We start from the raw sequence: 57,671 nt of genomic DNA on the forward strand, positions 1-57,671 counted from the left end.
GTAGACAAATTGTAAAGGTAGGTAAATTCTTTGCAAGTTCACAAATATGCAATAAATGTGGGTACAAAAACGAGGAAATGAAGAATTTAAGTATAAGAGAATGGATTTGTCCTTGTTGTAATGTAACTCATGATAGAGATATAAATGCAAGTATAAATATACTAAAAGAAGGACTAAGACTAATAACAGTTTAAAATAAATAACTTATGTAAGAACCGTAGGAACTACGGGGATAGCCTGTGGAGAATTGGTAAGACATATTTCAGTATGCAAGATTCTATGAAACAGGAACCCTGTGACTTTAGTCATGGGAGGTTCAGAGAATATAACTGGTAAAATTAAAAGTATAAAATTTTAATATCTGTCTATTTTAAATATAGATTATATAACTGAATTAAAATAGACTTAAATTTTATTTTATGTTAAAATCTTTACAGTAATAAATAATTTTATTTTAAGGAGATAATTTTATGAATAATTACTTAAAATTTGCTACATATCAACTTATAGGCTTTACATCTTCTATACCTAGACTTATTAAAATTAAAAAGAATCCTGATAAATTTAGCTTAAAAGAAAAATTTGAATTTATGCAAAAGCAAGCTAGAAAATCTTTAGATATAGTAAATATAGACCTTAATATAATTGGAAAAGAAACATTACCAAAAGAACCTCTTCTATTTGTTGTAAATCATTCTAGTATGCTTGATAGTTTTATATTAGCAGCAAGTGTGGAAAGACCAATTGGATGTGTAATTGCAGACGAACCAGTTTGGAGAAATATACCTATATTTAAAGAATGGGCAAAACTATTAAGATGTGTATATGTAAACAGAAAAAACAATCGAGAAGGTATAAAAAGTATATCTGAAGCTTCTCAAAATATACTTAAAGGTCAAAGCATGGCTGTATTTCCAGAAGGAGATTTGACATGGATTAAAGAACCAAATTCATTGGTATCAGATTTTAGAAGTGGGGCCTTAAAAATAGCATACAAAGCAAAATGCCCTATTGTTCCACTGGTAATAAAAAACTCAAAAGATACTTATGAAGGGTATCAACCTATTGGCAAGATTAATTCTCTTCCTGTTGAAGTTGAATTTTTAGAACCGATTTATGACCATATTGAAAATCCTAGACTAAAATCTTCTGTACTAGGTGAAAATATAAAAAATAATATGATAAAAGCAATAGAAAGCTTTAGAAAATCAAATAAAACATTTAAAGAATTTTAATATTAAAATTTATTGACTAAAAAAAATTTTAATGTTAAAATTCTTTTTAAGAGGTGATTAACATGGCAAAAAACACAAAACAAACAACGGTTCATATTGATGAAACATTACTCAAAGAGGTTAAAAGAATAGGAATTAATGAAAATAAGAGTATATCCCAGATAATAAATGAATCAATAATAAATTATGTATTGGTATATAGAGAAAATGAAGATAAGGAAAAAAATGAACATGATAAGAATTTAAATGAAACAATAAATGCATTCAAAAAAGAAGAAGAAAAAAGAATACAAGCTAAAAGTGCTGCTAGAGCTATAGCAGAAGCAAAAAAACGAGTTCTTTATTAAAAAACAAAAATCGGTACAAATTAAGCACCGATTTTTTGATATTTAAAATAATTTTAAAAATAATTAAATTCTTCTTTAAATTAAATCACCAACAACTTTTACTTTTATAAGAAGTGCATTTCCAGGAAGGTATGCAAGTGGAACATCTTCTATGTTTAATACTTCTATAGTATCTTTTTTAGCACCAGCCTTTAGAGCTTTATTTACTGCCTCTTGCTTTGCATCTTCTATAGCATCTTCCCTAGACATTTTATCTAAGCTATACACCTTTTCTACATCTCCACTTATTTGTCCTAATGCAGCACCAATAGCATTTGCAGCAGTATAATGAGGAGGTCTTATAACATTACTTATGCCTCTTAATTTTTCAGGAACAATTATACTTCCTCCACCCGTTAAAACTAACTCAACATCATCTTGACTAGTTTTCATTTGGTCTACAGCATCTTCTAGTTTTAAAATTACCTTTTTATATACCTCATCACAATACTCTTTATCTAAATGTTCAACATTAGTTTTTCTATCTTCAAATGCCATATCTAACCTTGTAACAACATCTGACAAAGTTAAAGTATCTCCACCAAATATTATTGCATCTTCAGTTATTTTGTAACCAACACTTTCAGGACCTATCTTTATATTATCTTTTTCACCTTTTACACATGTCCCACCAGCAAGTCCAATAGTTAAAACATCAGGCATTCTAAAGTTTGTATGTACTCCTCCAATTGTAACTGGAATTGATGATTCTCTAGGAAATCCATTATATAGTACCCCTAGGTCACTTGTAGTTCCTCCAACATCCAATACTATTGCATTTTTTACTTCTGATAAGAAAGAAGCTCCTCTTATAGAATTTGTTATTCCACATCCAATTGTAAAAATTGGATATTTCATTGTATACTCTAAATTCATTAATGTTCCATCATTTTGACTAAAATAAATTTGTGCATCTATACCTAAATCTTTAAGTGCTTTTTCAAATCCTAAAGATACTGCTTTACCTACTTGAGATAATGCAGAATTTAAAATGGCTCCATTTTCTCTTTCTAGTATACCTATATTGCCTATTTCATTTGATAAAGATATAGGAATATCACCTAGAATTTCTCTAACCCACTTTGCAACTTCCTCTTCTTGTTGTTTATTTACTGGAGCAAATACTCCACTTATTGCAACACTTTCCACTCTGTCTTTTATTTTATTGCAAAATTCTACAACTTCTTCTTTACAAAGTTCATTTATCTTTCTACCATCAAACTCATATCCACCAGACACTAGTATTGAATCTAGTTCTATCTTTTCTCTTAAATCTTCTGGCCAATCTATAAAAGGAAGAATAGCAGTTGTCGCTGGCTTTCCTATTCTTATCATTGCTACATTATTAAGTCTTTTTCTTTCTACAATAGCATTTGTACAATGAGTTGTACCAAGCATAGCATACTTTATTAAAGAATGGTCAATCTTACTTTCATCTATAACTTTTTTTAAAGCATTATAAACACCTGTTTCAACATCTTTTGTAGTTGCTACCTTAACTGAATGAATTACTTTTAATTCCTCATCCAGTATACAAGCATCTGTATTTGTTCCTCCAACGTCAATTCCTACACGATACATCAAAATTTCCTCCTAAACTTTATTTTCCTTGTAATTCTTCTACTGTTTTATATTCCACATCATATCCAAAGTATCCAGGTCCAACTGTCTCAATTCCTTTTTCTGTTCTCCATTTTTCATTACAAGGAAAAGCTACTACCATAACACGCGAACCGTATTTTATTCTTTCTGTAGTTATTGGAAATCCAGTTTCTAAATCTAATACTGCTATTAAATCTGGTGTAATACAAAGTGGTGTATCACCTTTTTTTGCAATTAAATTCTCGTTTTGAAATAATATAGAATACTCTCCATCATATTCATTAATTCCAGCAAAAAAAGCATGCCCTCTAGTAAATCCACCTTTCAATTCTCTCTTAATATCAATTACCTTTCCTTCAAATAACTTATATCCTTTTAATTCTTTCAATATATTCTCAACAGCACCTTTTGAATCAGACTTATTTTCAAGCAAAAATCCTCCTATAGTTTCAGCTATTGTAAGTGTATTACCTATAGCAGCTTTTTTAACTTGAGCTCCACTTAAATTGTAATCACTGATAGAAGAACTTCCTCCCATTTCCACAGTTAGAGTTCTGGCTAATCTTTCTGACCAAATTCCATCTACAGGATAAAGGATAGCAGAATTTCCTTTTTCATCAGACATTACAGCAGGTGATGCCTCATACCCTTCAAGATAAAAAGTTACCATTTGAGCTTCAGGAAAAGCTCTCCCCATAGAATCAGCATCCAAAATAGGTAGTCCTTTTTTTGCAGCAACTGCTATTGGCATAAGTGAGTTTATTCCTCCTATTTCTATAGGAATTATAACATCTACTTTTCTATTTATTAACTTCTCCATTATTTCTAAAGGTGTAGTTAATTCTACCTCAGAAAGTAATTTTTCTATTGTAATTACAGGAGAACCCATACCAGATACTGGAACTACTAGAGCATCATCATCAAGTTCATCCAAACTTATTACTTTTACAGGACCATACTTTTTAATTGCTTGTTTTGCAACAAGTTTACCTACATATGGGTCTCCTCCTCCTCCAGTTCCAAGTACTGCTGCACCAACTGCTATTTTATCTATACTTTCTTCTGTTAAAAATCTCATGTTACTTTCTCCTCATATTTCAAATTTATTTTATACTTTATAAACAAATTTCATTACACTGCTTTATCTACATTTTCCTTATTTTTTGCTGAACAAAGCACTTTTCCAATAATAGATTGTACTACAAATCCTGCTATAAACCCATCTAAAGGAGCTATAGTAGTAAGAGTTATAAATCCATATGTTGAAAGATAAGTTATCAATATCCCAATTACCCAAGATACTATTGAACGTTTAACTATTGGTTTATATAATACACCCTTATCAAAACCTTTAAGCTCTTGCTTTACTATGTAATATTCTGCTGTATATACACCACCAACAGGTGCAATTACGATTCCAAGTAGATTTAAGAATCCTATAAAACCTTCATATATTCCAAATACAGCTAATAATGTTGCTACAATACCAAGAACTATAGTTAATACTTTCTCAGGTGCTTTTTTAAGTACAAGTGCTATACTTAGTGATGCTGAATAAACATTACTTGTATTTGTAGTCCATTGAGCTAATGTAAGCACAATTATACCTGGTATAGCAATTCCCAACGTAATAAAAATTCTCATAATATCTGAAGTTCCCATACATTTTACCAATATTATAGAAACTACTATCATAAAGGCATTTCCAAATTGTATTCCCAAGAAACTTGAAAGTGCACAATCTCTTCTACTTTTAGCCCAACGACTTATATCAGGAGATACTATTGCACCAACTATTATTATACTCATTGATAAAGAAACTCCACCTGCAAATGTCATAGTAGACTTCATATTATCATCAACTGGAATTCCATTTGCTCTAAAAGCTAAAAATATAGTTAACATCATAAGAATTAATAAGAATGGTACTGAATATACACTTAATTTTTCCATTGCCTTATATCCATAAATAGCAGTGCTCATCATCAAGAGACCACCTATTAGGCTTAGAATTTGCATACTTACATCCAGATTAAATATATCTTTTATTATTATTTGTGCATTTTGAGCAAAGAAACCTACTTGAACTCCAAACCACCCTAATAGAGAAACCCCTATAACTAGAGAAAATATTTTTGCTCCAGTCTCTCCAAACACATACTTTGTTATCATAGATGTAGATAGACTTGTAGACGAACCAACTAAAGAGCATGTAGTATACAAAATTGCAGAAAAAAATGAACCAACAATTACTGATAATATTGCTTGTTTCATTGGCATACTCTGTGCCAATTCAGCCCCTAAAATAACAGATGATAAATCCACACCTATTGCTACTAAAACTGAAAACATAGCTACCCAGCCACGTTTTTGGTGCTCTGGAACCTGCTCCAGCGCATAGTTAATTTTTTCTTCTTCCATTTTCATCCCTCCATTTAAATCGTAAAGTCACTGAGTCCAGTATATTTTACAATTTTCTAATTTATAAATTTATTAACTATCATATATTTATATTTTTCATTTAATATATAGTTTTAAATTTTCTGAAATAATTCTATAATAAAAAACGCCTCTTGGAAAAATCCAAGAGACGAATATAAATCCGTGTTACCACTCTTATTAGTAAAAATTAATTTTACTCACTCATTTTCTTAAGGCGAATTAAACCACTATTATAACAAGATTATAATAGTATTCTCCAAAGTCCTTTTCACACAAATTCCAATATTAGTTCTCAGCCAAATCTAATTCTCTGTAAAATTCCTTTATGCTACTTTCTTCTTCTACGAATCTATAATATTTATTTATAGTTAATTTATGATTTATATAATAATATATATGCAATATTTTGTCAACTCAAAAAGTAAATTACTTGTATTTTTTAGTTTTATATGTAAATTTTTATATTATTACTATATTTATATAATGTAATTTTTAAAATTTCATCAAAATTTATACTTTATTATCTACAAATTTACAGTATAAACAGTTTGTATAAAACAATTAATTTTTGTATAAAATATAATTTTAAATATACAAAGAAAATATTTCTTCTTAAAAATTAAAAAATAAAAAGCTATGATTTTACATTCATAGCTTAATACAACTACTGTTTTAATTTACTAATACAATATTTCATCAACATTTTTATAATGATTAATCATTGTATTTTAAAACAGATACTTATATATTAATAATATTTTCATTGAATTATACGTCATATATAATTACATTTTAATAGTAATTTTACTAAATTATATCTACTGAATCATCCACATGTATAATTCCTTCTTTTAGAACCTTCACAAAAATTCCTTCTCGTGGCATTACACAGTCTCCAGTTAATTTCTTAATTTCACATCCATTGTGACACTTTTTACCAATTTGAGTCACCTCAACTTCACATTTACCAATTCTTAGTTTTGTCCCAACAGGTAAAGAAAATACTTCTATCCCTTCTGTAGTTATATTCTCAGCAAAATCTCCATATTTTAATTGGTCAAAACCTTTCATCTTCATTTTATCTATACTTTCTTTTCCAAGCAGGCTTATTTGACGATGCCAATCTCCTGCATGCGCATCTCCAACTATCCCATGATTTATTTTTAGTTCTGCACATTGTACAGGAACTTTAATTACACCTTTTTTCTCACTTATATTTATTGACACTACCTTAGCCATATTTCCTCCAAATTTTCACCCATATATTATTAATTACTCAAACTTAAAATCTCCTGATTTTCCACCAGTCTTCTCTACAAGATGTATATTACTTATAACCATTTTTTTATCAACTGCTTTACACATATCATAAATTGTAAGTGCTGCCAAAGAACATGCATTTAAAGCTTCCATCTCCACTCCAGTCTTTCCAAGAGATTTGCAAGTTGCATATATCCTAATAGCAGACTCAGAATCATCTATATCAAATTCCAAATCACATCCTACTAATTTTATCTGATGGCACATTGGTATATTTGAAGATGTATTTTTAGCTCCCATTATACCTGCAACCTGAGCTACAGATAGTACATCTCCTTTTTTTATCTGACCATTTTTTACTTTGTCTAAAGCTTCTCTACTAAGAGTAATTGTAGCTGTTGCTATAGCAGTTCTTTTAGTGTCATCTTTTTCACTTATATCTACCATCTTGGCATACCCTTTTTCATTTATATGTGTTAACATTACTTATCCTCCAATTTCATACATACGTCTATTTGTATCACTACATTTATTTTCTATTAGATGATGTTTTTCTGGCTTCTGTTTTATTATATCTTTCATTGATTCCCTAAATAACAATGGTTTATGTAAAAATGGTTTTATGTCTATTTCTTCTTTTGAATGTAGACACAATTTTATTGCACCACTAGAAGTAAGTCTAATACGATTACATGTATTGCAAAATGAACAACTTAATGGAGTTATAATTCCTATTCTTCCTTTGGCTCCCTTAAACATATAATATTCTGCTGTACTTTTTTCTTCATTTTTAACTTTATATAGTCCATATATTTTTTCAACCATTTCTTTTACATTAAAATAACCTTTTTTATAAACTCTATTAGCTTCACCTAATGGCATAAGCTCTATAAATCTTACATCAATTGGTGATTTAACAGTTAAAAACATAAAATCTTTAAGTTCATCATCATTAAATCCACTTATAGCAACACAGTTTAATTTTACTTTTATGCCTAAATTTAAACAAGATTCAATCGATTTTAAGACATCTTTTAAATTTCCACCTCTTGTTACAGATTTGTACTTATATTCCTTCAAAGAATCTAAACTTATATTCACTTTATTTAAACCACATTTTTCAAGCTCAGAGATTCTATCAGAAAGCCCAATAGCATTAGTTGTCATTCCAATATTATTTATTCCACATTCTTCTTTTGTAAATTTTATAAGTTCATTTAACTTAGGATATAAAAGAGGCTCTCCCCCAGTAAATCTAACCTTGGTTATTCCTTGTTCTGACATAGCCTTTATAATGAATTTATAATCTTCAAAACTTAGATTTTCATTTATATAATTTTTATCAAATTTTACATCTGGTGGCATACAATAGACACACCTTAAATTACACTTATCTGTAAGTGAAATACGAAGGTAGTCTATTTTTCTTCCATACTTATCAATCATACTCTATCTACCTCTTTGTCTATTTTTTATCTATCTAGATTATATACTATTTACTTTTTTTAGTTGCACATTCTGTAGCTTCTCCTCTTAAAATTTCTATGCCATGGTCTAAAACATCAATTATAAAACTTAAATTTTCAACTGCACCTTTTGGACTTCCAGGTAAGTTTATTATTATAGAATTATTTCTTATTCCACTTACACCTCTACTTAGTATAGCTTTTTTGGTAATTTCTGTAGATTTCATTCTCATATATTCACTTAAACCTGGTATTTCTTTTTCTAATACTTCCTTAGTCGCTTCTGGAGTTACATCTCTTTTTGAAAAACCAGTCCCACCATTAGTAAGAATTAAATCTATTTTATTACTATCACAAAGTTTTACAATATTTTCCTTTAACATTTCCTTGTCATCTTTTATCAATACATATTCAATAACTTTATAATCTCCTGTATTTTCAACAAATTCAATTAGTTTTTTTCCTGTTATATCTTCTCTTTTTCCTTCATAGCCTTTATCGCTAAGTGTTATAATTGCAACATTAAACATATAATTTCACCCCTTTATACATTAACTAGACCTTTAAAAATAAAAACCAATTTAATAAAACCTACTCTATTTTATTTCCATTTTTCTCAGTAATATAACATATTATATCTACATTTCTTATCATATAACTTAATAGTACATACATTTTTATTATTCCAACGTTCACAAAATAAAAAATATTAACTTATAACTATTCCAAATATAAAACTAGTATATATGTAATCTATTTAACAAATGTACAATTACTTCCAATTTCTATAACTATTATAACATTGTCTATATTTTCTCTACTAATAAATTTTTTTAAGTCTATACCATATATTATATAATATAATTTTATTTATTTATATAATATCATCCCATTTTATTATCATAACGATTAAAATTCTTTCTTATATCAGTTTTTTCAAATAAAAAAAGGCATCCATAAAATTTTTAAAAGATGCCTCTTTTTAACTATTTATATTTTATTTTTCAAATTAATTCTTATCATCTTCTAAAATAACTGCTGTTCCATAAGCAAGCATTTCTGCTGCACCTTGCATAACTGAAGCTGAAGATAATCTAAATGCTATTATTGCATTTGCACCTTTAGCTTCTGCATCTTCAACCATCCTACCTATAGCAATTTGTCTTGCTTCAGTAAGCATTTCATTATATCCTGTAAGCTCTCCTCCAACAAGGTTTTTAAAGCTTGCTCCTATATCTTTTCCAACATGTTTTGCTCTTATTGTACTTCCTCTAACTAGTCCTAGAACTTCTGATATTTTTTTGCCTTCGACCTTTTCTGTGGTAACTATTAACATAATATATCAACTCCTTTATATCGTATTTAATATATTATATCATGCAACTTATAACTTTTTTAATAAATATTGTAACTTAATGTTTCATTAGTTAATCTATACTATAAAATAATGTGTTTGGTTAACTAGTTGTACCTTTTATTATTTAGTTAACTCATCATGTAAATTTAAATTATATTCTACATTCAATTTTAAATCTTTAATCTTTTTAATCATCATTTCACTAAAGCTTCCTTTTTCAAACCATATGTTTTGTATATCTAAAAGTTCTACTTCTTCTAAAATCACATCCATCTTAGATTGTTTGTCAATAATGGCCACAACGTCAATATTGTGTGGTACATCTTTTAAACACTCATACACATCTATACCTTCAATAGGTTTCTTTTCTTCATCTATAGCAACAACTTTGTACATATTCTTTTTAAGTTCATCTAATATTTTATATGCTTTACTTTCTTCATCGCTATTATTTAATATTACTGCCCAAGAATCGCATTTAAGTAAATTCATAAACTCTCCTCCATATAAATCCTACTCTATTTTATAACCATATCTAATTAAACTCCAGTTAATTTTTTATATTCATTAACAGTATTTACATTTAAAAATAAATCTTCATCATCAAAGTATATATAGTTTTTATCTATTTTGTCTATAAGGCTTCTGAGCTTTAAATCATTTCCTTCTATACATAAGGATACCTTATTTATTATACTCTTTTTATACCCAGAACACAATGGTTGTAACTTACCATTTGTCACTGAAATCATGCTTTTATCATCCATTTCATTAGCTATTCTTTCTACTATTTCACTATTTAGATATGGCATATCACATGCAACTATAACTATATCATACTTTGCATATTCAAGAGCAGTATATATTCCTCCAATTGGACCAACATTTTTTATTATATCATTATAAACTTTAATATTATATTTAGAATATAATTCTTCATTATTAGATATTATTATTACTTCATCAAAATTTTTGAATACTTCTATTGCAATTTCAATAAAAGGCTTTTCATGTAATTCTAGAAAAGCTTTATTTCTTCCCATTCTAGAATTTTTTCCCCCTGCTAAAATTACACCTGTTTTCTCTATATAAATCTCCCCCTTTAGAATATTTTTCTAAATTTATACGTATTTGAAAAATGGCGCATTAGCGCCATTTTAAAATTAATTGATTACTCAAATATTTGAATAATTTTTTCTTTAAATGCATTCATAAGCTTTTCTTTTTCTTCTAAGTATTCACCATAGCATTCATATTCTCTGCATATACAATTTATAATTTCACTTGATGTAAAGTTTATCTTTTCAAGATTATAGTTATACAAAATTTCAACACTATCAATTTCACTTATGCTATTGAATATACATTCATACATATCTTCAATTATAAGTTGACTATTTTCTTCAAATTGACATAAAAGTTGTTCTCTATTTTCTTCTAGTAATACATTTTCTTTTATAAACTCTACAAAGTTTTCAAAGTCTTCTGTATTGTTACATGGTTCTATTTCAAATAGTATTCTAAAAAATAGATTCCATGGGAATTCTGTATTTAATCTGCTTCTAAAATGATTTCCTAGGTCTTTACAAAATTTATCATCAAATGTTGGTTCTCTTTCAAATTCTATTTGCTCATTAAAATCTATGTCTTTATTTACAATCTCATTTAGTCTTGCAAACTCATCAAGCATGAAATTGCCCAAAACTTCATCACTTATATCCTGTTTATTAAAAGAATAGCTTAATATAGTCTCACAGGGTTTTTTAAAATCCACAACAAAACCTATACTTTTATTCATCTTTTCAGAAAAAGCATCATATACTAATTTCGCAAATAGTTTTTCAATTTCTTTTTTACTTACTTTCATATTAAAAGACTTTCCTGAATGAAAGTTTTTATAAATGCTTAAAAGCTGATTATCAATCATAGTAAGATTATTCTTTATAGAGTCCATCATATCCTTTATAAATTTATCAGCAAGTAAATATGTGTTATTTTTATAAATTATTTTATGTTCAATTTCACTCCAAAACACATTTACAAGAGACTTAATTTGAAGCTCAAATTTTACTTCTCTATCTAAATATGCAAAAACTCCATCTATTTTATATATTTCAAATCCATTTTTTTGTTTATTAGGTTGTCTTTCAGACAATTTTAATTTAATATTCTTATTTTCTTTATTATAATAGTTTACCTTGTCGTCTGTTTTATTAAAGTATCTTCTTAGAAGTCTATATATCTTGTTTTCATCCTCAATAAATCTGCATTCAATTCTCAAACCTATTAAGTCAGAGACATTGTGAATAAGATTACTTGCTTCTCCATATTTTTTTAAATATCTATTTCTAATTATCTTTTCTCTTAAACTTGATTCTGATTTTATTCTAGAGGTTACATTTATATATTCTTGATTTTTTTCATCCAAAATATTTTCAAAATACTCTTCTATTTCATCTGATATAGTTTCTAATGTTGGAGACATTGTCCTCAACATTTCAATAGACTCTTCAATAAAATCAAATTCTTTTAATCCCATAAATTTTTACACTCCCATATTTAATAACTGTTAGCTATTTCAGTTCTTTATATTTGATTACACTCTTATTTTAACATTTTTTCCTACTATAAGTAAGTATTCTCCAAAAACCTTCATATATATTTCAAATTAGAATTAATTTCTTTAGTTTTTTGACTTTTAATTTAATTTTATTTAGCTAATTTGATATAAAAAATAAGAATAAGTAGATTAAATGTATATAATTTAAGAGATTGAAAGAGAAAATATACACTTACTAAGATATTTTGTCATTTATTATATAAAAAATAAATTGCCACTAAATTATTTTTAGTGGCAATTTATTGAAAATCATATTTTGGGTATTCTATTTCTTAGTATCTTATATAATCTCTAGCTATATTGAATAAACTCTCTTTAATTAAAATCCTATATATATACCTATTGTCAAAAAGACTAGAGATACAGCTGTCAAAATCAACAATATAGGCATTATAAATCTTACCCATTTTGAAAAAGGAATATGAGCTACTGCAAGTGCTCCCATCAATACTCCTGAAGTTGGAGTTATGAAGTTTGTAAGACCAACCCCAAATTGATAAGCAGTTACTATTACTTGAGCTGATATATTAACCAAATCACCAAGAGGAGCAAGTACAGGTACTGTAAGTGAAGCAAGACCTGAAGATGATGGAATTAAAAATGCCAATGCAGCTTCCAAGAAGAAAGATAAATATACAAATATAACTTTTGGAAGGCCACCTAAAAAAGCTGCTGCGGAATTTAATATAGTATCTATTATAAATCCATTTTGAGCAATTATTACGATTCCACGAGCTAATGCTATGGCAAGAGCGGCTGATGCTAAATCTTTGGCTCCATCTATAAAACTTTCTGAAATTTCAATTTGAGATAATCTACCAACTAAACCAGAAAGTACTCCTATGGCAGCAAAACACATTGATATCTCTGGAATATACCATCCTTGACTTAAGACACCCCAAATCATTATTGCCATACCTATTCCAAAGATAGCAAGAACAGATACTTCTTTAAAAGTAAATTCTTTTATTTCTGTTGAAGTTTGATTAAGTATTGACTTATTATTTTTATCTATTTCATATACTATTGAACTTTCAGGATTTTCTTTAACTTTCTTAGCATAATACATAACAAACGCTATACTTATTAATATATAAGCTATAAAAATAACTACTCTATATGCTACTCCTGAACCTGGAGCAAGTTGAGCTAGTGCCTGTGCAATACCAACCGAAAATGGGTTTATTGTTGAAGCTGCAGCTCCTGCTGCTGCTCCTATAAATACAATTGCTATGGCGGTTAGAGAATCATATCCTAAGGATGTCATAAGTGGAACAAATATCATATAAAATGGTAATGTCTCCTCTGCCATCCCAAATGTAGTACCTCCAAGACCAAATAAAATCATTGATATTGGAATTATAAGAAGTTCTTTTCCTTTAAATTTAGATATAACTGATGCTATTCCTGCTTCTATAGCTCCAGTTCTATTTACAATACCAAAGGCACCTCCAACTATTAATACAAATCCTACAACCTCTGCTGAATCGATAAAACCTTCTATTGGTGCCTTAAAAACATCTGCAAACCCTTGAGGATTGCTTTCAACACTTTGATAAGTTCCTGGTACAACTACCATTCTGCCTTCTACATCTTCTCTACTAAATTCACCACTTGGTACTACCCAAGTCAATATTGCCATTAAGACTATTAGTAAAAATATTATTGTAAAAGTGTGTGGTATAATAAATCGTTTCTTTTTACTGTCAGTCATTATAATGTCCTCCATACTTTACTAAATTTTAAATCTTTTAGGATATTGTTTAATCTCTCTGACTAAAGTTTTCCCTTTTTACAATTTTTTATTAGCAAAGATACAAAATAAAAAAGTTATCTTTTAAATTTTAAAAGATAACTTTTTTATTTTTCTTTAAATTAAGGATTCCATATACTATTTTAATAATTCAATTTTTTCATTATAATCTGAGATTGTTTTTTTAATATCTTTAGATTTCATTATAGTTGACATTATGGCAAAATCATCACAGTATTTCAATGTTTCTTTGACATTGGATGGTAAAATTCCTCCTAGTGCAACTATCTTAATATCAGTAATCTTCTTAGCTTCTTTTAGAAGCTCAATTCCTTTTGGATGTAAACCTTCTTTACATTTAGTTTCATATATATGTGACAAGGTTATGTAATTTACTCTTATATTTTTATTTCTCATCAGATTTTCTAAATGTTCTACTTCCTCTATTTGATGTAAAGATAATCCCAGTATTTTATCTTTATTAAAACTGTAATTATTTTCAAGTAAATCCAAGAATACTTTAAAAGGAAGATGAATCCCTTGGCAATCTGTTTTTTCAAAAAATTCAATATTACTATTTACTATAAAGTTAACCTTAAGTTTATTAATACTTTCTTTCTGATTTATATTAATCTTCAAATTTTTATTCAGTATTTTCTCTTGAAAATCTATACAATTGATTTTGGTTTTTATTTTCATATATAATTTGTTTAATTCTTCATATTCTAAATCTTTTTCTCTTATTATAATGTTTTTTATACCACTCAATATAGACTCTTTAATAACTTCTAAATATCTTTCTTCATTACATAATAATTTTCTGTTTGTTATCAAATACATCTAAAATCTTTCCCAGTCTTTAAATACATGTTGATATCCAATTGAGTTTAACATCTTCTCTACATCTGCAACAGTGCTTTCATCATTTATCTTAAATTGAGCAGTATCATGCTCATCTTGAGAATGCCCCCCTACATCAGTAGAAACACCTGCACTCAATTTAGTTACTCCTAAAGGTATTATATGACTTCTCATTTCCAAGTTTTCTCTAGTTGATATATTTATTGCTGCATGTGGGTCAAACAATCTCATACATATCATAGCTTGAACCAAATCAGTATCACTTATATCTACTAATTCTTCAAAACAACCTTTAAAAGGTCTCATTCTTGGTGTTGAATATGAAAGCTCAATATGAGGATATTTTGTTTTTAAATATTTCCCATGCAATATTGTAAAAAAGGTTTCTTTTCTAAAATCATTCAACCCTAAAAGTGCTCCTATAGATAAAGTCCTCATGCCTGCTTTTGCCCCTCTTTCAGGAGCATCTAACCTAAATTTATAATTTGCTTTTGGTCCTTTTATATGCACTTTTTTGTATATTTCCTCATCATAAGTTTCCTGATATACTGTTAGACCTTCAACGCCTTTATCTACAATATACTTATACTCTTCTACTTCCATTGGATAGACTTCTATACCTATAGATGGAAATTTTTCTCTTAATATTTCTATAGCCTCACCTATATATTCCACACTTGAATGAAAACTACTCTCTCCAGTCAAAACAAGTAAATGTTTAAAACCTTCTTTTGAAATTACATTTCCCTCTTCTCTAATTTCATCCATAGTTAATTTTTTTCTTTTTATTCCACTTTTTATATTATAACCACAGTAAACACATTGATTTACACAATAATTTGCTATATACATTGGTGTATATAAACATACTGTTTTTCCAAAATATTGAACACTTAATTTATGTGCTTTCTGAGCCATGGTTTCTAAATGTTTTACAGCAGTTTTAGAAAGCAAATTTAATATATCAAAATCTTCAAGCTTGTCCTTTGATAAACTTCTTAAAACATCATTATCAGTAACATTATTTAAATATCCATCAAAATCAAAATCTCTATATTTTTCTATTACATCATAAAAACTCATCACCAATCACCACTTTCTATAAATTGCCTAAAAAACCTGTTAAAGGAGAAGATGCGTTTGCAAATTCTGATACACTTCCTGTTTTTGCGAGATATGCTTCTCTTCCACCCTCTACAGCTAGTCTAAATGCTCTTGCCATTTGCACAGGATTTCCTGCTGAAGCTATCGCAGTGTTAACAAGTACAGCATCAGCTCCCATTTCCATAGCTTCCATAGCTTGAGATGGTTTGCCAATACCCGCATCCACTATTATTGGTATGTCTAATTCATCTATCATTATTCTTATCATTTCTTTCATTTGAAGCCCTCTATTTGAACCAATTGGAGCCCCGAGAGGCATAACTGCTGCTGCATTAGCTTCTATAAGTCTTCTTCCAGCATAAAGGTCTGGTGTCATATATGGAAGAACTATAAATCCTTCATCAGCAAGTATTCTTGTAGCTTTTATAGTTTCTTCATTATCAGGAAGTAAATATCTAGTATCTGATATCACTTCTATTTTTATAAAATCTCCACATCCCATTTTTCTGGATATTCTAGCTATTCTTACTGCTTCTTCTGCATTAGTAGCTCCTGATGTATTTGGAAGTATTGTCATTTCTTTCGGAATATATGTTAATATATTCTCTTGTTTATTATCTAAATCCACTCTTCTAAGTGCCATTGTTATTATCTCACTGCCACTTTCTTTTATTACCTCAGGCAATATATTATTTGAACCATATTTACCTGTTCCAACCAACAATCTACTATTGAATTCATGTCCACCAAGTACCAATTTATCCATATTATTTCCCTCCATGTACAACTTTTTTAATATTCAATCTTTTTAGAATTTAATTTTAGTATTTACATATCTATAAGTATTTGTGTTGCCAAGTTTGCCATGTGATTTGCACAGATAGCGACCCTTGGAGCCATAAGACCTTCACCAAATTTAGCTTCATTTACAAAATCACCACATATATAAAACTTGTCTTTTATCTTCTTAGTAGTTATTATATTTGAATCATAATAACCTGCCATACCTGATGATGCTATTAGATATTTATCTTTTAAATTTATTAACACATAGTTACAAACCTGTGCCTTACATGATGCGTCATCAAAAGCTTCAATTATCAAATCTGAATCTTTAATAGCATCCATATTATGTTTATTTAAAAAAATATCTTGTTTCTTTAACTTTATAAACGGATTTATTTTTTTTATATTTTCTATCATAGCATCAGTTTTTAATTTTCCAATATCATCTATAAAATACTGCTGTCTATTTAGATTAGAAGGTTCTACAACATCATAGTCTATAAGTAAAAGTTCTCCTACTCCAATTCTGGCTAAAGAGATAGCTATATTGGACCCAAGTCCCCCTAACCCCAATATAGCAACCTTCCCTTTTTTTAACTTATTATGTATATTTGGAGTATGTCTCGCAATCAATAAGTTTTCTAATTCATCAAATGATGGCTTGACTCCCTTTTGTATAAGTGTTAATTTATCATTCTCACAAAGAGGAATATCTGTTTTAATTGGATATCCATTTAACACTAATACATCACATTTACAATTATAATCCTCTCTAACTTTGTAGGCAGTCGTATTTTCTTCAACATCTGTTAATAATTCATTTACAAATATCTTTATTTTAACCACCTCCAACAAAACTAATAAGCTCTATAATATCTTCGTCTTTCAATATATATGTACTGTAGTTGGATTCTTCAATTATTTCTAGATTTACTTCAACTACAACTCTATCACTCTTTAAGTTATATTTATTTAATAAATCTATTATAGTCAAATCTTTTTTAAATTCAACATCCTTCCCATTAACCTTCACCAAATCACCTCCTCTTTTTAAATCTATTTTATTCTAATCACAAATTATATTAAATTAAGTTCCTCATTATTTAGTATTTTCTTAACTGTTCTCATTGAACACATTTTTCCACACATAGTACAGCTATCTTCATGAGTAGGAGTTGATTCATCTCTATATCTCTTAGCTTTTTCAGGGTCTATTGCAAGTCTAAACATTTCACACCAATCTAAATCAGCTCTGGCTTTACTCATCTTATTATCCCATTCACGAGCACCTTTAACGTTTTTAGCTATATCTCCTGCATGAGCAGCTATTTTTGCAGCTATTATACCTTCTTTCATGTCATCTAAATTAGGTAATCTTAAGTGTTCTGCTGGAGTTACATAACATAAAAAGTCTACTCCTTTAGCACATGCCAAAGCTCCTCCTATTGCACTTGTTATATGGTCATAACCTGGTGCTATATCTGTAACTAATGGCCCAAGAACATAAAAAGGTGCTCCATGACACAATCTTTTTTCTAATACTACATTTGCTTCTATCTCATCAATAGCCATATGTCCAGGTCCTTCTATCATTACTTGTACATTTCTCTCCCACGCTCTTTTAGTAAGCTCACCTAATACTACTAGTTCCTGAATTTGAACTCCATCAGTAGAATCTTTTATACAGCCAGGTCTACAAGCATCTCCTAAACTCAATGTAACATCGTATTCCTCACATATATCCAATATTTTATCAAAATTAGTATAAATAGGATTTTCCTTATTATTCAATTCCATCCATGCAAATAACAGAGAACCTCCACGAGATACTATATGAGTTAATCTTTCATGATTTTTTATCTTTTGGCAAACATTCCTTGTAAGACCTGCATGTATAGTGATAAAGTCAACTCCATCAATAGCATGTTGTCTTATTACATTCAAAAACTCTTCTTCTGTTATATCTTTTAATTCTTTTTCTAAATATCCCACTGCATCGTACATAGGTACTGAACCTATCATTGCAGGTGAAATTTCAACCACTTTTTCTCTAAATTCTCTAGTTTTACCATAGTTACTCAAATCCATTATAGCTTCAGCTTTCATGTCTATTGCTACTCTAACTTTTTCAAGTTCTTTTTCTATATCCTTACAATCTCTTGAAATTCCTAGATTTACATTTATCTTTGTTCTTAAATTTTTACCTACACCTTCTGCACTTAAAGATTTATGATTTTTATTAGCAGGTATAACAACTTGTCCATTTGCTATTAATTCTCTTAGTTCATTCACATCTACTTGCTCTTTTTGAGAAACGATTTCCATTTCTTTAGTTATTATGCCTTTTCTAGCAGCATCCATTTGTGTTGTATAATTCATATTACAATCCTCCAAGATTAAAGTTATAGTTTTTGAAAATAAAAAAAGTGCTTTTCCTTGTTTGGAAAGCACTCTTATAATCATATATACACTTAGACAAATTTTCCCTAACATTAAATAATTTGTCTATTTATGTAACAAAATTATATTAAAAGCTTCCCTTCGCAAGCATTATCTTGATCAGGTTATTAGGGTTTGTAAGTTACGGCTTTATCTCTCAGCTAGCCAATTCTAGCGCCCCTAGCTCTAATTTTTCATTATTTTTACAAATTCAGTATAACACAGCAAAATTATTAGTTCAACACAATAATACAAATTTTATTTTTGGAGATATTAAAAATTACTCTGACATAATATCATTTTTTAAATTTTTAAGATAAGAATCAAGCATCACAGCTCTTATGTTTTCATACTTTATTGAATCTGGAAGTTTTCTTTTTATGTTATTTAAATTATCATATCCTACTTTTTCACAAACTTCTAAAATCATTTGCTTTTCATCTTCATTGTAGAAATTTTCTAATTCTAAATCAAACGATATACTATGTCCATCCTTTACATAGTCATGGGCATATCCAATAATAGTCGATAATGAAATCTCTAGTTCTTGGCTAATACTTTGTATATCCTTGCCTTGATTTAATAAATCTAATGCTATTTCATTATTTTTTCTACTTTCTCCATCTAGTATTAACTTCCTTTTACCCTTTTTTTCCCAAGTAACATTAATATCATTTTCTCTTACATATTGTTTGACTTCATCCAAAATACTAGCTCCATACTTTTTAATTTTTACTCCACCTATACCTGAAATGTCCTTCAGTTGCTCTTCATCAATTGGATATCTTCCACTTATTTCTTTCAGTGTCTTATTGGATAAAATCATATATGGGAGTACTTTTTCTTTTATTGCATATTCACTTCTAATACTTAATAGTTTTTCATATAGAGCTTTATCTGAATTAACTTCAAAGAACTCACTATTAACGTTATCTAAATCGACATTTTTTTCTTTGTCTTTTTTATTTATGTTATTTTTTTCGACATATTCTTTAATTATTGTTTCAAAATCTCTACCATATTTTTGATACTTAATTTCCCCTACTCCAGATATATCTAACATCTCTTCTTTATTAACTGGATAACTGCTAGACATAGCCCTAAGTGTCCCATCACCAAATACCATATATGGAGCTATTCTTTCTTCACTTGCTATTGAATGTCTAAGCTCTCTTAAAGCACTATATAACTCATCTTCTACTTCTAATGATTTTGTCATCACGATTTCTTTAAATTCAACTTTCACTTGACCTTTTAAAACTTTCATAGACATATCATTCAATCTTATTGTTGGAAAACTTCCTCTATTTCCATTACCTAAAGTCTCAACTAAATCCAAGAATCCATGGGAAACCAATGTATTTATAAAGTTCTTTAAATCTTCATTTGAATAGTCTTTCATAATATTATATGTAGATAAAGTATTCAATTCAAGTTGTAAAATCTTTTTATTCTTAGACCCTCTAAGTACATCTACAATGGTAGTAACACCATAACTTCTTTTCATTCTAGCTACACATGAAATAACTTTTTGAGCATCTATAGTTTTATCTACTATTTCACCTTCTACTAAACAGTTACTACAATTATTACAATCTTCTATATAATTTTCTCCAAAGTAATTTAGTATTGTCCTTCTATAACATGAATTACTGTAAACCAAGTCAATCATATACTGAAGCTTTTTGTGTTGAAACAACTTCCTTTCAGGATTCTCAACTCCAATATCGATTAAATATTTTTGTATATGTACATCTCCTGGAGAAAACAAAAGCACACATTCACTTTTCTCTCCATCTCTACCAGCTCTACCTATTTCTTGATAGTAATTTTCTATACTTTGAGGCATGTTGTAGTGTATAACCCATCTTATATTAGGTTTATCAATACCCATTCCAAATGCATTTGTTGCTACCATTATATCCACATCATCATTTATAAAATCTTCTTGATTTTTACTTCTTTCATTTTTAGATAAACCTGCATGATATTTTGATACAGATATATTTCTCTTAGATAATCCATTATGTATGTTTTCAACTTCCTTTCTAGTTGCAGCATATATAATTCCAGACTCATTTTTATGATTTTTAATATAATCTAAAATATATTTATTTTTACTAGATGATTTTACTATGTTTATTGATAAGTTTTCTCTATCAAAACCGGTTATATAACAGTCTGGATTTTCTAGACATAATAAATTTATTATATCAGCTCGTACCTCTTCTGAAGCGGTTGCTGTAAAGGCTGTAATTATAGGTCTTTTAGGTAAATTCTTTATAAAATCAGAAATCCTTCTATAACTCAATCTAAAATCATGCCCCCATTGAGACACACAATGTGCTTCATCTATTGCAATTTGACTTATGTTGTTATTATTTATTAGTTCAATAAACTCATGTGCATCTAATCTCTCTGGAGCAATATAGAGTATTTTATAATTATTTTTTCTAATATTATTTAATATCTCATTAAATTCTTTATTGCTCAGTGAACTATTTATGAAAGCAGCATTAATCCCCATAGTCTTTAAAGCATCTACTTGGTCTTTCATAAGAGATATAAGTGGAGAAATTACTATTGTCATCCCATCTAATATCAATGCTGGAAGTTGATAACAAATAGATTTACCACCTCCAGTTGGCATTATAGCTAGTACATCTTTTTCACTCAAAATAGAATTTATTATAGATTCTTGACCTTTTCTAAAGCTTGTATATCCATAGTATTTTGATAGTATTTCTAAAAGTTTTTCATTCATATATTTCTCTCCTAATTTAAATTAATTAGACTTCTTTCCTGATTATGTTCAAATTTTTATTTTTATATTCACAATCCCAGTATTTCAAAGTTTATAGACGTTCTATATTATATATTAACATATATTTTGAAAAAAATTGTTTGCAAAGTAAAATAATTTATGATACATTCTAAATATAAATTTAATACTTAATCTTCGGGGTAGGGTGAAATTCCCAATCGGCGGTATAGCCCGCGAGCCAAGCTAAAACTTGGTTGATTTGGTTAAATTCCAAAGCCGACAGTAAAGTCTGGATGGAAGAAGATATGCTTAATGAGTTTTTTGTAGAGCTGTTTTATTGTGCTCTTATTAAACATTTATTGTAGATTATTCTAAACCCTGAGTTAATTCTCAGGGTTTTTTGTTTAAAAATTATCTAATTAAACAGGAGGTGTACACATCTTGAATTTTGTGAATCAAAAAGAAAAAGACATTTATTATATGAAAAAAGCTCTTGAATTAGCTAAAAAAGGGGAAGGTTTTACAAGTCCAAATCCACTAGTTGGGTGTGTAATTGTTAAAGATAGTGAGATAATAGGCAAAGGATATCATGAGAAATTCGGCTCTAATCATGCTGAAGTAAATGCTATAAACAGTGCTAAACAAAGTTTAAAAGACTCTACTCTTTATGTGAATTTAGAACCATGTTCTCATCATGGTAAAACACCACCTTGTGTTGATAAAATTATTCAAAATAAAGTTAAAAGGGTTGTCATATCTACACTAGACCCAAACCCACTTGTTTGTGGTAATGGAGTAAAAAAATTAAAAGATAACAACATTGATGTTACTGTAGGAATATTAGAAGAAGAAGCAAAACAATTAAATGAAATATTCTTTTATTACATAAAAAATAAAAAACCTCTTTGTATTGTAAAATCGGCAGTAAGTCTAGATGGTAAAATTGCTACAAAATCACTAGAATCAAAATGGATATCTAATGAGTCTTCAAGATACCTAACTCATAAATACAGAAATAAGTATCATAGTATAATGGTTGGTATAAACACAGTTTTAAATGATAATCCCTTGCTAACTTGTAGACTTAATCAAGATGAAGTGTCTCATCCTACAAGAATAGTAATAGATACAAATCTGAGATTACCAGTTAACAGTAATTTAGTTAAAGATAAAACTAGTAAAACTATAGTTTTCACATGTTGTGAAGACAGTAAAAAATTATCAGTATTAAAAGAAAAGAATGTTGAAGTCATAATTTCTCCTAAGAAAAATGGCTTAGTTGATTTAAAATTTGTAATGTATAAACTAGGAGAACTAAACATTGATTCTGTACTAGTTGAAGGGGGTTCTACACTTAATGACAGTCTATTTAGAAATAAATTAGTTGATAAGGTCAAACTATTTTTATCCCCTAAAATTATAGGTGGTAAAGACGCACCTACATTTGTTTCTGGAGAAGGAGTAACTCGTCTAGCAGATTCAACACAACTAGTAATTAATGATGTAACTTTAATAGATGGAGATGTTTTGATAGAATCTGATGTTTTAAAATAAATTTTATGAATATATGTACAAAGGAGGTCATAATGTTTACTGGCATAGTAGAAGAAGTTGGAATACTTAGAAAAATTACTGCTAATGGCAAAAGCGGACAAGTAACCATACTATCAAACAAAATATTAGATGGTACAAATCTTGGAGATAGTATCGCTGTAAATGGAGTTTGTCTAACTGTTTCAAAACTAGGAAAAAATGAGTTTACAGCAGATGTTATGATGGAGACAATTCGTTCTACAAATTTAGGCTCATTAAATACAAATGACAAAGTAAACCTTGAAAGAGCCATGAGCCTTTCTTCAAGATTCGGAGGTCACATAGTAACAGGGCATGTTGATGGTAAAGGTACTATTTGTAAGTTTGAAAAAGACGAAAATGCAGTTTTAGTGAGCATACGACCAGTAAAAAAACTCTTATCATCAATGATACTTAAAGGTTCAGTTGCCATTGATGGTGTAAGTTTAACTATATCATATTTGGATGATGAAATATTCAAAGTTTCTGTCATACCTCATACTAAATTGAATACTACTCTCTTAACAAAAAATGTTGGAGACTTTGTTAATTTAGAAAGTGATGTAATTGGAAAGTATGTTAATAATTTTATGATTAATAACTACAAGGAATTAAATTCTAATAGTAGTAATTGTAAAGCAAATATAGATAAAGATTTTTTATTTAAAAATGGTTTTTAAAAATGATAAAGGAGTGAATTATATGTTTAATACTATTGAAGAAGCTATAAAAGATATAAAAAATGGAAAGATGGTAATTGTTGTTGATGATGAAAGTAGAGAAAATGAAGGAGATTTACTGATGGCAGCTGAGATGGCTACCCCTGAATCAATAAATTTTATGGCTACATATGGTAGAGGTCTAATTTGTCTACCTGCTACTGAAAAAAAATTTAAAAGTTTAAATATACCTCTTATGGTCAGAGAAAATACAGATACATTTCAAACAGCATTTACTGTTACTATAGATGGTGCAGATACTCTAACTGGTATATCTGCATATGAAAGAGCTGAAACTGTAAAATTATTCTGTGATGAGAATTCTACAAGTAAGGATTTCAAAACTCCTGGTCATATTTTCCCTCTAATAGCAAAAACTGGTGGAGTCCTTGTTAGAGATGGACATACAGAAGCTTCTGTAGACCTAGCTAGACTTGCAGGGTTTAAAGAAATTGGTCTTATATGTGAAATAATGAAAGATGATGGTACAATGGCAAGAGTTGATGATTTAATGATTTTTAAAGAAAAACATAATTTGAAAATTATCACTATAAAAGACCTTATAGAATATCGTAAAACAAATGAAACTACTATAGAAAAGGTATCTAGCGCTTTCCTTCCAACAAAATATGGTAACTTTGAAATCATAGGATATAAAGATACATATTCAAATGAAGAACATATTGCCCTTACTTATGGAGATATAAATAAAGAAAATACTCTAGTTAGACTTCATTCTGAATGTTTAACAGGCGATGTGTTCCACTCTTTAAAATGTGATTGTGGATTACAATTAGAATCTTCTATGAAGAAAATCGTAGAAAATGGAAATGGTGTTTTAATTTATATGAAACAAGAAGGTAGGGGTATTGGTCTTTTAAATAAAATTAAAGCTTATAAACTTCAAGAAGAAGGTTATGATACTGTAGAAGCAAATCTAATGCTTGGATTTGAAGAAGATATGAGAGATTTTTATATGGCTGCTCAAATATTAAAAAATTTAAACATAAAAAGTATAAGCCTTTTAAGTAATAATCCTGATAAAATAAATCAGTTAGAGAAATATGGAATAAAAATCAACAATAGAGTTCCTATTAACGAAGAGATTAATGACTTTAATAAGCTATATCTAAAAACTAAAAAAGATAAAATGGGACATCTATTGGATATTATATAAGTTATTAATACGCTTTTTTCTACTAAGTAATTATTTGCAATTAATATTAAATATATTTATAAATATAAATCTATAACATAAATAAAATTGGAGGAAATAAAAAATGATATATGAAGGAAAACTTATTGGAAAAGATTTAAAGATAGGTATAATAAATTCTCGTTTTAATGAATTTATAACATCAAAACTTTTATCAGGTGCTGAAGATTGCCTTTTAAGACATGATGTTTCTCCAGAAAATATAGAAATAGCTTGGGTACCTGGAGCTTTTGAAATCCCTCTTGTTGCTCAAAAAATGTCTAAAAGTGGTAAGTATGATGCTATAATCTGTTTAGGATGTGTTATAAGAGGAGCTACATCTCATTATGATTATGTATGTAGCGAAGTATCTAAGGGTATAGCAAAAGTATCTTTAGACAATGAATTGCCTGTTATTTTTGGAATCGTAACTACAGAAAATATTGAACAAGCCATTGAAAGAGCAGGTACAAAGGCTGGGAATAAAGGTTATGATTGCGCTATGAGTGCATTAGAAATGGTAAATTTATTTAAATCTCTAGATTAAACAATGTCATTATTAAATAGTAGTATTGATTAAATATTAAAATCTGTCTAAATAACATAAAATACTAAATACCAAAAGGACAAAACATATTTGTTCTTTTGGTACTTAATAATTTCAAATATAATATATCTAACCTCCTACCCATTAGAATATATAAAACCTGTATACTTTTATATACTAACAATTCTATCTTGATGTATTTTTTTCAATACATAGTTTTTTGAAATTATTTATAATATCATCTACCTGAACTATCTCTCCAATATCTTCATAATTATTAGAGCTTCCTATATTATTCACATATATTTTTAACTCAGAATATACACAATCATTATGTAAGTTTTTAATGATATAAGACAGATTCTTAAAATCAATCTCATTGTAATCAAAAAAATCTACTGCTTCAGCTCCTCCATTTTTTACATATGAAATGGCAATTGCTCTACTTGTAAAGGATATGGAAATATAATTTTCTTCACAATTACTCAAAACAATATTTTGTTTAGAAAAAATTATTTTGCGACATCCTAACTGCATAAAAAATTCTTGCAATATTTTTATGTCTATACTTAATGCATCATCTGGAATTAATATATACAAAGCTGATTTCTTAATAGAAACTTTTGCTTGTATATCTCTAATAAATTTTTCAGTCTCTCCTTCAAATAGATAATAATAAAAAGGCACATTTGGAATGGGGTGTATTGAAAATGATACACTCTCTTTTAGGTCATTATCTTTATTATAAAAAATAAAACAATCATGGCATACTACAACAATATATTCCTTCTTATTGAACAATTTGCATACCCCCTCTAAGATATAAATTAATCATCAAAGTTACTTTAAAAATCTTAAAATAATTATAAATACGACTCTAAATATAAAATACCACAAAGATATATATATTACTATTAAAGCTATTGTTTTTATTTATAACATAGATTAATACTATACTAATTATCTATTTTATTATTTTTTTAATATACAATACAATATAATTAAGAGTAAGTGGCAATAAAATACTATGATTTAATATGTGCTTATTAAATATTTATGAGGAGAATAAATTATGAAAACATATTCAATACAAGATTTAACACCAGATAAACGTAACCTTATAGAAAAATATTCTCTTACTTTAAATGAGAATTTAATTTGGGAGTTTAAACATGGTAAATACCACACTATAAAATACTTCACACACAAGTTTGCAGTTAAAGAATCTGTTCTGGCTCTTTTGTTCAACATACACAAATTGTGCTATGCTAAAATAAAATACTTTGAGTCAAATTTTTCAAAATATGAACCTTATAAGTACAGTTATCAAGATGGATTTGTTAAATGTGAAATATATGATATGAGTTTTATGTTGCATAAATACAGTAATATAATGATAGATTTGAGAAATTTACAAGAAATCAAAACTATAGAAGAGTTTAGATTATTTTGTAATCACTTAGAAAGTTTTGAATACAATTTACAAGACTTAATTATATAACATTTTAGAGAAAATAAATCTTAGGAAAAAATTTATAGTAAGTAAACTATTTTAAAAAATAAACTATATAATAAAAAATATTACTGGAATTAAAAATTCCAGTAATATAAATTAATTAAATATTTTATTTATATAACTTACGTGTACTTCAATCTATCAAAATAGTTTTGTGATTTCTTATCCTAAATTTTCCTCTGGTAATTCCTTGTGCCACTCTGATACATTTTCTAAACCTTCTATTTCATCTGCAATAAATACAGGGTCTTTTATTCCAGATTTTTTTTGACTTGTGTAATCTTTTAAAGCGATAAATGCATACTTTCCTAAAAGCGATATTGCGATTAAGTTTATTATAGCCATCAATGCCATAAATAAGTCTGCTAGATTCCAAACTACTTCTACTTGAGTAAGAGAACCAAATAAAACCATACCTACAACGAAAACTCTAAATATATTAAGTTTAGTCTTGCTTCCACTCATAAATTCCATATTTGATTCTCCATAATAGTAATTACCTACTATAGAACTAAATGCAAATAAGAATATACAAACTGCTATAAATATGTTCCCCATTGGTCCTATATGATGAGTTAAAGCTTCTTGAGCTAATTCAATTCCAGTTGCGCCACTACTAGCATAATCTGAATATAATAATACCATAAATGCTGTACAGCTACATATGATTATAGTATCAGTAAAAACACCTAAAGATTGAATTAAACCTTGTTTTACTGGATGAGTTACATGTGCTGTTGCAGCAGCATTAGGAGCACTCCCCATACCTGCTTCATTAGAGAATAGACCTCTCTTCACTCCAGTCATTACAACTCCCATAAAAGTACCAATTGCCATTCCTTTAAAATCAAATGCACTTTCAACTATTAACGCTATAATTTTTGGTATCTCTGTTATATTCATTCCAACTATAGCTAAAGCAACCAATATATATAATCCTGCAAATACAGGAACTATTATCTCAGAAACTTTTGCAACTCTATGTACTCCACCAAAAATAACTATTGCAGTTAAAATTCCAAGACCTATTCCCATAGCCATTTTACTTATTCCAAATGCATTATTAAATGCAAGCGAAACAGTATTTGCTTGAACTGCATTGAATACAAAACCATAACATATAGTTATAAGTATTGAAAATAAAACTCCCATCCATTTCTTATTTAGACCTTGCTCCATATAATATGCTGGACCACCTCTAAAAGCTTGACCATTTTTAACTTTGTAAATCTGAGCTAATGTACTCTCAACAAAGCTAGAAGCAGAACCAATTAATGCTATAAGCCACATCCAAAATACAGCACCAGGACCACCTGCCACTACTGCAATTGCTATTCCAGCTATATTTCCAGTCCCAACTCTTGAAGATGTACTTATACAAAATGCTTGGAATGAAGATATTTTCCCTTCCTTTTTTGCATTTTTATTTGCTGTACCATCACCCAGAAGCCTAAACATTTCTATAAAATATCTGAATTGTACAAAATTTGTTTTAATAGTAAAGTAAATACCAACTACAACCAACATTATAATTAAGATATACGACCATAAGTAATTGTTTACAAATACTACTGCATTATTAATGCCTGTTAAAATACCATTTAAAAAATCCATTATATTAATTACCCCCTATTTAGTTTTGTTTTCTTAATAAATCTTAAAATCAAAAAAATGAATAATTCCTTGTTAAAAATTCATTAATTTAATTATAATATTTATAAAATCAAATTACAAGGTTTGAAATGAATAATTTTTTTAATATATTGCAGTTTTATATTCAAAATCAAATTTTTTTTATTGTTTTTATAATATAGATATATTTAATATTTTATAATTACTGCTAGATACAATAAATTCTTTTTCTAAGAGTATATTTTTTTGTTTGTCGTTTAATATTATTATTAATGAGATTATTTTAAAATTTATTTAAATAACAAAAATTTTCTTTAAATTCTGTCAATTTTCCGGAAACTTTGTTAAATAATATACTTTTATGCATCCATTGAAAAAACAATAAAAAAGTAATACTATATATAGTACTAGCATTAGGCACAAAATAATACAAATGGAGGTACTTATATTATGGAATTTCAACAAATAATAGCTATATGTATATTTTTAATAGTTATGGCAGCTATTATTACAGAGAAGGTAAACCGATCTGTAGCAGCTGTTGGTGGTGCACTATTAATGATAATTTTCAATATACTTACACTTGATGAAGGATTGAGCCATATAGATTTCAACACTATTGGTGTATTAGTTGGTATGATGCTATTTGTCGCTGTTGTCAAAAACTCAGGGCTATTTGAATACATAGCTATCTGGACTGCAAAGAAAGCCAAAGGAGACCCGTGGAAAATAATGATTTGTTTTGCTATTATAACGGCTATTTTATCTGCTATATTAGATAATGTTACCACTGTCTTACTTATTGGTCCAATGACTATAGTTATCACACAAATATTGGGGCTTAATCCAGTTCCCTTTTTAATAACACAAATTTTAGCTTCCAATATAGGAGGAACATCTACTCTTATAGGTGACCCTCCAAATATTATGATTGGTAGTGCTGCTAATCTTAGTTTTATGGATTTTGTAATAAATTTAGGCCCTGCTGTTATAGTAATACTTATTGTAACTATAATATGCTTCAAATTTATTTATGGCAAACAACTTATTGTAGATGACAAAGCTAAAAATACAATATTAAAACTCGATGAAAAAAAATCTGTCAAAGATAAACCATTACTTATAAAAAGTCTTATAGTAATAGCATTTATACTTTTTGGTTTCATGTTTCACAGTACAATACACATAGACTCTTCTGTTGTTGCACTAACAGGAGCATCTATAATGCTTCTTATAGGAAAACAAGATGTAGATGAAATTATGGCTGGTATTGAATGGTCTACAATTTTATTTTTTATGGGCTTGTTTGTAGTAGTTGGTGGATTAGTAGAAGTTGGCATAATAAACAAATTAGCTCAAGCATTGATTGGACTTACAGAAGGCCATCTTGTCTTTACAATGTTATTAATATTATGGTTATCAGCAATAGTTTCTTCTTTCTTAGATAATATTCCATTTGTTGCAACATTAATTCCTCTTATTTTGACTATGCAAGCTGAAGGAATTGATGTTATGCCATTATGGTGGGCGACATCTCTTGGAGCTTGTCTTGGAGGAAATGGTACATTGATAGGAGCATCTGCCAATGTTGTACTAGCAGGTATAGGTAATAAACATGGGCATCCTATATCTTTTAAAGAGTATTTTAAGATAGGTTTTCCGCTTATGATTATATCTATTATTATATCTACTTTTTATTTAATTATAAAATTTTAAAAAATATAGTATAATAATACTAAAGGGGATGTGTATATATGAATATTAATACTGTTCAAGGAGATTCAATTGAAGTTCTTTTAAGGCAACTTGGAGCAACAAAAATATCAAAAGTAAGTAGTACATTGTATTTTATCAAGTTTGATTTAGGAGACAATTGGGAAATATCTTATACTTATAATATTAATGCTAAAGATCAATATTTTTTACAAAGAATTGAACCATATCCTATTGGTAGAGGTCTGTTTAACGATGAATATGAAATAATGTCATTTATATCAAAGGATTTAAACAAATTTTTAAATGCTAAGAATAGTAGTAACTTCAAAACATTTGTTGAAGTTACTAGGAAAGTTAATTCTATCATTGATAATGTAGAGGAGCTATTTTTAAACTACAATGTGGATGGTGATGATTTGAAAACACTTAATAAAGAACTTAATGACATACTAAATGATATTAACTATATAGAGCAACATACAAAAAAAATCTAGTTTAGTATACTTATAAACTTTAAAATCCACCAGAAAATCATGAAAACCTAAATTTGAAAATTTGAAATGCAAAACTTTATTTATCAAAAAAGAAAATAGCTGATGAAGCATATGCTTCATCAGCTATCTTATTTTTAATGATGTCCACATCCATCATGTGAACAAGTATGATTTGATGGAAATTCTACTAATTTTCCATTTTTAAGTAAGTCTAGATTATCACTTATAGTATCTGCTTCTGCTCTATAAACTTTGATTCCCATACCATTTAATTTAACTATAGCACCTTGTCCTATTCCTCCAACTACTACTGCATCCACAACTGTGCCTGATAATGCTTTTAGTGGTTGACACTTTCCATGCTCATGACCTAAATCTCCATTATCTAGAGATTTAACTTCTCCACTCTCTAAATCACACACAACAAAAATTGGAGCAGAACCAAAATGACCATATGGTTTACTATCCAATCCTTTATTCTCTTCTACTGGTATACATACTTTCATTATTATTTCTCCCTTCTCTTACAACATTTTTTAATAGATTTACACTCTTTACTACATCCTAGATGTATTGTATTTATATCAAATACATCTATAAAGCTTTCACTAGAATTACTTAACATAGAGTTTATAAAATCTACACATATATTAAATGATTCTTTATTAATATGATATAAAACGTAGTATCCTTCTTTATGCCCTGTTATTATTCCAACATCTTTTAATATTTTTATATGTTGTGAAACAGCAGAATCTGAAATTCCTAGATATTTAGAAATTCCTTTTTGGCATATATTTCTCTTAGATACTAATATAAGTATGTTAATTCTAGTTTCATCACTCAATGCTTTAAATATTTTAACCAAATTTTCCATAAATACCTCTTTTTGATTAAGTAATTACTTAATTAAATTATAGTACTCTTAATTAGATTTTTCAACCATTATTTTTAAATTTTGGGATATATTATAAATAATTTAGATATTTATTATTATAATTTTAGAAATTTCTCAAATAAATATACTTAAAAATACATTTAAGATAATTTAAAGAAGAAGAATTAATAAATAAAAAACTGCTTTAAAATAATTTTATTATTTTAAAGCAGTTTTTTATAAATATGTTTAAAAAGTTACTCAGTATAAATATTAAATTCTCTTTAATTTATCTAAATAGTAAACAGCATTTAAAGCTGCTATTTGTCCTTGACCTGCTGCTTTTATATAAGAATATGGTTTTCCAACACAATCTCCAGCAGCAAAGCATCCATCTATACTAGTTTTCATATCATTATCAACTTTAATATGGATACCCTCAATTTCTATTCCAGGAATCAATGAACTTGGAGCTGTACTATCTTTTATAACGAATACTCCATCAACTTCAATGTGGTTTTCTTTAAAAGATATTTTGTTTACAAGTTTATCTCCATCTATTTTTACGGGTCTATCATGTATAACTTCAATAGATTCATCTAAGTTATCTGAACCTCTCATAAGATTCTCTTTTTTGTACATAGGTATAAAATAAGTTTTTGAAGTTAATTCACTTAAAAAATTTGCTTCTTCTTTAGATTCTTCATTATATCCTATAACTGCCACCTTTTTATTTCTATAAAGTGGTGCATCACATGTAGCACAATACCCTACTCCTCTGCCTAGAAATTCTTCTTCGCCTTTAATTGGTCTAGTGTATTCTACACCAGTGGCAAGAATTACAGTAGTAGCTTCATACATATCATTTCCAGACATTATTGCAAAGTATTCTCCCATAGCATAAATATTATTTATTCTCTTATTTTCAATTGAAATATCCATACTATCTATATGCGATTTAAACTTGTCTTTTAATTCATCTCCACTTATATCATAAAAACCTAAATAATTATCTATTGAAGGAGCTTTAACAAGCTTATTACTTAAATTATCACTACCAAACATGATAATTGTTTTATTTCTTATTTTTGCATTTATAGCAGCAGATAATCCAGCAGGACCACTACCTATTATAGCTATATCATATCTCATAACACTCACCCATTTTTTATAAATATGATTTTACTTTCATTTCAATTTTGTTCTTTGGCATAAATCCAATTAGTGTTTCTACTGGTTCTCCATCTTTAAATATAATCATAGTTGGCACTGTAGATACACTAAATTGTTGAGCTATTTCTAAACTCTCATCTATGTCAACTTTTACAAATCTAGCTTCATTTTTCATTTCTTCACCTAACTCTGCAAATACAGGCCCTAACATGTTACAAGGTCCACACCAAGTTGCAAAGAAATCCACTACAACTACTCCTTTACTACCTTCAACACTACTTCTAAATTCAGATGTATTTATAACTTTTGCCATTTTTTTAATCCTCCTATAAACTTTAATTATCCCTATACAATTATACTATGAAATTCATAAATATAATTTTACTTTTATAGGGTCTTTTTATATTTTATTTTATACTAATTAGTATACCCATTCTTTATTTCTAAAAACAGCTTTTTATATTTTTATTATTTTAACTTTTGTGGTATTGATAATTCAAATGTAGTTCCAATACCTATCTCTGAAGTTACATTTATATCAATATCCAAATTCAAACTAATCATACGAGCTATTGAAAGACCTATTCCAGACCCTTCTAAATCTTTATTTCTTACATTTTCACTTCTAAAAAATCTATCAAATATAAGAGGTATTTCTTCTTTTTTTATACCTATACCAGTGTCTCTTATAAGTAAAGTTACTTCATCTTCTATATCTTCTTTTAATTCTAATACTATCTCATCACCTTGTTTTGTGTATTTAAAAGCATTATCAATAAAAATTAATATAAGCTGTCTTAATTTATTTTTATCCGTTATTATAACTTTATTCTTAAGCTCAGAATTAAATACAAATTTTTTTTCCTGAAATTCTGCAATATCAATATAATCTTCTGATATTTCCTCAAGCAATCTTTCTAAATCTACTTCCTCCAAGTTGACTTTAACAATGGAATCTTCTTTAGTAAGAGACAATAAATCAGTTATCATTTTTTTAAGCCTTCTTGTCTCTTTCATTGCAGTAGCTATTGTTTCAACTTCATCATTTACTGTACTCTCTGGGGATTTTAACATACTTTCTAATTTTGATGAAACTATTGTTATTGGCGTTCTTAATTCATGAGAAGCATCTTGTATAAACTTAGCTTGATTTCTCCATGCAGTTTCTATTGGAATTAAAGCTTTTCTAGTAAGATACACAGCAACAAAGTAAGTAATTATTACAGAAATCAGTATACCAATTATAAGAACGGATGTAAGTTGCTTTAAAGAGTTCATCTCAGAGTCGATATTTCTAATTATCTGTATTTGATATCTTCCTACATCTACATTTAATTCTCTAAAGGTATATCCATTTTCTGTATATTTAAAAAATGAATTTTTCTTATCCAATCTTCTATCTGGAAGTAACTCATCAAAATACTCATTTTGAGTATAGTAACTTATTCTACCATCCTCATACACATAGACCATATCTTTTGGGTCTTTAAGTCTTATTGGATTTAAAAACGAGGTTCTTTTAAATTGAGAAACTATATATTCAAGCTCCTCATTTATCTCACTATCAATTCCACTATATGTTAATCCTCTAAAATATGAATATATAAATATAGAAAATATTATTAAAAAGCTACCCACTACAACAATATACATTTTTATTAGATGATTTTTAGTACTAGTGAATACATTCTTATTTATCATCGAATATATATCCTACCTTACGTTTAGTTTTAATATACTTATCATATCCATATTTACTGAGTTTTTTCCTTAGATTACTTACATATACCTCAACTATTTCAATGGTTGCATCTGAATCAATTCCCCATATTCTATCATAAATCTGCTCTTTTAATAAAATTGAACCCTTATTTAAGACAAAATATTCAAGCAAGTTAAACTGCTTATTTTGTAACTTTATTTCTTCTTTTTCAATATATACTCTTTTTTCTAATGTATCCAAATATAAAGATTTAAATTCTATTCCATTTCTTTCTTTTATTTTTCCATTAGTTCTTAATATAGCGTACACTCTTGCTACTAATTCTTCCATATAAAAAGGTTTTGTTAAATAATCATTAGCTCCTATGGTAAATGCTTCTACTTTATCATCTAATGCTTCTTTGGCTGTCAATATAAGCACAGGTGTGTCTATATTATTAACTCTCATTCTTTTTAAAATATCAATTCCATTTATGCTAGGAAGCATTAAATCTAAAATAACTAAATCATATATATTTTGATTAACTAAGTATAAAGCTTCTTCTCCATCTTCACATTTTTCAGTTTCAAAATGCTTACTAAGTTCTTCTACTACACTTTCTAAAAGTATTTTATTATCTTCAACTATCAAAACCTTCATAAATATCCCCTGCCTTTATTTGTCTATCTTAACTTTATGAGATTTTAAGTCAATATCTACATTGGCTTTTTCTTTTATATCATCGTATGTGTATCCCACTATTTCAACACTTTTTGCTTTTGTTGAACATAGTATATCTATATCTGTCTCTTCTGAAGCCTTTAAAATTTTATATGATGGTATACGATTTACCACTAAATATTCTCCATTTTCATTAACTTCTGCTGTCTTAAGGATAATATTTCCTAAATCTTTTGATGATGAATTTTTCACTTTTATTTGATATGTGATTCCCTCTTTTGATTCATTTACTTTTTTAAGTTCTGATGTAGATAATACCTCATACTGACTACTATTTTCTAGCTTAATATTATTATTTCTTATATTAATATCATTTTCTTTTAAATTAATATACACAATCTTACCTTCTGCTTCATACTCATATGCATAAACTTCCACACTCTTTGTAAAAGTTTTGTGCGCACACTCTACATAAGCAACTTTACCAGGCATTAGAGTCATATCCAACAAAGCCTTACTATCTGAGGAAATAATTTTTTTATTCTCATCATATTCATTATATACTAATTCAATATTTGATATATTAAATGTCGAATTATTTTCTATCTTTGTGGATGTGTCTACTTTATCACCTTCATCTACATTTATAATCTCTGATTTACCTATATTTAATACTTTTGCATTTTCCTCATCTATTTTTACCTCATTCTTATCTTCAACTTGAATACCAGCTGAATCTTCCTTATCTTCAGATTGAATATCAGCTGAATCAGGTTGTTCATCTTTTTCGCATGCTGTAAGTGTAAAAACAAATATTGTTAATATAATCATTAAAAAAATTGATTTTTTTATTATCTTATTCATATTAAGCACCTCATATAGTAATATTTTATAGTAGATTTTTATACTTTTTCATAAATTCTTTCAATGCTTGTGTAAGTATTTGATGCTTTTCAAAGTTTGAATTACTACAAAGTCTTTCAAAATCATTCCATGTTTCTTTATCTATACGTATTCTTGTTGTTTTTAATTCATCTATGGATTCATCATCTATATGTACATCTTTTTTATTAGATATTTTTTTTGGCTTTATATTATAATCCTTTACCTCTAAATACCAATCATATACTTCACAAAGCTTATCTAAGTCTTCCTGAGTTATATTTATTTTTCTATCTTTTTTAGGCTTAACATTTTTTTTTGACTTTGTATTTTTTAAATCAGTATCATTAAACTTGATTTGTTCAATGCCTTTACTCAAAACCTTTTCATTAGAATTCTTTTTTTTGGTGCTTACTTTTTTTCTATTACTTATATTTTTTTTAAAATTTTCTTCTTCCAAGTTTTTCTTATCCAGATTTTCATTATAATTTAATTCGTCTTTTAATATGTATTTACCTTTTTCTGATTTATATCCTTTTTTATTTAAAAAATTTCTTAAAGTACTTTGACTAATTTTTAGATTTTGAGCTATCTCTGTAAACTTAATCCCCTTACTTTGAAGTTCTAAAAATTTGTCAATTCTTTCCTCGTTGTTATTCATTAATACTCCTCCGTCAATATCTTCTTGTCTTTCTCTTCATTCCCCTTATTATATTTTTCTTTTCTGAATCTACCCTATTAGATTCAATTATTTTTTGCAACATTTTATTATACGTAAAATCATCTAAGTTATTATTTTTTATATAGAGAAATGTTTCTTCTTCATATTTAATAAAACAAATTGATAGCAACCACGCCATTCCCATTTTAACATAATATTCTTCACTTTGTATATTGTTACAACATTCAAAGATTTCTTCAATATGTTTATCATCAACATAATATATTAAAAATATAACTAATGCAAATCTAATTTCCCATGGATTTTCTGAATAAACATATTTTTTAAGTATATCATACATGTTTTCTTTATATTTTTTTGTACATTTCAAGCCACAACAGAATCCATCACAAACTGACCAATTATTAATTTTAGGTATAAACCTTTCTATATAATATAGAGTCTCTTCAAATGTGCTATTTATATTACCAATTACCATACCTTGTAATACAGTTTCTTCATAATATGTATCCTCCGATACATTTAAGAATTCCTTCCAATTTCCTTTACTTATTTCTTTAGATAACTCTCTCAAATTAGGAACCCTAATCCCTATTATATTTTCTGTATTTGGTATGAGCTTTTTATTAAAATCTCTATACTTGATATCTTGTATAGATTTCATATATTCTAGGAGCTTCTTATACTCTAATTTATTCCATTTTTCCCTATTAAACATCATTTATTTACTCCTTAATTCCTTTTCCTTATTGTAACATAAAAGTACATAAAAAAAAGCTTCCAAGTATCAGAAGCCTTTTTAAAAATATACTAAATTTTTTAAGTTAAAGTTTAAATTAAATTAATATTTACTACAATATAATACAGACTTAAAAACTTTACTAATCTCCAACACCAAAATCTGTATTATTATATAAAACCTCTATATTTGGATTTTCATCTAAATATTTATATTTATTAGTGAACCACTTAACTAACTCTTCATCCCTTTTGATACTTGAAGAATTATTTATAAAAACATTCACAGTTGCTTTTTCAAAATCATTTGATATAATCTCTATATCCCTATCTATCATCTCTTTTGTTTGACCTTTAATTCCTACCATAATACAAGGCGAATCGAAATAGTCTTTTACATCTTGTGGTGTTTTAAATTTTGCATTTTTATTTAAAATGTTATTTCTAAAATCATTGTCAAAAGTCTCAACTCCAATTTTAAATACTATAGGAATTCCAAAATAGTCTCTCATCTCTTTAATCCTATTTTTGTAAGACCAATGACTTTCTAAAAATAATTTTTTTATTTTCTTCTCTTTTATAATACATTTTATTTCTGCTAAAGTATCTTTTGGTAATTCAAAACAACTACCAGAGTTTATGACTTCAAGAACTCCATATTTTCCAGTTATATTTTTCAAAATCTCTATATTTAACCTGTTCATTTCTTCTTCTAAATTAGAATTATCATCTATATAATCACAAAAAGAACACTTTCCCCATATACAAGGAAATCCTTTAAGTAAAACAATTTCTCTTTGATTTTTATTTGTTATTTCACTATATCTATCCATTTTTTCTATCTTCCTCCAGTCAATGATAGTTTTAAAGTTTTTGGAACTGCATTTAATCCTAAGTTCACTAAAACAACTGCTACCAATTTGTCTGCATAGTCTGTTAATACTTGAGTTACAAATACACTAAATACATCTCCTAATCCTAATACTTTCAAAATTTGTACTATGTAGGAAGAACCTGATGATGTCATACCTCCAAAGAGAAAAGCTGAAATTATTGAACTTATTATAGAGGTTGGAATAGCAAATAACAATACCCCTAATGGAGTTTTTAATCCATTTAAAAAATTCTTTTTAAATGCTATTCCAGCAAGTAAACCTGTTGATATCTGAACTGGTGCAAAGTAAAGAGAATACACATCAAATGTAATTCCACTTATTAAACTTCCAAACACACCTGTAACTACAGCGTATTTAGGACCTAAAAGCGATGCTATCATTATAGTTCCTATTGAATCTAAGTATATAGGTAATCTTAACCCCATAGCTATAAACGCCCCTATTATATTTATAGAGATACCAAAAGCTATAAGTGTAATAGTTTTTACACATATTTTTCTTTTCACACTATATCACTCCTTCCACAGAGTCTATAATGTCTTCATAACCTTTGAAAAGCCTCTTCAAAAACATATACATAAACTTCTTTTCATCAACTTCATTTAGAACAATTGCATTAGGATATTTTTTATAGAAATTAAAAGAATCCACTATAGATTGACCCATAGCTATACCATCTTCTACGACTTCTACATATGATTCAAATCCTTTACAAATACTTCTATCTACAAAGTATGCTACTGCTAGAGGGTCATTTATCACACAGCCAATTATTCCTTCCTGCTCCCAATGGAAATCAATATAAAACCTAGTTATTTCAGTTATATACTTTGCCATTTTCTCATCAAGTCTATTTATAAACTCAATAATATTAGGAGTAAGTACAATTTTTCTAGTTACATCCAAACCTACCATGTGAATTTTTTTAGATAAATTCTTGTAAACATAATCCGCTCCATGTGGGTCTACCCAATAGTTAAACTCTGCTACTGGAGAGCAATTTCCATGAATTCTAAATGCTCCTCCCATAGACACAAACTCATCAAGATTTTCAAAGACTTCTTTATCTTTCATAAGTGCCTTAGCTATATTTGTAAGTGGTGCAAGTGCTATTATTGATACTTTTTCATGATTACGTAAAGTATTTATTATAAAATCTACTGCCCCATCTTTTACTTTAGCTCCTGTCACTTTTTGATAAAAGTTTTCTCCAATACCATCTTCTCCATGTGTATCTTGAGCTGTTACAAGTTTTCTTTTTAGTGGTGCTTCCTCTCCTTTATATACTGGTATATTTAGTGAAGAGCACATTTGAAGTGTTTTTAGTGCATTTTCTGCACCTACATTTGCTGGAACATTTCCACAACATGTGGTAATTCCAAGTACTTCTAGCTCTGGTGAGTTTAAAGCTAGAAGAATGGCCAAAGAATCATCAATTCCTGGGTCACAATCAATTATTACTTTTCTTTTTTCCATACTTTTATCCTCCTTGATTTGTGGTCGAGGAGAACTACACATCTTTTTTCCACTTTCAAAAAGGTGTGTCTAAGGGTATTAATTATATACTGCCACTATATAATTCCTTAGTTTTTTATACTTGGAGTTCTCGAACAAGTACAGATGTTAGTATTGTTTTAGTCTATTTATTGTAGACCTACAAAAAAGTTCCATCTGATTTAATAACTACAAAATGAATTTTGTAGTATAAAAGAATTTATTATATTTTGATGTGTCTTGTTAAAGTTTATTTAAAATTATAAGCTAACTTTAACAAAATGTGGCACTTTTAAACCGATTATTATTATACAACAATAGTTGAACTATTACAATTAATAACTTAAAGATTTCAGCTATAAAAATTTATTAAATTATATTATTCATAGTTTATTGACAATATTAAATATAAAGCATATAATTACATTGTAAATTAAATTAACACTGTTAAGTTATGAGGTGATTATATGAGTATTAAAGCAAGACGTGAAAATGAAAAAGCAGAAATGAAGAAAAAAATTATGGATGCTAGCATAGAAATTATCAATCAATATGGATATGAAAATTTATCAATAAGAAAAATTGCTTCAAAAATAGATTATTCTCCAACTACAATTTACCTTTACTACAAAGACAAGGCAGAGATTATCAGCGATATGACAAAAAAACTTTATAACACTGTAGAAAGTAATGCTATTGATATTATACATAATTGCTCATCTCTCCCAATAGATAAGCAAATCATAGAAATTATGACTAGTTTTATAAAGACTCTTTCAAGTGAACCTGAAATGTCAAAAGCTATTATGCATAGTAGGATGAACATTATATTTGCATCTGAAAGTACAAATAGTGAACCTACTAATAATGGTATAGAAATACTAGATGAGCTTCTTTTCCTTGGAATTGATCAGGGTATATTTAAACAAAACGTAGATAAAACTTCATGGATGCTTATAAGTGCACTATTAGGATTTGTTTTATGTATTGTTGAAAATCAATTGTATTCCTTACATAATTTCACTCAAATTATAGAGAATTTCTTAGATATTTTAGTAGGAGGGCTTTACAATGAAAAACCACAATGAAACTAATAAGAAGAAAAAAGTTTTTAAAATATCTATAATCCTATTTCTTGTGTTTATATGCATTATTATTTTGATTATAACTAACTTAAAGCCAGAAAAATTAGTGGTAAAAAATATAAACCCTGCTAATGTGAAAAATGGTATTTATACAGGAAGTGCTGATAATAAACTTGTGAAGGCTACTGTATCTGTTGAAGTTAATAATGGCAGAATTAAAAATATTAAGATACTAGAACATGACACTCTTTTAGGTAAACCTGGTGAAAAAATCATAAAAAATATAGTTGAACAACAATCTTTAGAAGTAGATGCTATAACATCTGCGACTTATAGCAGTGATACTATACGAAAGGCTGTAGAAAATGCTTTGAGAAAGGGAGAATAAATATGAATACTATTATTATATACTCAAGTAAATATGGTTGTACGAAAGACTGTGCAAACATACTAAAAAATAAACTATCAGACAATATCACTATTGTTGATATCAATGATAGTAATCCTAAAATTGAATTATCAAAATTTGATACAATTATTATTGGAAGTTCTATATATGTTGGTTCAGTTTCAAAAAAGATTCGTATATTGTGTAATGATAATATAGAATTATTAAACAAAAAACGAGTTGGTGTATTCCTTTGTTGTGGATTTTCTGAACAGGCAGATAAATATCTAAAATCAAACTTTCCAGCATCTTTATTAGAAAATGCAAATGCAATTGGAATTTTTGGTAGTGAAGCTCGATTAGAAAAGATGAAATTTTTAGATAAGCTTATTATGAAGTCGGTTTCAAAAGGTAATTATGACAGTTTTAAAATATCACAAGATAGTATAGACGATTTTTTAAGAAATCTTAATAAATAAAATTATTTATTTCAAATCTCCTTACAAGATAAAAAAATTATCTAAAATGTAGTATTATAAATATACTCTGAAGTTTGTAAATATTGATAAAGTAGTTATATATCTATACAATATTATATATTATACAATATTTTCTTATATTTATTTAGACCTATGTATTATATAAGAAAATTCTACTACATTTATTATATTGGAGATGATATTTATGAAATATATTGAAATTAGGATTGCTAATGAAATGGATGCAGAAGAAATATTGGAAATATATACTCCATATATTACTGATACTGCAATTACTTTTGAGTATAGCATTCCAAGCATTGATGATTTTAAAAACAGAATAAAAGAAATCTGTTCAAAATATCCTTACCTAGTCTGTTTAATTAATAAAAAAATTGTTGGATATGCCTATGCTCATGAACACAATGAACGAACTGCTTATCAATGGAATGTTGAATTATCAATTTATGTTGATAATAAATTTATTAGTAATAAAATAGGAATTGCTCTTTATAATTCAATCATAGATATATTGAAGTTACAAAATATTCAAAATTTGTATGCTAGTATTACGTCACCAAATATAAAAAGCGAAAAACTTCATCAAAGATTTGGTTTCAAACTATGTGGGATTTATCACAATACAGGATATAAATTTGATTGTTGGTATGATGTTATGTTGTTTGAAAAACATATAGGTAATCACTCTAAAAATCCTAATTCTATAAAAACAATCAAACAAGTTAATTCCAAAGAAATAGCTGCTATTTTAAATGAGAATATTAATTTAATAGCACTTTAGATTTAATATAATTTAATCTATAAAATATGAACAAAAGAAAAAATAGGGAAGATATTTAAAATATTTATTTTAATATTTTAAACATCTTCTCTATTTTTTTCTTAAATTTCATAATAATAGTCTTATTAAAGCAAATACTATAAAAAGAGTTTATCTTTATTTACTAACCGAATTTAAATTTAAAATATAGAAAAATGGAAGGAGAATAATTCATGATAAAATTAATTGGTATCTTGATAGTCGTAATTGGTTTTATACTTAAAATGGATACACTATTTACTGTATTATTAGCAGGCATAGCAACAGGGATTGTTGCAGGATTAGACTTTAATCAAATCTTTACAATCTTGGGTGACTCTTTTGTTTCAAACAGAGGTGTATCATTATTCATACTAACATTACCAGTAATTGGTGTGTTAGAAAGATATGGATTGAAACAAAGAGCTGTTTCCTTAATAGAAAAATTAAAGAAACTTACAACAGGAAAAGTACTTACTATATATATGATAGCTAGACAAGTAGCTGGTGCTCTATCAATAAGAATGAGTGGACACCCTCAGTTTGTGAGACCACTCGTTAATCCGATGGCACAAGCTGCTGGTTTAAGTAATAGTGATGAACTAAAAGAATCTGATGAAGAAGCTATAAAAGCATTGTCTGCTGCATCAGAAAACTATGGAAACTTTTATGGTCAAAATCTATTTGCAGGTAGTAGTGGAGTATTGCTTATAGCTTCTACACTGACTCAGTTCGGATACAATGTAACTGGACTTAACATTGTAAAGGCCAATATTATCATGGCAGTAATAGCACTTGTAGTTGCTACAATTCAATTTACTTTATATGATAAGAAATTAAATAAGAGTCACAAGAGATAGATTTATTTAGGAGGAATAAAAATGCAAAATTTTATAAATATATCATTAGAAGTTTTTTATGCACTGATGGGTTTTCTGATGGTTGTAATAGCATATAGGTCTTTTACTACAATAGATAACAATAAGAAATATGGTACATCATTATTTTGGATACTGATATCATTACCCTTCATATTTGGTAGACTGATTCCAGCTAATATAATCGGAATAATTCTAATATTATCTAGTTTTTTGACACTTTCCAAACAAGTTGTATTTGCAAAATATGAAGAACCAAATGAGAGTTTTGGGAAAGAACAAGCAGATAAACTTAAAAATAAAATATTTATACCCTCATTAATATTAGCATTTGCTGCAGTAGTTGTGGCTATGAGCCTTACTAATTTTGACAATTCTTCACAGTTCGCAATAGGTGTGGGTTCAATAATTGCATTAATATCAGCTCTTATAATAACTAAAGCAAAGCCTACTACATCAGTTCAAGATGGCTCAAGATTACTTCAGCAAATGGGACCTGCTAGTATGTTACCACAACTTTTGGTTGCATTAGGCGCTCTATTTACTCAAGCTGGAGTTGGTGAAGTCATTTCAAATATGATATCTGGTGTAGTCCCTGCTGATAACAGATTATTTGGTGTTATAGCATATGTATTAGGTATGGTTATATTTACTATGATAATGGGAAATGCATTTGCTGCGTTTTCAGTCATAACAGCAGGAATTGGAATTCCTTTCGTATTGTCTCAAGGTGGAAATCCTGCTATAATTGGAGCACTAGCATTAACAGCAGGATATTGTGGAACTTTACTTACTCCAATGGCTGCTAATTTTAATATAGTTCCAGCAGCTTTACTTGAATGCAAAAACGACTACATTGTTATAAAATACCAGGCACCAGTTGCTTTAGTATTAATTATAGCTCACATATTAGTAATGTATTTTTTAGGATTTTAATACAATTAGGAGGTAAAATAATGAAAATTTTATTAACAGGATTCGACCCATTTGGTGGAGAACCAATAAATCCAGCTCAAGAAGCAGTTGAAAGGGTTAATGATAATATAAATGGCGCAGAAATTATAAAAATAACTATACCAACAGTTATGACAAAATCTGTTGAAGCTATAGATAAAGCTATCCAACAGCACAATCCAGATATAGTAATATCAGTTGGACAAGCTGGAGGTAGATTTGATATTACTCCTGAGAGGGTAGCTATAAATGTAGATGACTTTAGAATAAAAGATAATGAAGGTAACCAAGTCATAGATACTGTTATAAAAGAAGATGGTCAACCTGCATATTTTTCAAAATTACCTGTAAAAGCTATGGTAAAACATATGAATGAAAATAAAATTCCAGCAAGTGTTTCAAACACTGCAGGTACATTTGTTTGTAATCATGTAATGTATGGAATTCTTTACATGATAGACAAAAAATATCCTAATCTAAGAGGTGGCTTTATACACATACCATATATGACTTCACAGATAATAGATAAAAAGAATACACCTTTTATGTCTCTAGAAGAAATAGTGAAAGGCTTAGAATTAGCTGTGGAAGCTTGTACTATCTATAAAAATGATATAGAGGAAATTGGTGGTGAAATTTCATAATGACTCTTTGAATATTTTTATAAATTTCAAATAAGAGTTATTCAAGTAAAGACTGTAAGTAAATTTGTTTAGATATTTACTTACAGTCTTTTTATAATACATACAAATATAAAATTAAAGTTTATTCTTCTCTCCCCACTCACACATTGCATCTAGAATTGGAATCAAAGATTTTCCTCTTTCAGATAGACTATATTCTACCTTAGGAGGTATTTGAGGATATTCAGTACGAATAATCAAGTTATCTGCCTCCAATTCCTTCAATGATAAACTCAAGGTTTTATAGGAAATTGTATTTATATAACGCTTTAATGCATTATATCTGACAACCTTAAATTCTACAAGACAATAAAGAATTATCATTTTATATTTGCCATTAATCAATGAAAGTGTATAGCTAAATCCTGTTTCACTTAAATCTGTATTTGAGATATAATCTATACCCATATGTTACACTCTCCTTTTGGTTAGTATTGAACAAAAATGTGCGTACTTGTTTTTAAGATAATTTATAATAAAATTATAGTGTAAGAATAATTGAAAGTCAATTTGATAATAGGAAGTGTAATATATAGGTGAAAATCTATTAAATAAAGTTTATTGGAGGAAATTTATAATGAAAGTTTTATTGATTAATGGTAGCCCAAACCAATATGGATGTACTTATACAGCATTAACTGAGGTTACTAAAGTATTAAATAAACATGATATTGAAACAGAAATACTGTATTTAGGTAAAAAAGCAATCCCAGGATGTATTGCTTGCTCATCTTGTTTCGAAACTGGAAAATGTATTTGTGATGATAAGGTTAATGAATTAGTTGAGGAACTTGATAATATTGATGGTATCATTATTGGTTCTCCTGTTTATTTTTCTAGTGCAAGTGGTCAATTAACTTCATTTCTTGACCGTTTATTTTTCATAGCTGGTAGTCGCATGGCTACAAAATTAGGTGCTTCAATTGTATCCTGTAGACGTGGTGGTGCAACTGCAACATTTGACCAACTCAACAAATATTTTTCAATTAGCAATATGCCTATTGTATCATCACAGTATTGGAATCAGGTACATGGTTTTACACCAGAAGATGTTATGAAGGATGAAGAAGGCTTACAAACCATGCGAACTTTAGGCGAAAACATGGCATGGCTTCTTAAATGTATTTCAGCTGGTAAGAAATCTGGAATTAAAGAACCACAATATGAAGAGAAAGTTATGACTAATTTTATAAAATAGATAATGAAAATATAATGGAATTTGTTAAAATGAAAGTACTAATCTATAAATAAAAATATATATTACAAAAAATAATAAAACAGAGTTATTAAATGTATATATCAAATCTCTGTTTTATTGTTTTTTATTAAAAAGTTTCAAGTTCCAGTAATATTATACTTATATCCAATGCTATTTTTAATCAGAAGTGTTTTAATACACACATTTTATATTTTAAAATTATATTAAGTATATCCCTAAAATATACAACACATATATATGGGCTGGATAATATAAATAAAATAAATATTTCATACTCTTACCTTTTTCTCTATTGTAAAGCAACATGAAAGGTAGAGAAGCAACCATCATCCATTGGTAATTTTGTAAAGTAGAATTTTTTAAACTAAAATCTCCATTTGCCATTGTTATAAATACAAAGATACACATTAAAATATAGCAAATACTTAAATTAAGTTTCTTCTCTCTACACAAATAAAAAATAATTCCAAGTGTAATAAGAATTGGTCCACCTTCTACTAAAAATGGTACTGGTACTAAAGTCATAAATAAAGCTAGAAGCTCATTAAATGATTTGAAAAGTATAGTTATTATAAATATTCCTAATATTATAGGGGCTATTATCATTGTTAACCCTATAATAAGATATTTTACTTCTCTTTCTTTTCTAAATTTCTTTATAAATTCTATTGCTTGTAAATAAATTGCTATCAAAAATATTGTTGAAAAAATATTGTTTATAATTATTACCCCTTCTGGATGTGGAAATACACTATTAATTATTTGATTTCCTATTGCCATAATAACAGACCAAATATACAACCTAGTTATGTACTTTTTCCTGTTACTAGTGTGATAAAATCCTTCCACTGCCATAAACGTAAATAAAGGTGCTGATATTCTACCTATCCAATGAAACCAAATAGGTATTTGCATTGTTTCTGGCATAAATGCTGCTATATGGTCAAATGTCATAAATATTAATGCCAACATCTTAATAGTAAACCCATTTATTCCTTTTTTAAAAAAATTCATATTATTCTCCCCTAATTTTGATTTATTTCTATAATAATTTCTGTCCCTACTCCAATTTTACTATTTACATAGATATTTCCTTTATGAATCTCTATTATCTCTTTAGAAATAGCCATCCCAAGCCCTGAACCTTTATGCAATTCGCCTGTATTGGTACCTCTGTAATATTTCTCAAAAATATGTTTTAAATCATTTTCGCTTATCCCAACTCCACTATCTTTTATTATAATTTCTATATTATCTTTTTTTATAATTTTTATCTCTATCAAAGTATCCTCACTATTATGAACTATTGAATTAAATATAAGATTAGTTATGGCTCTTCTTAACAATATTGGGTCTGCATGTACTTCTATTGACTCTTCATAACATTCAAACTCAATATACCTATTTTTATATCTATTATCATTTAAAATATCCACTATTATATTTCTAACCAAACCAACTAAATTTATTTTTTTCTTATTCAAAACTATATTATTATTTTTTAGTCGAGTAGATAAATTTAGGTCATCAACCAAATCTTTTATATACTTAGATTTATTGTATATAATTTCCGTATACTCTCGTAATTCATCTTCTACAAACTCATAATCTTTGTCATTGATTATTTCTGCATATCCTTGTATAGATGATAAAGGAGTTTTTATATCATGTGTTATATTTGCTAGCCATTCTTCTCTCAATTTTTCATTTTCTTTTCTCTCTGCTTCATTTATTCTTAAAGTATAAGCCAGCATATTGATATTTGCAAACACTTCTTCATATATACCTCTATCTTTAAGGTATAAACTATAATTTCCATTAGCCATAGTCTCAACACTCCATAACACACTTGATATTGGTTTTGTAAGCTTTCTACTAAATAAGTAGCCAACACCCAATGCTACCATTCCATCAATCACAAGTGTTATAATAATGATTTTATTTAAAGTATCTTTAATACTATCATTAGAATAAGTTAAAATTATTCTTGATGTATCTCTACTAGGCATACCAACTATTACATTTAAATGTTTTTTGTTTAGAGTTTTTTCTAAAATAAAATTAATGTAATTTGTTTCTCTATACTTGTAATTATTAACCATCTGAAATGGCGTATATTTTTTAGGAGTATCCTTTGGTACATTCATTCCATAGACTTCTTCACCTGAATCATTTAAAACTTGTAACCAAGAATTTGATTTTTCTAGTTTATCAATTCCAATCTTTGATAGCCTAAGCACTCCATTTTTTTCATATAAATCTTTTTCAAAAGAACGTGCAAATTCTTCAGGATTATTTTTAGAGTCCACAGCTTTAAAAAAACTATTAGTTGAAACAACATACAGTATAGAAATGATATTTATAATAACTACTGATATAACTACAAATACGATTGTGAGCATAAAGTTTCTAGTAATCTTCCATCTCATACTCTAATCTTCCTTTACTGCTAATTTATATCCAAGGCCTTTTATTGTCAAAATATATTCTGGTTTTGAGGGATTATCCTCCAATTTTTCTCTAATCTTTCTTATATGAACCATTATAGTATTATCAAAACCCACATAATCTTCTCCCCACACCTTATCCCATAATCTCTCTTTACTTATAATCTGATTTTGATTATGTGCAAATAAAGATAATATTTTTAATTCTTTTGCGGATAATCCTATGGACTGCCCATCTTTTATAAGTTCTGCTCTACTTTCATTTAATTTATATGGTCCAAATGATATAATTTTTTCTTTATCATTGTCTAAATCCACACTTCCATTTTGGCTCTCATTAAAATAACTTAATCTTCTTAAGTGAGCTTTGACCCTAAAAGCTACTTCCTTAGGACTAAATGGTTTTGTAACATAATCATCTCCTCCAATTGCAAGTCCAAGTAATTTGTCTAATTCTTCTGTTTTAGCTGACAAAAATATTATTGGAGAATTAGAGTTTTTTCTTATTTCTTTACAAATATCATAACCTTCTCCATCAGGTAACATAATATCTAGTATAATTAAATCAGGGTTAATATTTTTAAATATTTCTAATCCTTCTCTTCTAGTTTTTGCAGTATATATGTTATTAAAACCTTCTTTCTTTAATACAGTTTCTAAAAGTTTTAATATTTCTACCTCATCATCTATTATTAAAATACTATTTTCCATAAATAACCTCCTATTATAATTTACCTATATATTAGCATACATTTTCTTAAAAATTTATTTATATTGTTTTAAAATAGGTTAATACATAAATAAAGTTACTATTATTTTTGGTTAAAATCTTTCACTTGATGTAAAATTTTTATATGTTATTTGGGTTAATATTATCATTAATGTAGTTGAGATTACTATTGATAAACCTATCAATGTATTTGGTACATTGTATCTAACAATTTGTTGACTCATCATAATCCAGTTTGGAGTTATTGACATAAATTTTATGGCTTTATCTGGAATAAAACCTATGCTAAAATATGGTATTGCCATTATCAATCCACCTAGTATAAATGGTATTATAGAGGATTTAAATATAGATGAAAGTGTTAAACCTATTTGTGCAAATATAAAAGAAGCCAAAATAGTTGTTACTATAACAATAAGATACATTTGGATTACTGTAAGATTTAAATTACTATTTCCAAAATACCATAAGTTTTTAATTGGTTCATCCAAATATTTAAATTCAAAAAAACTAAATCCTCTAATTCCTACTAATAGTATAAAAGAAATATTAATCATAGACAAAATTAAACCATTAGCTACTAGTTTTGATAATACTACTGATTTTTTCCCATTTTTAGTTGTATTTATTAAACCAGTCATATTAGAATCATATTCTTTTGTATAATTTCCAGAAGTTATTATAAACATTACTAAACCTATTAAAGGTATAGAACCTTCTATCTTGTAAAATATATCTGAGTACGTATCTAAAACATCAAATTTTCTAATCAGAACAAAACCAAAAAATAGCAGAAACAACCAAACCATCCAAATACTTTTTGATTTTAATATTTTTATCATTTCGGATTTGACTAAATACATCATTTATACTATACCTCCTTTGCATCTTCTAAATCAAAGTAAAACATATATACATCTTCAAATTTTGCTTGAACTGCTTGTGTATTAGTTTCAGTTGGAATATCATCTGAAACTATTCTAAGTACTATTGAATTAACATCACTTTGAATACTTATAACCTTATACTTAGATTGAATTTTATCAATTTCACACTCATTTTCAACTTGAATATGATATACTTTATTTTCCATGTGACTTAATATTTCTTTGTGTGTTCCTTTCACTAGAAGTTTACCATTTTTAATCATTATTGTTTCTTTTGCAACTGATTCTATGTCTGAAATTATATGAGTAGAAAGAATTATTATCTTATCTCTAGATATTTTAGCTATTAAGTTTCTAAATCTAGCTCTTTCTTGTGGGTCAAGACCAGCTGTTGGCTCATCAAGGACTATTATTTTCGGATTATTTAATAAAACTTGTGCTATGCCAACTCTTCTCTTCATACCACCAGAAAATTTTCCTATAGCCTTATTTCTTACATCATAAAGTCCTACTAATTCCAATAATTCATCTATATTACTATCTAAATCTTTTCCCTTTAAACCTTTTAATGCCCCTATATACTGTAAAAATTGTTTTGCTGTAAAGTTTTTATAAATTCCAAATTCTTGTGGCAAGTATCCTAAAATGTTTCTATAATCATCATCCATCTTAAATATATCCTTACCATTATAGAGAATTTGGCCATTGTTAGGTTTTATCAATGTTGTTATTTGTTTCATTAAAGTAGATTTTCCTGCTCCATTGGGTCCTAAAAGACCATAAACTCCATTTTCTAGCGTTATTGTAATATTATCATTTACTACTTTTTTACCATATATCTTTGAAAGATTTTTTATTTCTAACTTATTCATCTTAACTCTCCTTTATTTACTTATATAATCTGACTTTATTACTAAGAAACATAATGACATAGCACCTACGAATATTGCTATCAAAGACCCTATTGATAGATTAACAATATCTATATGCATTTTAAATATCATAATCTCTCCTAAATAATTTCCTATTATTTTATTAAATCCAAATATCAAATCATAATAATTTACAGTAGAAATAACTAAAAGTAATTTTTTAGGTAATACATGAATTACTGACATTATCTTAGTTATAGCTATAATAAATATAAAAAAACTTATTGATGTTATTGAAGATTTACTTATAAATGAACCTAATATGGCTATCATAGCCCATCCTTCAAACATTAAAAACTCAATACCTATATTTGATATCACATAATTTATTATGCTTAAATTTGATTTCAAAGTAGCTATGTTATCTACTATTCTGAAAGCTTCTAAATCTCCATTAGTTGGCATACCTTGTTGCATACAAGTTATGATGAATATTCCAATCAAATAAACAGAATAAATTATTAGTGGAACTAATAAAGCAACAACTATTTTTGACTTTAATGCTTTTTTCTTCTCTTTTGATGATAGTATGATATCTCTTACTGAAGAAACCACTTCGTCTATATAAATATTTGAGATAATTATAGCGATAGTAATTAACATCCCTACATTTATAAGTGTATTTGTAGCTCTATAATTAAACACCTTCCAAAAACTAACATCTTTATACTGATTCACACTTAAATTATAAAGTTTGATATTTGACATTGACTTAATTTTTTTAGAAAATACATCTGTATCTTTTTGATTTGAAAGTTGATTTAAAATATTAATCTTATTTTGAAATTTATAATTACCTATATCATCACTACTTCTTGTATCTTCTATACGCCCTCTTTCTTTATCTATATAATAATTTTCCGTCTCTAAAACAGGTTTAACAAAGATATTGATTGATAGTATTAACATTAATATCCCTAAAGATATAAACATATTTTTAGATTTAATCAGTTTTTTCATTTCCCAATTTACCAATGTACTAATCCTCCTAAATTATTTTGATTACACATATATATTAAAACTTGAATCTTATATCAATATAGTCTTAATCTTAAATAAAGCTTAAATTATTTGATTTATTGAAACTCATCAAAAGTAGGCTTTTAAATTTACTATTTTATAAAATAACTTGTAATATGTTTATTTTTTATTGTAATCTTTTAGATTCTCTTTTTTATAAGAGACTTGCTATACTTTTATTAGTAAGATTAAATTTAAAATAAGTTGGTGATTATATGAGAAATATAGATATTTATACAAAGTTGAAAATAAGCTTTTTAGCATCCATCAGCATGTTTATCATTGCAGCTGCCTTTATTATTTTTATTGGAAATTATATGTTTTCAATTATTTTTATTCTTTTTGGTATTTTTATTGAGTGGCAATTTTACCGTTGTCCAAACTGTAATCATTGTCTAGATTTAAGGATGGAACTTTTAAAGAGTGGCTCTTACTGTCCTTATTGTGGAAAGATTATTAAATAGTTATTCTTTTATCCAGTTTATTTAATATTAATTAATAAAATTTACTCTATGTGTATTTCTAAATTTCTTATTAAGTTATAAAATTTTTAAATATATTAAAAAGATATAAAGAATTGTTATGCACAATTCTCTATATCTTTTGTTGTTTATAAAGACTTTATATATTTTTTTATTATATATGCCTTAAAAATTTTTACCAATAGTAAAATAAATTTTCTATTTTGCTCTTTTGTTTTAAAAATTTTATCCAGCTACTTTTTATATTTACCCATTTGAAATTAAACTAGTTAATTTCAAATCACAATTTTTAATATAAATAATTGAATATAGACTTATTTATCATTAGTTTTTCTTTTAAAAGCAATAAGTATAATTTCATAATATTTTTCATTTTCAAACAAGCATGTTGAATAATAAAGCATCTTCTAGTATTATATATTTGTAGAATAAAACTAAATTGGTAAAACTAGGAAGATTTGGTTTTATAGAGTTATAGGAACTAGTACTAAAAAATTTTATAAGTTTTGTTATTTTGTTACTAAAATACAATTTTTGATTTTACTAAATTTTTTAGGGGGATGAATAATATGTTTATTGGAGAAATAGACAAATGTACACATATATTAACTGCTTATATAAGTAGTTCATACGATTATTGTAATTTTTTAGATACACAATTAGATGATTTTATATCAGAATATGGAGAAACTGTAGTTGAAACATGCTTACATCAAGTTTTATTATTAGTGAGTCGATATAATTAAAATTAAGTTTTTCCTAGGAAAGCCTTTTTGGATTTACCTACCTTAATAAATATATAATTTTTTTGTACTTTATAAGTAACTATAACTTCTGCTAAAGTAAAGATGTATTGGGAGTACATCTTTACTTTTTCATTAAAACAGTTAAAAGCATACATATAAAAATAAATCATCCAATACAAATTATACATTCCTTATACCTAACTTAATGTATGAGCATTTTTCTATACATATATTCTGTAATCTCATCAAATATAGCCTAAATTTTTACTATTTTGTACATTCTCTATAAATCATACAAATAACATCTATAAAATCCCCCTAGTATGTTTAAACCACCTATAAAATAACACCAATATTTAGAATATTCAATATCAACTGCATAACTGGTCAATAAAAATGTATAACTAGACAAAATTCTTATCTTTTCTTTATGTTTATTTATATTTTTATTTATTATTTTTATGAATTAGTTTATTTAAAGTTCATTTAATACAAGTTATCTTAATGTCAATAATTTACTAATTTTCATGTTATCTACACGATTGTAGATTTGTGTATAACTAAGTTCTATATTAAGAGTACTCTCCCAAACGTTAGTACTTTACTTAAAAGTAAGTACTTGTTTAAACATAAAATAGAACATATACTTATATAAACAAATATATAAGGAGATGATTTTTATGAAAAAATGTAAAATAGAAGTTATAAAAACTACATTCCATCAAGATTTAGCAGATAAATATGGATGTGAAGGTATTGGAAAATGCCCTATGCATAAAGTAGGAGAAGTATTTTTTGGAGATTTTGCTAAACCTGAGAAATTATGTGATGAAGCATGGAAGGCAATGTATCAGTATGTATTTGCTTTATCTCATGGTAGTGAATTGTTTTACTATGGAGATTGGATAGATAAAGAAGGAATTGCTATATGTTCTTGCAATGATGGTATTCGTCCTGTTATTTTTAAAATTGAGAGAACAGATGAAGAATCTAAAATGTAGTATAAAATACACTTATACTAATAATTGATTCTATTATCTAGTCAAATTTTATATACCTTCATGTTTCTAAAGTATAAATCTAATTTCAAAATTTAATTTCTTTCAAAAACTAATTTGCATCTACAAGATTACTTTTTTAAATTAGTTATAAATAGGTAAAACTTACTAAATAAGAATAGCTTTATCTATTTATACTTATATCTAATTTTATACAATCTAAGAAAATAGTTACAGTATATGCCCTCTTACATATTGATTCATTTCCCACTATTTTTATTATTACTCCTATAACATTCTATATCTATAAAATAAAAAGCATCTCCTTTATAATTTTCAAAAACTACATTGAGATACTTTTTATAATTTAAATCTATATATTTAATTTAAGAAATAATATATCACTGTTCTAACATTATTATAATTCTTCGTATAAATCAGTACTTAAATATTTTAGACCACTATCATTAAGAGTCAAGACTATACTTTTCCCTTTTTCGGTACTTTGTAATAACTTAATTGCTGCACATACATTTGCACCAGAAGAAAAACCTGCAAAGACACCCTCTAATTTAGCTAATTTTCTTGCTACATCAGTTGCTTCATCATCTGTTACTTGAATGTATCCATCAATAAGTTTTTTGTCTACTAGTGGCAAATCCATAGAGTAGCCTCCACCTTGTATTTTATGCCCTTGGTCAGTTATTTCTTTACCTGAATAAATTGCTGCTGTTGCAGGTTCAACCACATAGCATTTAATAGAAAGATTATGTTTTTTAAGTGTTTTTGAACAACCAGCAAAAGTACTACCACTTCCAAGAAAATCTACAAATACATCAATATTTCCATCTAATTGCTCCCACATTTCTTCTGCTGTATAACATTCATGTGCGTGGTTACAAGCTTCTAGATTGAATTGGTCTGCTCTAAATGCATTTCTTTCTTTTGCTATTTTTTGAGCCTCGACTTCTACAAGCGCTAAATCTTCACCCGATACTTGTCCATGAACTGAATTTGGCATTTGGTCTACAAGAACTACTTCTGCTCCTAAAGCTTTCATCATTCTTGCTCTTTCCATAGAATTTCCTTTTGACATACATGCAATAAATTTATAACCTTTACATGCACAAGCTATTGCTAATCCTGTTCCTGTATTGCCACTTGTTAATTCCACAACTGCTTGACCTGGAACTAATAACCCTGCATTTTCTGCTTCTGTAATCATTTGTAATGCTACACGATCCTTTTTACTGAATCCTGGATTTAAATATTCCATCTTTGCATAGATATTACCTTCAACTCCAAATTCCTTTGCTATTTTAGATAAACATAACATATGAGTATTGCCTACAGCTTCTGTAACATTATTAAGTACATGCATTACAATTCCCCCTTAATCTCTCAACTAACATCCATTGAAAAACAGTCCTTTATGCATTATAATTTATATTACGGATGTACAGTATACTTAACGTTCATTATATTATACCTTTGTAAATTATAAATAACGTTAAATAAATTATACATTCGTAAATTATATTTGTCAATAATTTACATTTTAAGGAGTTAATATGAGTATTAATACTATTATTGCTAAAAATTTAAATAGATTACGTAATGAACGTAACCTAAGTCTAGGTCAACTTGCAGAATTATCTGGTGTAAGTAAGGTCATGTTATCACAAATTGAAAAAGGCGACTCTAATCCAACAGTAAATACAATTTGGAAAATTGCAAGTGGATTAAATGTTCCATATACTGCGATACTTGATCAACCTCAAAACGAAACTTTTATTGTGTCAAAAGCTGATATAGATGTACAAGTTTCAGAAAATGAAGATTATCGTCTTTATTGTTATTATCCTAATACACCAACTAGAAACTTTGAGTTATTTCAAATGGAATTAGAAGAGGGTCATAGTTATACATCTGTTGGTCATTCTGAAAAATCACAAGAATACATTATGATTCTAGAAGGACAATTAAAATTAGAAGCAAATGATTGCGTTTATCAACTTAAAGAGAATGACTCTATTTGTTTTTCAGCTGAATCAGTACATACATACCATAATCAAGGGGAAAAAACATTAAAAACAGTAATAATAAATTACTATCCAGTTTAAAAATAGAATAATTATTTCTTATACAAAAATATAAATTCTTTAAACTAAGATTTATATCAGGCTATCAACATAAAACTGTCGATAGCCTTTTTAAATTGATTATGATATAATGCAGACAACATTTAGTCGTATAATGTAAATGATATTATAATATAAAACACAGGAGGGATTTTAATGCTCATAACTCATATATATTTTAACGGAAATTG

63 protein-coding genes, 3 riboswitches and 1 other annotated feature (1 of these 67 running past the window's edge) are annotated in these 57,671 nt (G+C 27.4%); of the genes, 22 read left to right on the forward strand and 41 right to left on the reverse strand.

The window, feature by feature from the left end:
• The 3 genes from KGF38_RS08055 to KGF38_RS08065 form a co-directional block, all read left to right on the forward strand.
• A partial coding sequence (locus KGF38_RS08055) for a transposase (protein ID WP_227832296.1) occupies positions 1 to 194 on the forward strand: 194 nt, incomplete at its 5' end.
• A gap of 276 nt (positions 195 to 470) precedes the next feature.
• Positions 471 to 1,235 (forward strand): lysophospholipid acyltransferase family protein, encoded by a 765-nt coding sequence (locus tag KGF38_RS08060; RefSeq protein WP_054270200.1) that lies wholly within the window; start codon positions 471 to 473, stop codon positions 1,233 to 1,235.
• 62 nt (positions 1,236 to 1,297) lie between these two features.
• Positions 1,298 to 1,582, forward strand: a complete 285-nt coding sequence (locus KGF38_RS08065) for a hypothetical protein (RefSeq protein WP_021384547.1) — start codon at positions 1,298 to 1,300, stop codon at positions 1,580 to 1,582.
• Between the two features lie 75 nt (positions 1,583 to 1,657).
• Here the strand turns inward: KGF38_RS08065 and KGF38_RS08070 are convergent, their stop codons facing one another.
• The 19 genes from KGF38_RS08070 to recQ form a co-directional block, all read right to left on the reverse strand.
• Positions 1,658 to 3,202, reverse strand: coding sequence for a hydantoinase/oxoprolinase family protein (locus KGF38_RS08070; RefSeq protein WP_227832297.1), 1,545 nt, complete (start codon positions 3,200 to 3,202; stop codon positions 1,658 to 1,660).
• Positions 3,203 to 3,221: 19 nt separating this feature from the next.
• A complete protein-coding gene (locus KGF38_RS08075) occupies positions 3,222 to 4,301 on the reverse strand; it encodes a DUF917 domain-containing protein (protein WP_054270198.1) in 1,080 nt (359 codons plus the stop codon).
• A 53-nt stretch (positions 4,302 to 4,354) separates the two neighbouring features.
• A complete protein-coding gene (locus KGF38_RS08080; protein ID WP_054270197.1) occupies positions 4,355 to 5,644 on the reverse strand; it encodes a cytosine permease in 1,290 nt (429 codons plus the stop codon).
• Between the two features lie 162 nt (positions 5,645 to 5,806).
• Positions 5,807 to 6,018, reverse strand: a binding site (T-box leader).
• A 454-nt stretch (positions 6,019 to 6,472) separates the two neighbouring features.
• Positions 6,473 to 6,904: an MOSC domain-containing protein gene (locus KGF38_RS08085; RefSeq protein ID WP_054270196.1), complete on the reverse strand. Its 432-nt coding sequence runs from the start codon at positions 6,902 to 6,904 to the stop codon at positions 6,473 to 6,475.
• A gap of 33 nt (positions 6,905 to 6,937) precedes the next feature.
• Positions 6,938 to 7,408: a cyclic pyranopterin monophosphate synthase MoaC gene (gene moaC, locus KGF38_RS08090; RefSeq protein WP_054276629.1), complete on the reverse strand. Its 471-nt coding sequence runs from the start codon at positions 7,406 to 7,408 to the stop codon at positions 6,938 to 6,940.
• Between the two features lie 3 nt (positions 7,409 to 7,411).
• Positions 7,412 to 8,371, reverse strand: coding sequence for a GTP 3',8-cyclase MoaA (gene moaA, locus KGF38_RS08095; protein ID WP_054270194.1), 960 nt, complete (start codon positions 8,369 to 8,371; stop codon positions 7,412 to 7,414).
• Between the two features lie 46 nt (positions 8,372 to 8,417).
• The gene (locus tag KGF38_RS08100; protein ID WP_054270193.1) at positions 8,418 to 8,921 is read right to left on the reverse strand and encodes a molybdenum cofactor biosynthesis protein B; all 504 of its coding nucleotides are present in this window, start codon (positions 8,919 to 8,921) and stop codon (positions 8,418 to 8,420) included.
• 479 nt (positions 8,922 to 9,400) lie between these two features.
• A complete protein-coding gene (locus tag KGF38_RS08105) occupies positions 9,401 to 9,727 on the reverse strand; it encodes a heavy metal-binding domain-containing protein (protein ID WP_054270192.1) in 327 nt (108 codons plus the stop codon).
• 141 nt (positions 9,728 to 9,868) lie between these two features.
• Positions 9,869 to 10,240, reverse strand: a complete 372-nt coding sequence (locus KGF38_RS08110) for a CoA-binding protein (protein WP_054270191.1) — start codon at positions 10,238 to 10,240, stop codon at positions 9,869 to 9,871.
• A 47-nt stretch (positions 10,241 to 10,287) separates the two neighbouring features.
• The gene (locus KGF38_RS08115; RefSeq protein WP_231301356.1) at positions 10,288 to 10,791 is read right to left on the reverse strand and encodes a molybdenum cofactor guanylyltransferase; all 504 of its coding nucleotides are present in this window, start codon (positions 10,789 to 10,791) and stop codon (positions 10,288 to 10,290) included.
• Positions 10,792 to 10,919: 128 nt separating this feature from the next.
• On the reverse strand, positions 10,920 to 12,287 hold the full coding sequence (locus tag KGF38_RS08120; RefSeq protein ID WP_054270190.1) for a GTP pyrophosphokinase family protein: 1,368 nt from the start codon (positions 12,285 to 12,287) through the stop codon (positions 10,920 to 10,922).
• A gap of 400 nt (positions 12,288 to 12,687) precedes the next feature.
• On the reverse strand, positions 12,688 to 14,082 hold the full coding sequence (locus KGF38_RS08125; protein WP_054270189.1) for a YfcC family protein: 1,395 nt from the start codon (positions 14,080 to 14,082) through the stop codon (positions 12,688 to 12,690).
• Positions 14,083 to 14,259: 177 nt separating this feature from the next.
• Complete coding sequence (locus tag KGF38_RS08130; protein ID WP_074178303.1) at positions 14,260 to 14,961, reverse strand: thiamine phosphate synthase; 702 nt, start codon at positions 14,959 to 14,961, stop codon at positions 14,260 to 14,262.
• Positions 14,962 to 16,065, reverse strand: a complete 1,104-nt coding sequence (gene thiH, locus KGF38_RS08135) for a 2-iminoacetate synthase ThiH (protein ID WP_074178304.1) — start codon at positions 16,063 to 16,065, stop codon at positions 14,962 to 14,964. It abuts the gene before it with no gap.
• A gap of 16 nt (positions 16,066 to 16,081) precedes the next feature.
• On the reverse strand, positions 16,082 to 16,852 hold the full coding sequence (locus KGF38_RS08140) for a thiazole synthase (RefSeq protein WP_054270186.1): 771 nt from the start codon (positions 16,850 to 16,852) through the stop codon (positions 16,082 to 16,084).
• Between the two features lie 62 nt (positions 16,853 to 16,914).
• Entirely contained in the window at positions 16,915 to 17,718 is an 804-nt protein-coding gene (gene thiF, locus KGF38_RS08145; protein ID WP_074178336.1) for a thiamine biosynthesis protein ThiF, read from the reverse strand.
• Positions 17,711 to 17,905, reverse strand: coding sequence for a sulfur carrier protein ThiS (gene thiS / locus KGF38_RS08150; RefSeq protein ID WP_054270185.1), 195 nt, complete (start codon positions 17,903 to 17,905; stop codon positions 17,711 to 17,713). Before thiS ends, thiF begins: the two co-directional genes overlap by 8 nt.
• A gap of 44 nt (positions 17,906 to 17,949) precedes the next feature.
• Positions 17,950 to 19,251 carry a phosphomethylpyrimidine synthase ThiC gene (thiC, locus tag KGF38_RS08155; RefSeq protein ID WP_054276625.1) on the reverse strand — a complete coding sequence of 434 codons (1,302 nt, stop codon included), beginning with the start codon at positions 19,249 to 19,251 and terminating at the stop codon, positions 17,950 to 17,952.
• 140 nt (positions 19,252 to 19,391) lie between these two features.
• Positions 19,392 to 19,503: riboswitch (TPP riboswitch) on the reverse strand.
• Positions 19,504 to 19,591: 88 nt separating this feature from the next.
• On the reverse strand, positions 19,592 to 22,075 hold the full coding sequence (recQ, locus tag KGF38_RS08160; RefSeq protein ID WP_074178305.1) for a DNA helicase RecQ: 2,484 nt from the start codon (positions 22,073 to 22,075) through the stop codon (positions 19,592 to 19,594).
• 187 nt (positions 22,076 to 22,262) lie between these two features.
• Positions 22,263 to 22,384, forward strand: a riboswitch (FMN riboswitch).
• 132 nt (positions 22,385 to 22,516) lie between these two features.
• Between recQ and ribD the strand changes: the two genes are divergently transcribed.
• From ribD to ribE, 4 genes are all read left to right on the forward strand, one after another.
• Positions 22,517 to 23,629 carry a bifunctional diaminohydroxyphosphoribosylaminopyrimidine deaminase/5-amino-6-(5-phosphoribosylamino)uracil reductase RibD gene (ribD, locus tag KGF38_RS08165; RefSeq protein ID WP_074178306.1) on the forward strand — a complete coding sequence of 371 codons (1,113 nt, stop codon included), beginning with the start codon at positions 22,517 to 22,519 and terminating at the stop codon, positions 23,627 to 23,629.
• Between the two features lie 32 nt (positions 23,630 to 23,661).
• Positions 23,662 to 24,327 (forward strand): riboflavin synthase, encoded by a 666-nt coding sequence (locus KGF38_RS08170; RefSeq protein WP_074178307.1) that lies wholly within the window; start codon positions 23,662 to 23,664, stop codon positions 24,325 to 24,327.
• A gap of 22 nt (positions 24,328 to 24,349) precedes the next feature.
• Positions 24,350 to 25,543 carry a bifunctional 3,4-dihydroxy-2-butanone-4-phosphate synthase/GTP cyclohydrolase II gene (locus KGF38_RS08175; RefSeq protein WP_074178308.1) on the forward strand — a complete coding sequence of 398 codons (1,194 nt, stop codon included), beginning with the start codon at positions 24,350 to 24,352 and terminating at the stop codon, positions 25,541 to 25,543.
• Between the two features lie 103 nt (positions 25,544 to 25,646).
• Positions 25,647 to 26,108, forward strand: coding sequence for a 6,7-dimethyl-8-ribityllumazine synthase (gene ribE / locus KGF38_RS08180; protein ID WP_021384489.1), 462 nt, complete (start codon positions 25,647 to 25,649; stop codon positions 26,106 to 26,108).
• 186 nt (positions 26,109 to 26,294) lie between these two features.
• Here the strand turns inward: ribE and KGF38_RS08185 are convergent, their stop codons facing one another.
• Positions 26,295 to 26,909, reverse strand: a complete 615-nt coding sequence (locus tag KGF38_RS08185) for a hypothetical protein (RefSeq protein ID WP_074178309.1) — start codon at positions 26,907 to 26,909, stop codon at positions 26,295 to 26,297.
• A 271-nt stretch (positions 26,910 to 27,180) separates the two neighbouring features.
• Here KGF38_RS08185 and KGF38_RS08190 point away from each other — a divergent pair, with 271 nt between their 5' ends.
• A complete protein-coding gene (locus KGF38_RS08190) occupies positions 27,181 to 27,609 on the forward strand; it encodes a hypothetical protein (RefSeq protein WP_074178310.1) in 429 nt (142 codons plus the stop codon).
• Between the two features lie 177 nt (positions 27,610 to 27,786).
• On the opposite strand, the gene KGF38_RS08195 is transcribed toward KGF38_RS08190, so the two are convergent.
• The gene (locus tag KGF38_RS08195; protein WP_074178311.1) at positions 27,787 to 29,238 is read right to left on the reverse strand and encodes an alanine/glycine:cation symporter family protein; all 1,452 of its coding nucleotides are present in this window, start codon (positions 29,236 to 29,238) and stop codon (positions 27,787 to 27,789) included.
• 468 nt (positions 29,239 to 29,706) lie between these two features.
• On the opposite strand from KGF38_RS08195, the gene KGF38_RS08200 reads away from it, so the two are divergent.
• Both KGF38_RS08200 and KGF38_RS08205 read left to right on the forward strand, forming a co-directional pair.
• A complete protein-coding gene (locus KGF38_RS08200) occupies positions 29,707 to 30,972 on the forward strand; it encodes an ArsB/NhaD family transporter (RefSeq protein ID WP_054270178.1) in 1,266 nt (421 codons plus the stop codon).
• Between the two features lie 38 nt (positions 30,973 to 31,010).
• Positions 31,011 to 31,466 (forward strand): hypothetical protein, encoded by a 456-nt coding sequence (locus KGF38_RS08205; protein WP_074178312.1) that lies wholly within the window; start codon positions 31,011 to 31,013, stop codon positions 31,464 to 31,466.
• 134 nt (positions 31,467 to 31,600) lie between these two features.
• On the opposite strand, the gene KGF38_RS08210 is transcribed toward KGF38_RS08205, so the two are convergent.
• The 12 genes from KGF38_RS08210 to KGF38_RS08265 form a co-directional block, all read right to left on the reverse strand.
• Positions 31,601 to 31,972 carry a NifB/NifX family molybdenum-iron cluster-binding protein gene (locus KGF38_RS08210; RefSeq protein ID WP_074178313.1) on the reverse strand — a complete coding sequence of 124 codons (372 nt, stop codon included), beginning with the start codon at positions 31,970 to 31,972 and terminating at the stop codon, positions 31,601 to 31,603.
• Between the two features lie 2 nt (positions 31,973 to 31,974).
• Positions 31,975 to 32,343: an ArsR/SmtB family transcription factor gene (locus KGF38_RS08215; protein WP_054270175.1), complete on the reverse strand. Its 369-nt coding sequence runs from the start codon at positions 32,341 to 32,343 to the stop codon at positions 31,975 to 31,977.
• A gap of 273 nt (positions 32,344 to 32,616) precedes the next feature.
• A complete protein-coding gene (locus KGF38_RS08220) occupies positions 32,617 to 33,495 on the reverse strand; it encodes an NAD(P)/FAD-dependent oxidoreductase (RefSeq protein WP_176702449.1) in 879 nt (292 codons plus the stop codon).
• Positions 33,496 to 33,511: 16 nt separating this feature from the next.
• The gene (gene trxA, locus KGF38_RS08225; protein ID WP_021384467.1) at positions 33,512 to 33,829 is read right to left on the reverse strand and encodes a thioredoxin; all 318 of its coding nucleotides are present in this window, start codon (positions 33,827 to 33,829) and stop codon (positions 33,512 to 33,514) included.
• 155 nt (positions 33,830 to 33,984) lie between these two features.
• Positions 33,985 to 35,217, reverse strand: coding sequence for a sensor histidine kinase (locus KGF38_RS08230; protein WP_074178315.1), 1,233 nt, complete (start codon positions 35,215 to 35,217; stop codon positions 33,985 to 33,987).
• Positions 35,207 to 35,878, reverse strand: coding sequence for a response regulator transcription factor (locus tag KGF38_RS08235; protein WP_054270172.1), 672 nt, complete (start codon positions 35,876 to 35,878; stop codon positions 35,207 to 35,209). The genes KGF38_RS08230 and KGF38_RS08235 overlap by 11 nt, the downstream gene beginning before the upstream one ends.
• 15 nt (positions 35,879 to 35,893) lie before the next feature.
• On the reverse strand, positions 35,894 to 36,763 hold the full coding sequence (locus tag KGF38_RS08240) for a hypothetical protein (RefSeq protein ID WP_054276619.1): 870 nt from the start codon (positions 36,761 to 36,763) through the stop codon (positions 35,894 to 35,896).
• A gap of 25 nt (positions 36,764 to 36,788) precedes the next feature.
• A complete protein-coding gene (locus tag KGF38_RS08245) occupies positions 36,789 to 37,442 on the reverse strand; it encodes a DNA-binding protein (RefSeq protein ID WP_074178317.1) in 654 nt (217 codons plus the stop codon).
• A gap of 13 nt (positions 37,443 to 37,455) precedes the next feature.
• Positions 37,456 to 38,184, reverse strand: coding sequence for a DNA alkylation repair protein (locus KGF38_RS08250; protein WP_227832298.1), 729 nt, complete (start codon positions 38,182 to 38,184; stop codon positions 37,456 to 37,458).
• Positions 38,185 to 38,344: 160 nt separating this feature from the next.
• On the reverse strand, positions 38,345 to 39,034 hold the full coding sequence (locus KGF38_RS08255; RefSeq protein WP_074178318.1) for a radical SAM protein: 690 nt from the start codon (positions 39,032 to 39,034) through the stop codon (positions 38,345 to 38,347).
• Positions 39,035 to 39,039: 5 nt separating this feature from the next.
• Positions 39,040 to 39,603, reverse strand: a complete 564-nt coding sequence (locus tag KGF38_RS08260; RefSeq protein WP_074178319.1) for an ECF transporter S component — start codon at positions 39,601 to 39,603, stop codon at positions 39,040 to 39,042.
• Position 39,604: 1 nt separating this feature from the next.
• Positions 39,605 to 40,573 carry a nucleoside hydrolase gene (locus tag KGF38_RS08265; protein ID WP_054270166.1) on the reverse strand — a complete coding sequence of 323 codons (969 nt, stop codon included), beginning with the start codon at positions 40,571 to 40,573 and terminating at the stop codon, positions 39,605 to 39,607.
• A 101-nt stretch (positions 40,574 to 40,674) separates the two neighbouring features.
• Positions 40,675 to 40,718: riboswitch (PreQ1 riboswitch) on the reverse strand.
• Between the two features lie 340 nt (positions 40,719 to 41,058).
• Between KGF38_RS08265 and KGF38_RS08270 the strand changes: the two genes are divergently transcribed.
• From KGF38_RS08270 to pcp, 7 genes are all read left to right on the forward strand, one after another.
• Positions 41,059 to 41,679: a TetR/AcrR family transcriptional regulator gene (locus KGF38_RS08270; protein WP_074178320.1), complete on the forward strand. Its 621-nt coding sequence runs from the start codon at positions 41,059 to 41,061 to the stop codon at positions 41,677 to 41,679.
• Positions 41,663 to 42,064, forward strand: coding sequence for an FMN-binding protein (locus KGF38_RS08275; protein ID WP_054270164.1), 402 nt, complete (start codon positions 41,663 to 41,665; stop codon positions 42,062 to 42,064). The genes KGF38_RS08270 and KGF38_RS08275 overlap by 17 nt, the downstream gene beginning before the upstream one ends.
• A 2-nt stretch (positions 42,065 to 42,066) precedes the next feature.
• Positions 42,067 to 42,543, forward strand: coding sequence for a flavodoxin domain-containing protein (locus tag KGF38_RS08280; protein ID WP_054270163.1), 477 nt, complete (start codon positions 42,067 to 42,069; stop codon positions 42,541 to 42,543).
• A gap of 205 nt (positions 42,544 to 42,748) precedes the next feature.
• Positions 42,749 to 43,345: a GNAT family N-acetyltransferase gene (locus KGF38_RS08285; protein WP_074178321.1), complete on the forward strand. Its 597-nt coding sequence runs from the start codon at positions 42,749 to 42,751 to the stop codon at positions 43,343 to 43,345.
• A 212-nt stretch (positions 43,346 to 43,557) separates the two neighbouring features.
• Positions 43,558 to 44,223 carry a DUF969 domain-containing protein gene (locus tag KGF38_RS08290; protein WP_054270161.1) on the forward strand — a complete coding sequence of 222 codons (666 nt, stop codon included), beginning with the start codon at positions 43,558 to 43,560 and terminating at the stop codon, positions 44,221 to 44,223.
• A gap of 21 nt (positions 44,224 to 44,244) precedes the next feature.
• Complete coding sequence (locus tag KGF38_RS08295) at positions 44,245 to 45,177, forward strand: DUF979 domain-containing protein (protein WP_167640784.1); 933 nt, start codon at positions 44,245 to 44,247, stop codon at positions 45,175 to 45,177.
• A 20-nt stretch (positions 45,178 to 45,197) separates the two neighbouring features.
• On the forward strand, positions 45,198 to 45,839 hold the full coding sequence (gene pcp / locus KGF38_RS08300) for a pyroglutamyl-peptidase I (RefSeq protein ID WP_223195854.1): 642 nt from the start codon (positions 45,198 to 45,200) through the stop codon (positions 45,837 to 45,839).
• A gap of 114 nt (positions 45,840 to 45,953) precedes the next feature.
• Here the strand turns inward: pcp and KGF38_RS08305 are convergent, their stop codons facing one another.
• Positions 45,954 to 46,286: a winged helix-turn-helix transcriptional regulator gene (locus tag KGF38_RS08305; protein WP_054270158.1), complete on the reverse strand. Its 333-nt coding sequence runs from the start codon at positions 46,284 to 46,286 to the stop codon at positions 45,954 to 45,956.
• A gap of 169 nt (positions 46,287 to 46,455) precedes the next feature.
• Here KGF38_RS08305 and KGF38_RS08310 point away from each other — a divergent pair, with 169 nt between their 5' ends.
• A complete protein-coding gene (locus tag KGF38_RS08310; RefSeq protein WP_054276609.1) occupies positions 46,456 to 47,076 on the forward strand; it encodes a flavodoxin family protein in 621 nt (206 codons plus the stop codon).
• A 219-nt stretch (positions 47,077 to 47,295) separates the two neighbouring features.
• Here KGF38_RS08310 and KGF38_RS08315 read toward each other — a convergent pair whose 3' ends face one another.
• From KGF38_RS08315 to KGF38_RS08340, 6 genes are all read right to left on the reverse strand, one after another.
• Positions 47,296 to 48,111 (reverse strand): TraX family protein, encoded by an 816-nt coding sequence (locus KGF38_RS08315; protein ID WP_223195855.1) that lies wholly within the window; start codon positions 48,109 to 48,111, stop codon positions 47,296 to 47,298.
• Between the two features lie 11 nt (positions 48,112 to 48,122).
• A complete protein-coding gene (locus tag KGF38_RS08320) occupies positions 48,123 to 49,526 on the reverse strand; it encodes a sensor histidine kinase (protein ID WP_054270155.1) in 1,404 nt (467 codons plus the stop codon).
• Positions 49,527 to 49,529: 3 nt separating this feature from the next.
• Positions 49,530 to 50,255: a response regulator transcription factor gene (locus KGF38_RS08325; protein WP_054276606.1), complete on the reverse strand. Its 726-nt coding sequence runs from the start codon at positions 50,253 to 50,255 to the stop codon at positions 49,530 to 49,532.
• Positions 50,256 to 50,366: 111 nt separating this feature from the next.
• Positions 50,367 to 51,140: an ABC transporter permease gene (locus KGF38_RS08330; protein ID WP_074178325.1), complete on the reverse strand. Its 774-nt coding sequence runs from the start codon at positions 51,138 to 51,140 to the stop codon at positions 50,367 to 50,369.
• Between the two features lie 5 nt (positions 51,141 to 51,145).
• Positions 51,146 to 52,033, reverse strand: a complete 888-nt coding sequence (locus KGF38_RS08335; RefSeq protein ID WP_054270152.1) for an ABC transporter ATP-binding protein — start codon at positions 52,031 to 52,033, stop codon at positions 51,146 to 51,148.
• Between the two features lie 12 nt (positions 52,034 to 52,045).
• Positions 52,046 to 53,068 carry a hypothetical protein gene (locus KGF38_RS08340; RefSeq protein ID WP_227832299.1) on the reverse strand — a complete coding sequence of 341 codons (1,023 nt, stop codon included), beginning with the start codon at positions 53,066 to 53,068 and terminating at the stop codon, positions 52,046 to 52,048.
• A 1,096-nt stretch (positions 53,069 to 54,164) separates the two neighbouring features.
• Between KGF38_RS08340 and KGF38_RS08345 the strand changes: the two genes are divergently transcribed.
• Positions 54,165 to 54,341 carry a hypothetical protein gene (locus tag KGF38_RS08345; RefSeq protein ID WP_009889562.1) on the forward strand — a complete coding sequence of 59 codons (177 nt, stop codon included), beginning with the start codon at positions 54,165 to 54,167 and terminating at the stop codon, positions 54,339 to 54,341.
• Between the two features lie 680 nt (positions 54,342 to 55,021).
• Entirely contained in the window at positions 55,022 to 55,342 is a 321-nt protein-coding gene (locus KGF38_RS08350; RefSeq protein WP_054270150.1) for a TIGR04076 family protein, read from the forward strand.
• A gap of 415 nt (positions 55,343 to 55,757) precedes the next feature.
• Here KGF38_RS08350 and KGF38_RS08355 read toward each other — a convergent pair whose 3' ends face one another.
• Positions 55,758 to 56,720: a cysteine synthase family protein gene (locus tag KGF38_RS08355; protein WP_227832300.1), complete on the reverse strand. Its 963-nt coding sequence runs from the start codon at positions 56,718 to 56,720 to the stop codon at positions 55,758 to 55,760.
• A gap of 190 nt (positions 56,721 to 56,910) precedes the next feature.
• Between KGF38_RS08355 and KGF38_RS08360 the strand changes: the two genes are divergently transcribed.
• Positions 56,911 to 57,462 carry a helix-turn-helix domain-containing protein gene (locus KGF38_RS08360; protein ID WP_054270148.1) on the forward strand — a complete coding sequence of 184 codons (552 nt, stop codon included), beginning with the start codon at positions 56,911 to 56,913 and terminating at the stop codon, positions 57,460 to 57,462.
• 174 nt (positions 57,463 to 57,636) lie between these two features.
• Positions 57,637 to 57,671 carry the beginning of a VOC family protein gene (locus tag KGF38_RS08365; RefSeq protein ID WP_054276601.1) on the forward strand. 331 nt of this gene lie beyond the right edge of the window, so 35 of the gene's 366 nt are visible here — the first part of the coding sequence; the start codon lies at positions 57,637 to 57,639; its stop codon lies off the right edge, out of view.

The organism is Clostridioides sp. ZZV14-6387, assembly GCF_020657835.1.
Lineage (GTDB): Bacteria > Bacillota > Clostridia > Peptostreptococcales > Peptostreptococcaceae > Clostridioides > Clostridioides difficile_A.

What these genes read in the sequence shown, in the direction of transcription:
- KGF38_RS08060 (WP_054270200.1), top strand. Translation starts at nt 471, where the DNA reads ATGAATAATTACTTAAAATTTGCTACATATCAACTTATAGGCTTTACA.
- KGF38_RS08065 (WP_021384547.1), top strand. Translation starts at nt 1,298, where the DNA reads ATGGCAAAAAACACAAAACAAACAACGGTTCATATTGATGAAACATTA.
- KGF38_RS08070 (WP_227832297.1), bottom strand. Translation starts at nt 3,202, where the DNA reads ATGTATCGTGTAGGAATTGACGTTGGAGGAACAAATACAGATGCTTGT.
- KGF38_RS08075 (WP_054270198.1), bottom strand. Translation starts at nt 4,301, where the DNA reads ATGAGATTTTTAACAGAAGAAAGTATAGATAAAATAGCAGTTGGTGCA.
- KGF38_RS08080 (WP_054270197.1), bottom strand. Translation starts at nt 5,644, where the DNA reads ATGGAAGAAGAAAAAATTAACTATGCGCTGGAGCAGGTTCCAGAGCAC.
- KGF38_RS08085 (WP_054270196.1), bottom strand. Translation starts at nt 6,904, where the DNA reads ATGGCTAAGGTAGTGTCAATAAATATAAGTGAGAAAAAAGGTGTAATT.
- moaC (WP_054276629.1), bottom strand. Translation starts at nt 7,408, where the DNA reads ATGTTAACACATATAAATGAAAAAGGGTATGCCAAGATGGTAGATATA.
- moaA (WP_054270194.1), bottom strand. Translation starts at nt 8,371, where the DNA reads ATGATTGATAAGTATGGAAGAAAAATAGACTACCTTCGTATTTCACTT.
- KGF38_RS08100 (WP_054270193.1), bottom strand. Translation starts at nt 8,921, where the DNA reads ATGTTTAATGTTGCAATTATAACACTTAGCGATAAAGGCTATGAAGGA.
- KGF38_RS08105 (WP_054270192.1), bottom strand. Translation starts at nt 9,727, where the DNA reads ATGTTAATAGTTACCACAGAAAAGGTCGAAGGCAAAAAAATATCAGAA.
- KGF38_RS08110 (WP_054270191.1), bottom strand. Translation starts at nt 10,240, where the DNA reads ATGAATTTACTTAAATGCGATTCTTGGGCAGTAATATTAAATAATAGC.
- KGF38_RS08115 (WP_231301356.1), bottom strand. Translation starts at nt 10,791, where the DNA reads ATGGGAAGAAATAAAGCTTTTCTAGAATTACATGAAAAGCCTTTTATT.
- KGF38_RS08120 (WP_054270190.1), bottom strand. Translation starts at nt 12,287, where the DNA reads ATGGGATTAAAAGAATTTGATTTTATTGAAGAGTCTATTGAAATGTTG.
- KGF38_RS08125 (WP_054270189.1), bottom strand. Translation starts at nt 14,082, where the DNA reads ATGACTGACAGTAAAAAGAAACGATTTATTATACCACACACTTTTACA.
- KGF38_RS08130 (WP_074178303.1), bottom strand. Translation starts at nt 14,961, where the DNA reads ATGTATTTGATAACAAACAGAAAATTATTATGTAATGAAGAAAGATAT.
- thiH (WP_074178304.1), bottom strand. Translation starts at nt 16,065, where the DNA reads ATGAGTTTTTATGATGTAATAGAAAAATATAGAGATTTTGATTTTGAT.
- KGF38_RS08140 (WP_054270186.1), bottom strand. Translation starts at nt 16,852, where the DNA reads ATGGATAAATTGGTACTTGGTGGACATGAATTCAATAGTAGATTGTTG.
- thiC (WP_054276625.1), bottom strand. Translation starts at nt 19,251, where the DNA reads ATGAATTATACAACACAAATGGATGCTGCTAGAAAAGGCATAATAACT.
- recQ (WP_074178305.1), bottom strand. Translation starts at nt 22,075, where the DNA reads ATGAATGAAAAACTTTTAGAAATACTATCAAAATACTATGGATATACA.
- KGF38_RS08170 (WP_074178307.1), top strand. Translation starts at nt 23,662, where the DNA reads ATGTTTACTGGCATAGTAGAAGAAGTTGGAATACTTAGAAAAATTACT.
- KGF38_RS08175 (WP_074178308.1), top strand. Translation starts at nt 24,350, where the DNA reads ATGTTTAATACTATTGAAGAAGCTATAAAAGATATAAAAAATGGAAAG.
- ribE (WP_021384489.1), top strand. Translation starts at nt 25,647, where the DNA reads ATGATATATGAAGGAAAACTTATTGGAAAAGATTTAAAGATAGGTATA.
- KGF38_RS08190 (WP_074178310.1), top strand. Translation starts at nt 27,181, where the DNA reads ATGAAAACATATTCAATACAAGATTTAACACCAGATAAACGTAACCTT.
- KGF38_RS08195 (WP_074178311.1), bottom strand. Translation starts at nt 29,238, where the DNA reads ATGGATTTTTTAAATGGTATTTTAACAGGCATTAATAATGCAGTAGTA.
- KGF38_RS08200 (WP_054270178.1), top strand. Translation starts at nt 29,707, where the DNA reads ATGGAATTTCAACAAATAATAGCTATATGTATATTTTTAATAGTTATG.
- KGF38_RS08205 (WP_074178312.1), top strand. Translation starts at nt 31,011, where the DNA reads ATGAATATTAATACTGTTCAAGGAGATTCAATTGAAGTTCTTTTAAGG.
- KGF38_RS08210 (WP_074178313.1), bottom strand. Translation starts at nt 31,972, where the DNA reads ATGAAAGTATGTATACCAGTAGAAGAGAATAAAGGATTGGATAGTAAA.
- KGF38_RS08215 (WP_054270175.1), bottom strand. Translation starts at nt 32,343, where the DNA reads ATGGAAAATTTGGTTAAAATATTTAAAGCATTGAGTGATGAAACTAGA.
- KGF38_RS08220 (WP_176702449.1), bottom strand. Translation starts at nt 33,495, where the DNA reads ATGAGATATGATATAGCTATAATAGGTAGTGGTCCTGCTGGATTATCT.
- trxA (WP_021384467.1), bottom strand. Translation starts at nt 33,829, where the DNA reads ATGGCAAAAGTTATAAATACATCTGAATTTAGAAGTAGTGTTGAAGGT.
- KGF38_RS08230 (WP_074178315.1), bottom strand. Translation starts at nt 35,217, where the DNA reads ATGATAAATAAGAATGTATTCACTAGTACTAAAAATCATCTAATAAAA.
- KGF38_RS08235 (WP_054270172.1), bottom strand. Translation starts at nt 35,878, where the DNA reads ATGAAGGTTTTGATAGTTGAAGATAATAAAATACTTTTAGAAAGTGTA.
- KGF38_RS08240 (WP_054276619.1), bottom strand. Translation starts at nt 36,763, where the DNA reads ATGAATAAGATAATAAAAAAATCAATTTTTTTAATGATTATATTAACA.
- KGF38_RS08245 (WP_074178317.1), bottom strand. Translation starts at nt 37,442, where the DNA reads ATGAATAACAACGAGGAAAGAATTGACAAATTTTTAGAACTTCAAAGT.
- KGF38_RS08250 (WP_227832298.1), bottom strand. Translation starts at nt 38,184, where the DNA reads ATGATGTTTAATAGGGAAAAATGGAATAAATTAGAGTATAAGAAGCTC.
- KGF38_RS08255 (WP_074178318.1), bottom strand. Translation starts at nt 39,034, where the DNA reads ATGGATAGATATAGTGAAATAACAAATAAAAATCAAAGAGAAATTGTT.
- KGF38_RS08265 (WP_054270166.1), bottom strand. Translation starts at nt 40,573, where the DNA reads ATGGAAAAAAGAAAAGTAATAATTGATTGTGACCCAGGAATTGATGAT.
- KGF38_RS08270 (WP_074178320.1), top strand. Translation starts at nt 41,059, where the DNA reads ATGAGTATTAAAGCAAGACGTGAAAATGAAAAAGCAGAAATGAAGAAA.
- KGF38_RS08275 (WP_054270164.1), top strand. Translation starts at nt 41,663, where the DNA reads ATGAAAAACCACAATGAAACTAATAAGAAGAAAAAAGTTTTTAAAATA.
- KGF38_RS08280 (WP_054270163.1), top strand. Translation starts at nt 42,067, where the DNA reads ATGAATACTATTATTATATACTCAAGTAAATATGGTTGTACGAAAGAC.
- KGF38_RS08285 (WP_074178321.1), top strand. Translation starts at nt 42,749, where the DNA reads ATGAAATATATTGAAATTAGGATTGCTAATGAAATGGATGCAGAAGAA.
- KGF38_RS08290 (WP_054270161.1), top strand. Translation starts at nt 43,558, where the DNA reads ATGATAAAATTAATTGGTATCTTGATAGTCGTAATTGGTTTTATACTT.
- KGF38_RS08295 (WP_167640784.1), top strand. Translation starts at nt 44,245, where the DNA reads ATGCAAAATTTTATAAATATATCATTAGAAGTTTTTTATGCACTGATG.
- pcp (WP_223195854.1), top strand. Translation starts at nt 45,198, where the DNA reads ATGAAAATTTTATTAACAGGATTCGACCCATTTGGTGGAGAACCAATA.
- KGF38_RS08305 (WP_054270158.1), bottom strand. Translation starts at nt 46,286, where the DNA reads ATGGGTATAGATTATATCTCAAATACAGATTTAAGTGAAACAGGATTT.
- KGF38_RS08310 (WP_054276609.1), top strand. Translation starts at nt 46,456, where the DNA reads ATGAAAGTTTTATTGATTAATGGTAGCCCAAACCAATATGGATGTACT.
- KGF38_RS08315 (WP_223195855.1), bottom strand. Translation starts at nt 48,111, where the DNA reads ATGAATTTTTTTAAAAAAGGAATAAATGGGTTTACTATTAAGATGTTG.
- KGF38_RS08320 (WP_054270155.1), bottom strand. Translation starts at nt 49,526, where the DNA reads ATGAGATGGAAGATTACTAGAAACTTTATGCTCACAATCGTATTTGTA.
- KGF38_RS08325 (WP_054276606.1), bottom strand. Translation starts at nt 50,255, where the DNA reads ATGGAAAATAGTATTTTAATAATAGATGATGAGGTAGAAATATTAAAA.
- KGF38_RS08330 (WP_074178325.1), bottom strand. Translation starts at nt 51,140, where the DNA reads ATGATGTATTTAGTCAAATCCGAAATGATAAAAATATTAAAATCAAAA.
- KGF38_RS08335 (WP_054270152.1), bottom strand. Translation starts at nt 52,033, where the DNA reads ATGAATAAGTTAGAAATAAAAAATCTTTCAAAGATATATGGTAAAAAA.
- KGF38_RS08345 (WP_009889562.1), top strand. Translation starts at nt 54,165, where the DNA reads ATGTTTATTGGAGAAATAGACAAATGTACACATATATTAACTGCTTAT.
- KGF38_RS08350 (WP_054270150.1), top strand. Translation starts at nt 55,022, where the DNA reads ATGAAAAAATGTAAAATAGAAGTTATAAAAACTACATTCCATCAAGAT.
- KGF38_RS08355 (WP_227832300.1), bottom strand. Translation starts at nt 56,720, where the DNA reads ATGCATGTACTTAATAATGTTACAGAAGCTGTAGGCAATACTCATATG.
- KGF38_RS08360 (WP_054270148.1), top strand. Translation starts at nt 56,911, where the DNA reads ATGAGTATTAATACTATTATTGCTAAAAATTTAAATAGATTACGTAAT.